The sequence below is a fragment of the Paraburkholderia sp. FW306-2-2C-D06C genome (genome assembly GCF_058781505.1).
Genome location: NZ_JBYSWU010000011.1, coordinates 111,933 through 168,316, shown reverse-complemented (window position 1 = coordinate 168,316; position 56,384 = coordinate 111,933). Strand labels below are relative to the sequence as shown.

Genomic DNA, 56,384 nt, shown 5'->3' with positions numbered 1-56,384 from the left:
GGCCGCGCGGCGTTGACCGCCTTGACGTACTCGGCAAAGGTCGGATACTGGAACGCGTCGCGCTCGCCGAGCAGGTTCATCGGATCGGGCGGATCGCCCTTCAACGCAACCGGCGACGCGCTGATCCCGCAGTTGCCGACGATCACCGTCGTCACGCCCTGAGTGATCTTCGGCAGCATTTGCGGCGAACGGATCACGTGCGTGTCGTCATGCGTATGAACGTCGATGAAGCCCGGCGCCAGCGCGCGGCCGTCGGCCTCGATCACCTCTTCGGCGAGCCAGTTCGACAGATTGCCGATTGCGACGATGCGCCCGTCGCGGATCGCAACATCGCGTTCGACCGGCGGTGCGCCCGTGCCGTCATACAGTTGCGCGCCGACGATCAGCGTATCGGCGGCTTCGGGATGCGAATGCATGGATCAGTCTCCTAACGGTTGTCGATCGCCACCGCCACGGTGCGCGTCGAGCGCGTGCTTCATGCGGCGCAGCAATTCGCGGCTCTCATCACCCTGACTGACGGCAAGTTCGGTGACGAGCACATCGAGCGCCATCATCATCGCGTAACGAGACGACGACGGCTTGTAAATGAAATCGGTCTCGAACGCGACGATCGGGATCACCCAATCAGCCAGCGTGGCGAGCGGCGAAGCCGGTGCGGTCAGCGCAATCACGGTCGCGCCGTAGCTGCGTGCGATCCGGCAGTTCTCGACGATCTCCGGCACGCGGCCCGTTGTCGACAACACAATCACGACACACTCGCGCGATACCGTGCTCGCCACCATGCGCTGCAACAGGCCGTCCTGGTAGGTCGCGACAGGCCGGCCGAGGCGTACCAGCCTGAAACGCATCTCGTCGGCGAGCGCGGTCGAGCCGCCGCCCATGCCGAACACGTAGATCATCCGCGCGGCGCGCAATGCGGCTGCCGCTTCGGTGAGCGGAGCCTGACGCAGCAATTGATGGTTATGCGTGAGCGCGGTCTGCACTTCGTCGAACACGCGGGTGGCAATCGGCTCGGGCGCGTCCGTGGGAGCGCCCGCTTGCAGAAAGCGCTGGCCGACCGCGGCCGCCTGGGCGAGCCGCAGCTTCAATTCCCGCACGTCGCGGCAACCGACCGCCTTGGCAAAGCGCGTGACGGTCGCTGCGCTCACCCCGGCCTGCTGCGCGAGCGCGCCGATGCTCGCTCGCGACGCACCGGTCAGATCGTCGAGAATCAGCGCGGCAACCTTGCGCTCGGCCGAACGCAATTCCGGCGCGCATTCGGCAATGCGCGCGACGATGTCGAAAGCCAGCGGTTCGGCAGTAGAGTTCATTGTGGACTGTTGGAGGCCGGCGCAGCCGCCCGTGAGCGTGGCCGCGCGAGCCGTGGTACTAAATAACATTTCTTCGACCATCGTACTTTCGGTAACATGGTAAAGTCAACTTTGATTCAATTTAACTGGATGATGGAGCAGGGAGACATGAAAGTTACAAACTATCAAGGCGCAACGATTGATCCTTATAGCAAGGGCTTGGGCATGGTTCCAGGCACCAGCATCCAGCTCACGGATGCCGCGCGCCTCGAGTGGAATCTGTTGAACGAGGACGTGAGTCTGCCCGCCGCGGTGCTGTACGCGGATCGCGTTGAACACAACTTGAAGTGGATGCAGGCGTTCGTCGCCGAGTACGGCGTCAAGCTCGCGCCGCACGGCAAGACCACGATGTCGCCGCAGCTCTTTCGCCGTCAGCTCGAAACCGGCGCATGGGGCATCACGCTCGCCACCGCGCATCAGGTGCGCGCCGCGTATCACGGCGGCGTTTCGCGGGTGTTGATGGCCAACCAGCTGGTCGGCCGCCGCAACATGACGATGATCGCCGAGTTGCTGAGCGATCCCGATTTCGAATTCTTCTGTCTCGTCGATTCGGTCGAAGGCGTCGAGCAGTTGGGCCAGTTCTTCACATCGGTGCGCAAACCGCTGCAGGTGCTGCTCGAACTCGGCGTGCCGGGCGGCCGCACCGGCGTGCGCGACGACGCACAGCGCAACGCGGTGCTCGATGCAATCGCGCGTTATCCGGAAGTGTTGAAGCTGGCAGGCGTCGAGTTGTATGAAGGCGTGCTGAAAGAAGAGCACGAAGTGCGCGAGTTCCTGCAAAGCGCTGTTGCCGTCACGCGCGCGCTCGTCGACGAAGGGCGTTTTGCCCGTACGCCGGCCGTTTTGTCAGGCGCGGGTTCGGCCTGGTATGACGTGGTCGCGGAAGAATTCGCGAAGGCGTCGGAAACCGGCAAGGTCGAAGTCGTGCTGCGCCCCGGCTGCTATCTGACGCACGACGTCGGCATCTACCGCAAAGCGCAAACGGATATCTTCGCGCGCAATCCGGTCGCGAAGAAAATGGGAGAAGGCTTGCTGCCGGCGCTGCAATTGTGGGCGTATGTGCAGTCGATTCCGGAACCGGATCGCGCGATCATCGGTCTCGGCAAGCGCGACTCCGCTTTCGATGCGGGCATGCCGGAGCCGGCGCGCCACTATCGCCCGGGCACAGCGGCGCCGCGCGATGTCGCGGCGAGCGAAGGCTGGGAAATTTTCGGCTTGATGGATCAGCATGCGTATCTGCGGATCCCCGCCGGCGCCGATCTGAAGGTGGGCGACATGATCGCGTTCGACATCTCCCACCCGTGTCTGACGTTCGATAAGTGGCGTCAGGTGCTGGTGCTCGATCCGTCGTATCGCGTCACCGAGGTGATCGAAACGTTCTTCTGATAAGGCTGAAAAACGGCGCGCTCTACGCGGGGTGGCGCGCCGCTCGTCACGGCGGCGCATTCACTCGAACCTTGCACTCGAACCTTGCACTCAAACCTTGCGCTCGATCTTCGCACTAGAACCTTGCGTTCACGCCTCGCGCTCAGGGCCGACGTCCACCGCCGCGTCAGACGCCTGCGTCGCGGCGGCGCTGCTGGCGCCCGCTGCGGCCGCCACTTCGCCGATCCGCACTTCCAGCATCTTCAATGCGCCCGACAGCGCGGCCAGCGCGTCGTCCGGCAGACTGGCCATCGTGTCGTGCAGAAATGCGTTACGACGCGGCAAGCTGGCTTCCGTCGCAGACAGTCCCGCTTCGGTCAGGCGCACATTGGTCACGCGGTTATCGCGCGCATCCATGCTGCGGGCGATCCAGCCAAGACCTTCCAGCGTTTTCAATTGCCGCGTGAGCGCGCCCGGATCGACGCGCAAGCGCTCGACCAGCCGCTTCTGCGACGACTCGCCAGCCTGTTCGTGCAGTGCCAGCAGAATGCGCCAGCGCGGCAACGGATGGCCGACGTGCGCCTCGAATGCCGACATGAACGCCCGATAAGTGCGGCCGAATTGCTGCACGACGGCGACGCGATCCTGTTCTTCCATGATGAGTCAGTAAAACGGTAAGTCGAAAAATCAGTCCGCTTGAATCACCGGCTCGAGCTTGCGCTGGAGCTTGATCGGCGGCACACGACGGCTTTGCCACACCGACACCACAGCGATGATCGCCGCCAGCGCGAGACCCAGATGAATCGCCGCGACCAGCGCCTCGCGCGCGGTTTCCAGCAGCATCGCACCGTTGTGGCCGGCATGCGCCAACTGACCGAGCAAGGTGGTTTGCGCATCGCGATTGATCAGGATTTGCGGGTCGCCCAGGTCTGGGAACCACTGTGACGCGTGATCGTTTTCCAGCGCGCTGCGCACGCCGCTCGCGTACATGTGCGTGACCAGCGTGCCGGTGAGCGCCGTGCCGATCATCCCGCCGATCATCCGCAGCGACTGCAGCAGCGCCGTGGCGATGCCGAGGTGCTCGCGGCCGGCGGTCTGCTGCGCGAAGATCGTCAGGTTCGGCATCACGAAACCGAGGCCGAGGCCGCCCAGCACCATGAACGACATCAGCAGCCATTGCGGCATCGAGCGCGTGGCGACGACCACGCCGAGGCACGCCAACGCCAGCAATGCGAAGCCGACGTACAGCATCAGATTCGGATTGCGCACGCGCGAGACGATCCGCCCGTTCAAAATACTGCCGATCGTAATGAACACGACGAGCGGCGTAATGACGAGCCCCGCTTCTTTCGGCGACATGCCGAAGCCGCCCTGGAACAGCAACGGCGCGTAGAACAGCAGCGAAAACATGGTGAAGCCACCGAGCACCGCGAGCGTGAACAGCGCGGCGAGGCTGCGGTTGCGGAACATATCGACCGGCAGAATCGCGGTCGGGCAGCGCTTTTCCCACTGCCACAACGCATAAGCCGACGCGACGCTCAACGCCAGCAGCGCCAACGCGCCGAAGGTGACGCCATGTTTCGGCAACAACTCGACGAACAATTGCAGCGAGCCGAGCAACACCGCAATCAGCAACGCGCCGGGCCAGTCGAGCCGCATCTTGCCTTCGTGCTCGACGTGCCGCAGATGCGGCAGGAAACGCCAGACGAAAAACAGCGACAGCAAGCCGACCGGCAGATTCACATAGAACACCGAGCGCCAGCCGTAGTACTGCGTGAGAAAGCCGCCGAGCGACGGACCCACTGCATTCGCAATGCCGAACGCCGAACTCATCAGCACTTGCCAGCGCAGACGCACGACCGAATCGGGAAAGAGATCGGGAATGCAGGCGAACGCAGTACCGACCAGCATGCCGCCGCCAATCCCCTGCAAACCGCGCGCGAGCACGAGGAACAGCATGTTATTGGCAGCGCCGCACAAAACCGACGCCCCGGTGAACACGACGATCGATGCGATCACGAACGGTTTGCGCCCGTAGTAATCGCCGAGACGGCCGAAAATCGGCACGGTGATCACCGAGGTCAGCAAGTACGACGTGGCGACCCACGCGTAAAGCTCGAAACCTTTCAGTTCCGACACGATGGTGGGTAGCGCGGTGCCCACCACGGTCTGGTCGAGCGCGACCAGCATCGTGACGAAGGAAATGCCGAGCATCGCCAATAGCGATTCACGGAAGGGTAAAACTTGCCCACTCGAGTGGTGGGCCGCGGTATGGACAGCCATTTTTGATAGCGCAACAGTTGACGCGTCAAACAATATGGAATCATACCACGACGTGACGTTCTAAACTCGGACCTCGGCGGCGTTAAGCGCGCCGCCAAATCGAATCCAATCAGCTGAAGAATGGATAACACATGCCGCCAGGGAGGCACATGGAGCCAGGTTTGCTCGCTGCACAATCTTTATCGAACGAAGATCTGATCGCGCTGCGGCGCGCGAAACATGAACTGGAAAGCCCCGCGCTGGCGATGAAACTGGCCAGCATCGTCGGTTCGCCACTGGAAAAGCTGATGTCGCGGATGCCGGCTTTCGCCAACGAAAAGGTCACGGAGGCAACGGAGCTGGCCTTGCGCAAGTGTCTGGCGATCGCTCTGCGCACGCTTGGACGACAGGACGGCGCGGCACCGCTGAGCGCGCCCGACAAGCCGAGCAACCTGCTGCACAAGTTCGCGGTGGCGACCACCGGCGCGGCCGGCGGCGCATTCGGCCTGTTCGCGCTGCCCGTCGAGTTGCCGGTGACGACCACGCTGATGTTCCGCTCGATCTGCGACATCGCGCGCAGCGAGGGCGAGGATCTGACCTCGATCGACACGCAGCTGCAGTGTCTGACGGTGCTGGGCATGGGCGGCACGTCGAAAGCCGACGAAGATGCCGACTTCGGCTACTTCATCTTGCGCGGCGCGCTGGCGCAGGCGGTGTCGAAAGCTTCATCCGAAATCGCCACAAAAGGCTTCACCGCGCACGGTTCCGCCGCGCTGCTGCGCCTGCTCAACACGATTGCCGCGCGTTTCTCGGTGCAAGTGAGCGAGCAGATCGCCGCCAAGTCGATTCCGGCGATCGGCGCGGTGCTCGGCGCGATGGTCAACACGGTGTTCATCGACCACTTCCAGCAGGTCGCGCACGGCCACTTCACCGTGCGGCGGCTCGAGCGGCAATACGGCCAGGACATGGTCGAGGCCGCCTATCAGACGATCGACATCGCGCTCGACCGCTGAGCGGCGCCGCGCCCGTTCGCTCCACCTGTCACGCGCCGCACGAAAGCCGCGGCGCGGTCGAGCGCGCGGTTCGCTTCCGGAATGAACGGCGTGAACAACGGCCACACGTGCGGCATCTTCTTCCACACGTCGAGTTCGCAGACGACGCCGGCGGCGCGCGCGTTGTCTGCAACGCGTTGCGAGTCGTCCAGCAACACCTCGGTGCTGCCCGCCATGATGAAGAGCGGCGGCAAGCCGTGCAGGTCGGCGTAGACCGGCGACGCGTACGGATGCGTAGCGGACGCGTCGCCGAGATAGACCTGCGCCGCGCGGGCGATCGAGGGGCCGCTGAACATCGGATCGAGACCGTCGTTGGTGCGGATGGTGGCGCCGGCGGCGGCCAGATCGGTCCACGGCGAGAACAGCAGACACCCTGCCGGCAGAGCGTCGCCGGCATCGCGCAAGGCGACCAGCGTGGCTAGCGCGAGCCCGCCGCCCGCTGAATCGCCCGAGATTACGATCGACTCGGGCGGCGTGCCGTCGGCGACCAGCCGGCGATAAGCCGCGGTCGCATCATCGAGCGCTGCCGGGAAGCGATGTTCCGGCGCGAGCCGGTAGTCGAGCGAAAAGACCCGCGCATTGGCACGCGTCGCCAGACCGAACGTCAGCGAGCGATGCGTCTGCGGCGAACAGAAGTAATAGCCGCCGCCGTGGCAATGCAGCAGCGTCGGCGGATTCCTGGCGGTAGACGCGCCATCGATGCGTTCGAGCCACTCGCCGTGCAGCGGCCAATCGTCCGGCCCGTACAATTCGCGCAGACGCCAGCCGGCGGGCACGCCTGGCGACCAGACGCGCCTGGCCGTCAACGCGCGCGCTTTCTCGACATTGACGTGCGGATTGAGAGTTTGCGGCCGAAATTGCCTGCGCAGATACCAGCACGCGAGTGCACTTTGCCAGCTCATCGGGACACGCTCCTTCGATAGTGTCCCGTCATGGTACGTGCGTTCGCCGATGCATCGGTGGACGGCGGCTTCTTAATCTTGCAAACCGCCAGCTCCTGCGAACGTGGTATTCCCTGCGCCCTAGTTCGCCGGCAAGACCTGCCCGCGAATCTCGCCCATCGGGTTCTGTCCCGTATGGACGTTGAAGTACCACTGCCCTGCCATCAGATCCGTCACCTGCTGTTCGGTGAGTGCCGCCGATCCTTTGATCGGGCTGGCGAGCGCGCCCTTCCCGATCGGCACCTGGATACCGGCGTTCTGGCCTACGGGCGCGGGACCGTGAAAATGCGCGGCAGTTGCCGGGCCGCTCAGCCCTTCATAGGTGATCGACCATTGCAGGGTTTTGGCCGACGTATCGAACGTGGCGTTCAACATGCCATGCCCGTGACTCACACGCGGCGGCACTTCGCTCGACGGTTCGAGGTCCGCCTTCAAGGCCACCGTATCCGCGAAGGCGACACCCGACGCCAACGCCCACAACACCACCGCCAGATTCAATTTTTTAAGCGCAATCATGGTCTTCTCCGGACTTGATGCACCGCCGCACCGACAACCCGGCCGCGCGGAGCCACCACATACTAGTGCAAATCCTTCGAACATGTCGGCGCGGCGGGTTGCATGATGTAACAGCCTATGCGCGCGTATCGCCAATGAAAAAAGCACCGCGAGCGGTGCTTTTCGTTCCAAAGCGACGCGCTTCAGAAGCGGTGACGGATGCCCGTGGTCACCACACCCTGGTACTTGCTCGACGACGGCGCGTCCGTACCGAACACTTGCGTTTCAATCGTGCTGCCGTTCGCGCCGATATGCGCGACGCCTTCAACGTACAGATCGGTGCGGCGCGACAGCGCGTAGCCGGCCTGACTTTCGAAACAACGCCCCGCCGACGCTTCCGTCGATATTTTCAAACAGTTAATTGCGCATTTCGTAATGAATCTTTTGCGCTGGCCCGGTTATGCTTCGGCTTGCGAGAAGTGACTCCTTCATCGAGGATGTCTCCAAATCTTTAACGCGGCTTCGGCCGCGTTTTTTTTCGCCCTCCCGCTTTGTTCCTTGCGCTGTTCCTCGCTTTGCCACCTCGACTATCCGCGTCGGCGCAACCGGCTGCGGACCATATGTACAACCTGCGTACAACCCCGCGCCGCGACGCGATGCGGCGCGACAACACATCACGCGAGCAACGCGACTTGCTCGTCGATTCCATCCAGCATCGCATTGCATTTGCGCATCAGCAGCAACCCGTCGCTGCGCAAGCGCTCCGGTGTCTTCGCGGTGATGTCCCGGCGATAGTCTTCCAGCGCGTTGAGCAATGGCGGATATTGCAGCACGCCTGCCGCTCCCGCCACCCGGTGATGCCACTCACGCAGACGCTCGACCTCAATGCGCTCGAGGAGCGGCGCCAACGCCAGCACATCTTCGCGCACCGATGAAACGAACGATTCGAGCAGGGCCTTGACGGTCGATTCGCTGCCCCACAGTTGCGTCAAGTGAGCCAGGTCGACCGGCACGAACGGCTCGGCACCACCGCGCGCATCCGCTCCGGCGATCGGCGGCGTAGTGACGGTTTCGGCGGGTGCGGCTTGCCACGCGCTGTCACTGCCGAACCAGCGGCTCAGGTAGTCACGCAGCGTAGCGAGCCGGGTCGGCTTGACGAGGCAATCGTCCATGCCGGCGTCAGGACATAGATTCAGGTCCTCGGGCGCGGTGTTCGCCGTAATCCCCAGGATCGGCAGACGATGCGCGCCGCCCCGTTCCCGCTCCCGGATGCGCCGTGCCAATTCGTAGCCGGACAGGTTCGGCATGTGGCAGTCCGTGATCAGGAAACCGTAGCGGGTCCGGTCGAGAGCCGCCAACGCTTCGGCGCCGTCGTTCACTACGTCGCAGGCAAAGCCGAGCAGGGCCAGTTGATGACGAATCAGTTCCTGGTTGACCGGATGGTCCTCCGCCACCAGGATCAGCCGGCCGCTCGCGATCGCGCGCTCGCGGTCCGGCGGCACGGCGCCGCCTTCCGGCGTGCGCGGCATGCCCACCGCACGCGGCGCCACCGACGGCAAGCCGGCCATCGTAGCCGCGCACGCCGCACCCAGACCGCGCCACGAAATGGGATTGACGCTGACCCGCACGTTGCCGTCGAGGATTCGATAACCGGTCGGCTTCGGTTTCTCGGTGAGGCAGATGAGCCGCGAATTCCCCTGTACCCCTGCCGGCAACGCCACCTCTTCGCCGACAAAGATCAGGTCCACGCCCACTAGCGCGTCAGGCTTGCCCAGTTCCGCCGCATTGGGCGACACAAGGCGCAGTTCGAGCCCAAGCGCCTCGCCGAAATGCATGAGCGCCTGCGCCACTCGCGTGTCGCCCGTTGCCACCACGCCGCGCTTGCCGCGCAGGCCGCTCACCGAGTAACGCGGCGACTCGACCGGCATGGCGAGGCGCACCGTCATGCGAGTGCCGACGCCAGGCTCGCTGTGCAATTCGAGTGCGCCGTTCATCAGATCGATCAGCTTGCGGCAGATCGTCAGGCCCAGACCCGTGCCGCCGAAGCGGCGAGTGGTCGACGACTCCGCCTGCTCGAACGGCTCGAACAGCCGCGCCTGCACTTCCGGCGCGATGCCGATGCCGGTGTCCTCGACGGTCATTTCGAGCGTCTGAGCGCCGGCGCTCCGCCCGACAACCTCGACTCGCACGTCGACCTCGCCCTGCGGCGTGAACTTGATGGCGTTGCCCAGCAGGTTGAACAGGATCTGCCGTAATCGCACGCTGTCGCCTCGCAGCGTGGCTGCGACCTCAGCCGCAATATCCACGCGCACTTTCAGGCCCTTCTCATGAGCGCGGCCCGCCAGCAAGCCGACTGCATTGTCGACCAGTTCGCGCATGTCGATGGACTCGGCTTCGATCGTCAGCCGCCCCGCTTCGATTTTCGAATAGTCGAGCAGGTCGTCCAGAATCTGCAGCAGCGCGCCCGCCGACTCGTGAATCATGCTGAGCATCCCCCCCTGATCCGCATTCAGCGGCGTGCGCTCCAGCACCTCGACGAGGCCAAGCACACCGTTCATCGGCGTGCGGATTTCGTGACTCATCATGGCGAAGAAATCGTCTTTGGCACGCGAGGCCGCTTCGGCCACATCACGCGCGCGCGCCAATTCCGCCGAGCGCGCGTGCTCCAGACTCGCGTCCACCCAGTAGCCACTCCACACGACTGAGCCATCGTTCTCGCGACGCGGCACCAACTCCGCGCGCCCCCACTTGAAGTCATGCTCGCCGTCGAAGCGAAACTCCATATTGACAGGCGTTTCGCAGCGAGCCGATCGTTCCAGCTCAGCCAGCACAAAAGGCCGGTCTTCCTCGCACACGCGGCGGAAGTCGATCTCGTCGAGGCGCATCAGCGACGCGTCGCCGCCCAGCAGATGTCGCGTGTCGCCGCCGATATACGGGAGCGAGTACATGCCGTCCGCGGCACGCCGTAGTTGAAATACGACCGCCGGCAATGAGCGCGTGACATCGAACAGACGGCGCTCGGTTTCGCGCGCCAGCATTTCGGCGCGCCGGATATCGGTAATGTCGACCATGGTTCCGAGCACGCAACTCGGCTTACCGTCGCCGCCGTGGCAGAGCTGGGTCCAGAACAGGCCATGCCGTGAGTCGCCGGCACCGTTGGCGAATTGAAGCTCCACCTTCGCCGGCTCGTTAGCGCTCAGCAAGTTGCGCGCTATATCTTCCAGGACGCGGCTGTTTGCCTCGCCCCACACCTGAACACCCTGCGTGGTGCGCCCGATGACGGCTTCGCGGCGCAAACCGCACGCTTGCTCGTACGCCCGGTTGATCGCGATGTAACGGCCATCCAGGTCTTTGGCGGCGAGCGGATAGGGGATCGTCTCCATCATGGTTTCCTGAAAGTTCAGCTGCACCGCGAGTTCGCGTTCGGTCTGCCTGCGCAGCCGCACTTCCCGTTGCAGCAGCAGATAAGCCCGCAGCGTGACCAGCAACGCGACGCCGATGCCGATCAGCAATGGCAGCAGACGTATCGCGGTAACACTCCAGGTTCCCTGGCTTATCGTGCTGCCGGCCACCCACTTTCGCCGGATGCGCAGCTTCTCCGCGGCCGGCATGGCCAGCAACGCGCGGTCGATCAGACCGGCGAGCCGGCCGAGATCGGGGCGGACAGCAAAACCGAGCGCGTCGGATTCGCCGACCGCGCCGAGAATCTTGAGGATACCGACGTAACGTTGCTTGAGCAGGACGTCGATGGCGGCCACGTTGCCAACCAGCACGTCTGCCTGGCCGCTCGCGACCATCTTTAGCGCGTCGTCGAGACTGGGCGCGACGACGACATGGTTTGCCGGAATGTTGTCGATCGACAGTGGAATCGAACCGGCGATATGCGACGAAACCACGATGCGGCGCGAGGCGAAATCGTTGAGCGCGCGCGCGGCTGGTTCGTCTTCGCGTCCGACGATCACCAGCGGATAGCTTTCGTACGCACGCGTGTGCCGCGCGTTCTTCAGACGCGGATCACGGCTGGAGGACGTCGCGAGGATGGCCAGATCGCCACGCTGGAAGGCTTCGATGGTGGCGGGCCAGTCGGCGGTGCGAGCACGGTTGAACACGACACCCAACGCGCGGCTCAGATAATCCAGATATTCTGCGGCGATGCCGGCAGGATGACCGGCTTCGTCCGCATAGCTAAACGGCGGCCAGCCGTTATCGAAACCCACCTGCAACGGCGGTAGCGAATGCAGCCAGGCCTGCTCTTCCGATGTCAATGTGAGGCGCCGCGCTACGGAGGCCGCCTGCGCGTCGAAGCTGCCGGACAGCCAGCGCACGCGAATCGCCGAGTCGTCGGCCGGATTCATCGAGGCAAGCGCGAGGTCGAGCTGATCGCGCAACGCGCCGCGATTGCGGGGCACCGCAAAGCGCATGGCGGCGATCTTGCTGTTTTCCTCGAACGCGACGCGCAGGCTGCGGAACTCCTGGGTGGCCAGCGCATATTGAACGGCCGGTGTGATACCGAGATAGGCATCCGCGTCCCCCTGCGCGAGCGCCGACAGTGCCGCATGGGTACTGGCGAAAGTTTTAATCTGCGCGTGAGGAAAGCGCTCGCGCAGCGATCTTTCGAGCGCAAACCCTTTCTCTATAGCGAGGCGGGCGCCGCTCAGCTGGGCGGGGCCGGCGTACGCATCACCGTCCCGCCTGACCGCCACCGAGGTGGTTGTACGAAAATACGGCGCGGTGAAACTGAAACAGCGTCCGCGCTCCGGCGTCCGGGCAACGCTCATGATCAGGTCGACCTTGCCGGCGCAGGCCGCGGCCAGCAGTTGCGGCATGTCAGGAAACGCTTTGCCTTCGATGACGACGTCCGGGCCCACGAGCGCGCGCAAGTAGTCGGCGCTCAAGCCCGTCAGCTGGCCGTCTTCGAGGGCGTCGAACGGCAGCCAGCCATTCGCTAGCACGCCCACGGTCAACTTCGCAGGAAAGGTGCCGGCGGCTTGCACTTGCGATGAACCCGCAAACGGCTGGGCAGCAACTGTCGGCATCCGCGTGACGAAAAACGCGAATACGACAACCAGCCACTGCGCCACACGTCGCAGTGCCCTGCTCACGACGACACCGTCCTGGACTTTCATAAGTGATGCCGGGAAATGCTGAGAGGCGCCGCTCACGCGGCTTCGCCGTGTTCACGGGAAAGCGCCGCAGCGGCGTGACCGACCGGCTTGCCCCATAGAAACGAGAACAGCGCGCCGGCGGCGACACCGCCAGACATGGGCGCGGCCCAGAACAACCAGAGCTGGTCGAGTGCCCAGTTGCCGACGAACAACGCCTGGCCTGTGGAGCGAGCGGGATTGACCGAGCCGTTGGTGACCGGAATCGACACCATATAGACGAGCGTCAGACACGCACCGGTGACGAGCGGTGCGATCGATTTCAAGCTTCGCCGGCTGCGCACCATCAGACTAACCATGACGAAAGCGAACGACAACGCAAGCTCAGTGGCAAGCGCCGAGTGAAATTGATAGTCGGAAGGAGAGTGATCGCCGAACCCATTCGCGCCGAACTCGCTCGCGGCCAGTTCGAAGCCGGGCCGGCCACTCGCCACGTAAGCCAGCAGGGCTGCACCGGCACTCGCCCCGAGAATCTGGGCGACGACGTAGGGCAACAGATCGCGAATCGGGAACCGTTGCGCAATCGCAAAGCCGACCGTGACAGCCGGGTTGAAATGCGCGCCGGAGAGGCCGTAAAACATGTAATTGGCCATGGCTAGCGCCAAACCGAACGCAAGCGACGTCTCGAGCGCACCGTACTCCTGCTGGGCGGCGGGGGTATTCAATACGATGCTGCCGCAACCGACGAACACCAGCCAGGCCGTTCCTGCGCCCTCCACCAACAACCGCTTACGTAGCGCTACCATCCCGCCTCCCAGCCCGATTATTTGTTCACTGGACAGACGGCGCCGCGCTCAAGCCACGAGCCTTCCGCTCAGATTGATTGACGGTTCTGTGCTGCTCAGCATGACGAAATGACACGCTGTTAGGTGAGTGCACGAAAAACCGTCGTTAATCAGGAACTGTGGAATGGCAACGCTGCCGGATCAATCAGACTATTCCCAAATTCGTAGGAGTTATTGACGGAGCATGGTGGTTGTTCTCTCAGGCCTGTCAGGTCAACCCTATCTGCCTGGCGTATTCGATGAGGTCGTTTTCCGTTTCAAGGCCGAGCTTGCGCATCGCGCTGCGTTTCTGCGTGCTGATGGTCTTGCCGCTGCGCTGCAGGCGCACTGCGATCTCGTAGACGGCGAGGCCTTGCACATAAAGCTGGAAGACCTCCCATTCGCGCGCACTCAGGACACCCGCGCGAGGCTGCAGCGGAGCATCGGCGGCTTCGATCGCGACGCGCGCCTGATCCGACAGATAGATGTCGCCGGCAATCACGGCGTCGATCGCATCGATCAAGGCCGTGGTGGTGTCGCGTTTGTCGACGATGCCGGCTACACCAACGTGCAACAGGCCCGAGAGCATGTGCGCATGGCGGATCATCGTCAGTATGACGACGCAAGGATGGGGCCGAACCCGCAGCAGCCGGCGCAGGAACGACACGACGTTGTTGCCGCCGTGGATGCCCGGCATGCCGATATCCGACACGATGACGTCGCACGCATGGGTGTCGAGCAGCTCAGCCAACGTTTCGGTGTCGGGCGCCTCGCCGACTATGTCGACGTGCGGCACGGTTTGCAGCAGACGGATGACGCCAAGACGAACGCAGGCATGATCATCGGCCACGATGACGCGGATCTTCTGTGTCATTTTGTTGTTGTCTTATCGGCTGGCATGCCCTGCACACGGTGTGCATCCCCGGGCTATTCCAGACCATTTTCTGTTCGTCGCGCCGCCTGGGCGGCGCGACGCCTCGCCGGCTCAGCGCCGGTTTTGCAGGCGATCGTCAGGGATCACGCCGTGTTCGACGGCGAAGCGGAACAACTCCGCGTCGCTGTTAAGAACGAGCTTGCGCATTGCGGTACATTTCTGGGCGCTGATCGTCTTCACGCTGCGCCCCAGCCGGGCGGCAATCTCCGTTACGCCGAATCCGGAAGCGTATTGGGTGAACACCTCCATTTCGCGGCGCGACAACACCTGACGAACGAAATCGAGCCGCCGCGCCATCGCCGCGTCGTCGATCATCGCGCGGACCGCGGGCCCGAGATAGCATTCGCGCGCCAGCGCGGTGACGATGGCGACATGAATCAGATCGATCCGGTCCCGCTTGCTCACCAGCCCATTCACGCCGAGCGCGATAACCTTCTTTAACGCCTCGGCTTCGGTTTCCATGGTGAGTACGACAAGCGCAACTTCGGGATACCGCACCTTGAACTGCCTGACGGATTCCAGCCCGTCGCCATAGAAACCACCCGCCATGTGAAGATCCATCAGAACGAGGTCGCAAGGAATGCGGTCGACCTCCATGAAAAGCCCGGCAGCGTCAGCCGCGCGACCGACGATCTGCATGTTCGGATAACCCACCAGCATGCTTTCGATCGCCAGCAGAACCAGTGGATGATCGTCCGCGATGATGGCGCGAATCGGCGTATTGATGTCGGCGTTATCGTTCATCTTCTTTTTCTCCCCTGTACCTGAAATTCCCGTCGCTCTCTTCGTAGCAACTGGCCCTGCCGCGATCATTCAACACTCCTGCGCCGATAAAAATAAGATCGCTCTTAAATGAATCAATTTTCCAACCGGATGATTGCTTCGACAGGCGATCTAAGCTTCGATCAACCCATTCGCGCGAACATAAGCAAAGAGACCGGGGGTGTTGGCGACACCAATTTTGGCCATCGCGTCGCGCTTTTGCCGGCCGACGGTGCGGCGATGGCATCCGAGCGCCGCGGCAATCTCGGAGATCGACTGACCACCCACGAACATTCTTATGATTTCCGTCTGCTGTTGGGATAAACGTGGATTCGGGCGCAGATCGCACGCTTCGCTTTCAGGCTGCGCAAGCGCTTCGACGATCGCGCGGCCGATGTGGATCTCGCCTTTGCCGCTCGCCAGAATCGCATGCCATAGTTCATCCATTGTTTCCGTTTTGCCTAACATGCTGACTGCGCCGTCCGACACGATGGAACGCAAGATAGCGACGTTCGTCAGCGTCGTCATCACGACGACGCGTAGCGATGGCCAGTCACGTCGGATTCGCCTGATGAGCCGTAGGCCGTCTTCGACCGCGCCGGATGCCTCGGGCATCGTGAGATCGGTGACGAGCACGTCGCATGGTGTGCTCTGCAACAGTTTGATCAACGAAGTGGGAGTGGACGCCTCACCGACGATCGCGACATCGGCATGCGTTTCCAGCGCAGCGCGAACGCCAAGCAGAACAAAGGGATGATCGTCCGCCAGAATGACTCGAAGGTTCACTATGATTTCTCTCATTTTTTGTAGGCGTATTCGGCGCACGCGTAAGGAGAACGCAGCTCACGCCACGCACGCTCCAGCGCCCCCTGGCCTTGGACGGAAGCGCCAAGATCAGCCATAAAACCATCGCTACAAACCTGCGAAAATCGGAATGTTCCGAATCCGAGAGAAAATCTGATAGACCCTTGCGACGCTATCAGCATCGGAATACATAGCGCTTCTAGATTCTGTTTTTCAAGACTCGGCGCAGCTGCATCTCAAACCCGCGCCGTCGTCATTCTGGTCGCGCGAGCCTCACGCGGAAACACCGGCAACGCAATCAACGCACACACGCTGGCGACCACCCACACCATCGGCCACGAACCCACCGACAACAACGGCGGAATCGCCAGCGGCGTCAGGAACAGCGTGAGAAAGACACAGGTATTGCCCATCGCCAGCGCCGTACCGGCGCGGCTCGTGCCCGCGAGCGTCGCAAGTTCCGTGAAAGCGACGCCGTGCCATGCGGATGCGCACACGCCGCCCAGCGCGATCATCAGCGCGAACACCGCGGTCATCTGCGCGTGCCGCATGCCGGCTACCGCCGTCACCAGCGCGAGCGACGCGAATAGCACCGCGGTCAGCAGACTGCAGGCGCGCATATAGGCACGGCGATTGCCGCGCCGGTCGGTCCAGCCGCCGCTCCAGACCCGCGCAATCGCAGCGCCGGTTTGCACCGCGGCCATTGTCGCGCTGATCGCCAGCACGCCGGCACGGCTGAAATCGTGGAGAAAGACTGTCCCGAATGTCACGACGGCGAGCTGCGGCACGCACAGCACACCGCTGCCGAGCGCGACGCGCCAGATGCCGACGTCGCGCAACGGAGAAACGCTCGCCGGCGCTCCGCCCGAAACGGCTCCGCCATGAGACGCGCCCGCCCCCTTCACTTCGACGTGCGATGGTTCGTGCAGCCAGCACCACGCAAACGCGGCGGTCATCGCGCACGCCAAAGCGAGCACGGCGTACACGCTCGCAAAGCCGAACCTCGACGCGAGCGCCGGCAATATCAGCGCGCCGAGCCCGCCGCCCGCCGGCATCGCGGTCTGGCGAATACTCATCGCGAGGCCGCGTTCACCCTCGCGAAACCAGGCCATCACCGCGCGGCCGCTCGAACCGTTGACACTGCCGCCGAGCAGGCCGACCAGAAGCAGCCCGAGCGCGAGCATCGAAGCGCTCGGCACATGTGTGCCGGCGGGCGCCGCGAACAACGCCAGTGCCGCCAGCGCCGCAGCCGTCGAGCCGAGCCCAAGCAGCAGCACGCGACGGTCGCCCCAACGGTCCGTCAGCAGTCCCCAAGGCAATTCGCTGACCGCGATGCCCAGTCCGAGCATGCCGAGCACCAGCCCCAGGCCATGATTGTTCAGGTGATAGCCCGAGCGCAGAAATACGGCCGTGGTCGGAATGCCCGAAAACGCCGCGGAGAAACTTGCGTTCGCCGCAAAGCCGACCCCCAGCACCTTCCACCGATGACTCGCCGCGCGCTCGCCCAACGCCCGCACGGATGCAACCGGTTCGTTTCCCATGACGCCCCTCGGCAAGAATGAATTGGAGGTATCCTACGGCTGGGCCAACCATCGGGAAAGCCGGAAAATCAGATGACTTCTATCGGATATACCGAATCATGAGTCAACGTGGATTCGATCTGACGCAGTTGCGGACCTTCGTCGCCGTCGCCGAATCGGGCAGCGTCTCGGCAGGCGCGGAACGCGTGTTCCTGTCGCAATCGTCGGTGAGCGAGCAGTTGAAGAAACTGGAAGAGCGCGCCGGTCAGCCGCTTTTCGTGCGCAGCAAGCAGGGCGTCACGGCGACACCGGCGGGCAGCCGCCTGCTCGATCACGCGCGGCGCATTCTTGCGATGAGCGAAGCGGCGTTCGAAGACCTGCAAGGCCGCTCGCTCGACGGAGAACTGCGCATCGCCATCACGGACTACTACCGTCCGCACGATATCGCGCGCATTCTCAAGACCTTTTCGGAGCAGCACCCGCGTCTGAAGCTGCACGTCACCGTGCTGCCGAGCGCCGTGATCGACAGCAGCGCCGCGGACGATGCCTCGTTCGACATCGGCCTGTCGTTGCGGCTCGTGACGCCAGGCAAGCGGGCCGCCCGGCAGCGCACCGGCGCCGCCGCCAGTGCGCAAAGCACCGTCGTGCGCCGCGAGAAGCTGCTGTGGGTCAGTGCGGCCGATGCCAGCCCGCGTCCGGCAACGCCCTATCCACTCGTGCTGCTGCCGTCGAGCTGCCAGTTGCAGCGCTTCGTCGTGAAGCTCCTCGACGAGCGCAAGGTGCCGTATCTGGTGTCGCATTCCGCTTCCGGGGTCGCGGGCTTGCAACTCGCGCTGAAGGCAGGGCTCGGCATTTCCTGCCTGAACGAATCGTCGATCGGTGCGGGCGTGGTCGCATGTCCGCCGAGTATCGGACTGCCGCCTCTGCCGGCGGTCGAGTTTCATCTGTTGCCGGGACGAATCGGCGAAAGCGAATGCGTGAGCAACGCACGCACGGCGTTGATGCAGCTCTTCAGCTGACGCACGCAGCGTTGCGGTATGCACGTCGGCCTGAACAGTTCAGGTTGGACAGGGACTTGCATCCCCAAGCTGTTGCGCATGCTCGGCACACATGAAAAACCCCGCACAAAGGCGGGGTTGATGTTTACATTCTGCGGTTACAAAACCTCAGAAGGGAATATCGTCGTCCATCTCGTCAAAGCCGCCGCCGGCCGGCGCGCTCGGGCGGCTGGAACCGCCACCGCTGCCACCGCGCGAGGCGCCGCCGCCCGAAACCGCACGGCCACCACCGCCGCCGCTACGCTCCGACGGTTCGCCGCGGCTATAACCACCTTCGTCACCGCCGCCGCCCATCGAGCCGCCGCGGCCACCCAGCATCTGCATCTGCTCGGCGATGATTTCCGTCGCGTAACGGTCGGTGCCGTCCTGCGCCTGGTACTTACGGGTGCGGATGCGCCCTTCCAGATACACCGACGAGCCCTTCTTCAGATATTCCGACACGATTTCCGCGAGGCGGCCGAAGAAGGCCACGCGATGCCATTCGGTCGCCTCTTTGAATTCGCCGGACGCCTTGTCCTTGTAACGGTCCGTCGTTGCAAGGCGAATGTTCGCCACTGCGTCGCCGCTCGGAAGATAACGGACTTCCGGATCGGCTCCGAGATTGCCGACGAGAATGACCTTGTTCACGGATGCCATGAGTTTCTCCTGTTGATTCCATTGCGGGCGGCGCGGCAACACACGGTTCGCGTCTCATGGCCGGCAGGCCCGAGACCCGAACTGCGCCTCAGCCCGCCGCCGGGTGAGTTCTGGGTGGGTCCTGAGACCCTGTTACGCCTTGCGCGGCGGCTGTTTCATATTTGCGGCGATTATAAGCCAGCACAAAACCAGCCCCGAACAAGTAAAGAACACGGCGCTTTGCCCGTCCGCTTTCAGCAGCCAGCCGCCGATCATCCCGCCCAATGCCAGACCGATCGACTGGGTGGTGTTGTACACGCCGGCCGCCGCGCCCTTGCGGGTGCCCGGCGCCAGTTTCGACACCAACGAGGGCTGCGATGCTTCAAGAATATTGAAGCCGAGAAAGTAGACGAAAAGAATCGCCGCCACACTCAGAATCGTATGCGGTGCGACGCCCAACAACAACTGTCCGATCAGGATAAGACCGATGGCGGACAGCAGCACGATTTTCATTTTCCCGCGCTTTTCGGCGGCGATAATCGCCGGCACCATCATCACGAACGAGAGGCCCATCACCGGCAAATACACTTTCCAGTGCGACGCGACCGGCAGCCCGCCGGCTTCGAGAATGCGCGGCACGACGAGAAACAACGCGGTTTGCGTCGCGTGCAGCACAAGCACGCCGAAGTTCAGGCGCAGCAGTTCGACGTTATGCAGCACTTCCGCGAACGGCGCGCGCACATGCACCGGCTTGGGCGCATCGGGCACGATCCACAGCACCACGCCGACCGCCAGAATCGAGAAGATGCCGACCAGCGTGAACAAGCCGCTCATGCCGACCCACTGGAACACGATCGGCGCGCCGACAATCGCGACTGCGAAGGAAACGCCAATGCTGCCGCCGACCATCGCCATCGCCTTGGTGCGATGCTCTTCGGCGGTGAGGTCGGCGATAAAGGCGATCACCGCTGACGACACCGCGCCCATTCCCTGGATCACCCGGCCGACGATGATCCACGTCATATCGTGCGCGCCCGCCGCGATGAAGCTGCCAAGCGCGAAAATCAGCAGGCCGGTGGCGATCACCGGCTTGCGACCCACCTTGTCCGAGATCCAGCCGTAGAAGATGTACAGCATCGACTGCGTCACGCCGTACGCGCCGAGCGCAATGCCCACGAGCAGCACATTGTCGCCGCCCGGGACAGTCTTCGCGTAGATCGAGAACACCGGCATGATCATGAAGAGACCGAGCATGCGCAGCGCAAAGATCGCGGCAAGCGACACGGTCGCGCGCAATTCAGGCGCGCTCATGCGTGAGGAGGTGGCGGACGGATTGGACATCGGAAGCGTTCTTTGAATGAGCAGGGCGGCATACCGCTGGCGGCCAGCCCCCCGCGGGGCGGCTACAACCGGGTGACAATCGGGTGACAACCGGGCAACAACCAGGCGGCGGACCGCAAAGCAGTGGAAAGCATGCGGCACATGAGCTGGCGGCCCTTGCTGCGGTTTCGCTCGGGCCTCGCGGTACGTTGCAGTTGCCTCGCAGTTGCCTTGTACTCGCGCGAAATGGCCCCAGTTAGCTCCATTCCTCGCAGCGCTGGACCGCGGCCTTACAGCTTGCCTCAGTTCCTGTTCAGGCTGTCAGGAAGCCGTAACGGCGGTCTTGAAAAGTCGTTATAGTAGCAGGTTTAGCCTCTTCCTCTTTCCGCCAGTTCATGGAATAAATCCGTGGAACAAATCCGTATCCGTGGGGCTCGCACCCACAACCTGAAGAACGTCAATCTCGACCTCCCACGTCACAAGCTCGTCGTCATTACGGGCCTATCCGGCTCGGGCAAATCGTCGCTCGCGTTCGACACGCTCTATGCGGAAGGGCAGCGGCGCTACGTCGAAAGTCTCTCCGCCTACGCACGCCAATTCCTGCAATTGATGGAAAAGCCGGACGTCGATCTGATCGAAGGGCTGTCCCCGGCGATCTCGATCGAACAGAAGGCGACCTCGCACAATCCGCGCTCTACGGTGGGCACGGTCACCGAAATTCACGACTATCTGCGGCTGCTGTACGCGCGCGTCGGCACGCCTTACTGTCCGGATCACGAAATTCCGCTGGAAGCACAAAGCGTCTCGCAGATGGTCGATGCGGCGCTCGCGTTGCCGGAAGAGACCAAGCTGATGATCCTCGCGCCCGTGGTGGCGAACCGCAAGGGCGAGCACGTCGAACTGTTCGAGGAAATGCAGGCGCAGGGCTTTATCCGCTTTCGCGTGCGCTCGGGCGGCGGCACCGCGAACGAAGGCGTCGCAAAGATCCATGAAGTCGACTCGCTGCCGAAGCTCAAGAAAAACGACAAGCACACGATCGATGTAGTCGTGGATCGTCTGAAAGTGCGCGGCGATATGAAGCAGCGCCTCGCCGAATCGTTCGAAACGGCGTTGCGTCTCGCCGACGGCCGCGCGATCGCACTCGAAATGGAGTCGGACAAGGAGCATCTGTTCAGCTCGAAGTTCGCCTGCCCGATCTGCTCATACTCGCTGCAGGAACTGGAGCCGCGCCTCTTCTCGTTCAACAACCCGATGGGCGCGTGCCCGGAATGCGACGGGCTCGGCCAGATCACCTTCTTCGATCCGAAGCGGGTGGTCGCGCATCCGTCGCTGTCGCTGGCGGCGGGCGCGGTGAAGGGCTGGGACCGGCGCAACCAGTTCTACTTCCAGATGCTGCAAAGTCTCGCGGCCTTCTACGAGTTCGACATCGACACGGCCGTCGAGGATCTGCCGGAAAAAGTCCGCAAGATCCTGCTGTTCGGTTCGGGCAAGCAGGAGATTCCGTTCTCGTACATCAACGAACGCGGCCGCACTTCTGTTCGCGAGCACGTGTTCGAAGGGATCATCCCGAATCTGGAGCGGCGTTACCGCGAGACCGATTCGGTCGCGGTGCGCGAAGAACTCGCCAAGTATCAGAACAACCAGCCGTGCCCGGCTTGCGCCGGCACGCGGCTGCGCCGCGAAGCGCGTTTCGTGCGGATCGGCGCGGACGGCGACGCGCGCGGCATCTTCGAGATCAGCGGCTGGCCGTTGCGCGACGCGCTCGGCTATTTCCAGACGCTGCGGCTCGAAGGCTCGAAGCGCGAGATCGCCGACAAGGTCGTCAAGGAAATCGTCGCGCGCCTCATGTTCCTGAATAACGTCGGGCTCGATTATCTGTCATTGGAACGCAGTGCCGAAACGCTGTCGGGCGGCGAGGCGCAGCGCATTCGTCTCGCCTCGCAGATCGGCTCGGGGTTGACGGGCGTGATGTATGTGCTGGACGAACCGTCGATCGGTCTGCATCAGCGCGACAACGACCGTCTGATCTCCACGCTCAAGCATCTGCGCGACCTGGGCAACTCGGTGATCGTCGTCGAACACGACGAAGATATGATCCGCATGGCCGACTACGTGGTCGACATGGGGCCGGGCGCGGGCGAACACGGCGGCATGGTCATCGCCGAAGGCACGCCCAAAGAGGTGCAGGCGAACGCGGCGTCGATGACCGGACAGTACATGTCCGGCGCCCGCAACATCGAATTTCCGGACGAACGCAAGGACCCGGACGAGCGGCGTCTGCGCATCGTCGAGGCGTACGGCAACAATCTGAAGCACGTGTCGCTCGATCTGCCGGTGGGTCTGCTGACCTGCGTGACCGGCGTGTCCGGCTCGGGCAAGTCGACGCTGATCAACGACACGCTGTATCACGCGGTCGCGCATCACCTGTACGGCTCGTCCACGGAGCCGGCGCCGTACGAATCGATCGAAGGCCTCGAGCACTTCGACAAGGTCATCAACGTCGACCAGTCGCCGATCGGCCGCACGCCGCGCTCGAATCCTGCCACCTACACGGGTCTCTTCACGCCGATCCGCGAGCTGTTCGCGGGCGTGCCGGCGTCGAAGGAGCGCGGCTACGATCCGGGCCGCTTCTCGTTCAACGTGAAGGGCGGGCGCTGCGAGTCCTGCCAGGGCGACGGCGTGCTGAAAGTGGAGATGCACTTTTTGCCGGACGTGTATGTTCCCTGCGACATCTGCCACGGCAAGCGCTACAACCGCGAAACGCTGGACGTGCAGTACAAAGGCAAGAACATCAGCGAAGTGCTCGACATGACGGTCGAGAGCGCCTATGAGTTTTTCAAGCCGGTGCCGGTCGTCGCGCGCAAGCTGAAAACCTTGCTGGACGTGGGCCTCGGCTATATCAGGCTGGGCCAGTCGGCCACCACCTTGTCGGGCGGCGAAGCGCAGCGCGTCAAACTATCGCTGGAACTGAGCAAGCGCGACACCGGTCGCACTCTCTATATTCTTGACGAGCCGACAACCGGCCTGCACTTTCACGATATCGCGCTGCTGCTGGAAGTTATTCATCGGTTAAGGGATCAGGGTAATACCGTCGTGATCATCGAGCATAATCTCGATGTAATCAAAACTGCCGACTGGGTCATCGATCTTGGCCCGGAAGGCGGAGCGGGCGGCGGCCAAATCATTGCGCAAGGGACGCCGGAGCAGGTTGCCAGGTCGAAGGCAAGTTTTACCGGTAGGTATCTGGCGCCTTTGCTGAAACGCACTGCCAGTAACAAGTAACGCAGCACAACACGGGTTGGGGACGGGAATAAGCCATGGCCAAGCGGAATCAGGCGCAGGACGACGGGCAAGTGCAGGACCTACGTCCGCGCCCGGTCAGGCTGACGAGCGATATGAGCCTGCCGAAGCTGTCGGCGGTCGAGATCGGCAGCTATGTACTGATGCTGGTCGGAATGTGGGCGGTCATCGAACTGCGGCTGCTCGGCGCGCTGCTCGCCGGCCTGCTCGTGTTCCAGCTGGTGCATATGATCGCGCCGCGCATCGAGCAGCATATGTCGAGTCAGCGTGCGCGCTGGCTCGCGGTGGTGATATTGTCGGCGGTCATTGTGGGTACGCTGACGGGCTTGACGCTCGGCATCATCGAGCATTTCGAGAACGACGTGCCGAGCGTGCAGAAGCTGCTCGACCAGGCGATGCAGCTGATTGACCAGGCGCGCGGCCGGATTCCGCAATTCATCGCCAACTACCTGCCGGTCGACACCGAGCAGATGAAGACGAAAGCGGCCGAGCTGATGCAGACGCACGCCAATATGCTGCAGCAAAGCGGCAAGACCGCGGCGCGCGCGTTCACGCATATCCTGATCGGCATGATCATCGGCGCGATCATCGCGGTCGGCGCGCAGCAGCATATGCAGCGGCTGCCGCTGTCCACGGCCTTCGTCACGCGCGTGACACGTTTCGCCGATGCCTTCCGCCGCATCGTATTCGCCCAGGTGAAGATTTCCGCGATCAATGCGACCTTCACCGGCATCTTCCTGCTGGCGGTGCTGCCGATCTTTCACGATCAGCTGCCGCTGTCGAAAACGCTGGTGCTCGTGACCTTCATCATCGGCTTGCTGCCGGTGATCGGCAATCTGATCTCGAACACGATCATCGTCGCGGTGGCGCTGTCGGTGAGCTTTCCGGCGGCGATCATGTCGCTCGTGTTCCTGATCCTGATTCACAAGCTGGAGTACTTCCTGAACGCGCGCATCGTCGGCGGCCAGATCGAGGCGCGCGCCTGGGAACTGCTGATCGCCATGCTCGTGATGGAAGCAGCGTTCGGCCTCCCCGGCGTGGTGGCCGCACCGATCTTCTATGCGTATATCAAGCGGGAATTGATTTATCTGCGGCTGGTTTGAACTTCCGGCGAACTGAACCGGAAGAAAGCGCGGAAAAAAGCGGCACTTCGGTGCCGTTTTTTATGCTCAGAGTCGATGCGAGCGTTCAGCGGCAGAGTGCGACGGAAAGCTTGCGGTAGCGTATGTAACTCCCAAGGATGCGAATAATTTCCATTTGCACAACACACTTTCTGTGACGCGCCATTCCCTTCCCTCTGCCGTCCCGCCGGCTCGCGCATGGGGCCGTTTTTCGTTCGCCTGCACCGCTGGTTCGGCGTCGCCATTGCGCTGTTTCTGTTTGTCGCTGGACTCATCCGGCGCGCGCCTGCAGTTCGCGCGCCGGTCCGCAGACCAGCCGGCCGACAACTGCAAGCGCCTCAAGCACTTCTAGCGAAACACCACCGTCTTGCTGCCGTTCAACACGACGCGATGCTCGACGTGCCACTTCACCGCGCGCGCGAGCGTCACGCATTCGACGTCGCGGCCGATCGCCGTCAATTGCTCCGGCGTCATGCTGTGATCCACACGCTCCACTTCCTGCTCGATGATCGGGCCTTCGTCGAGATCCGTCGTCACGTAGTGGGCGGTTGCGCCGATCAGCTTCACGCCGCGGTCGAACGCCTGGTAATACGGCTTCGCGCCCTTGAAGCTCGGCAGGAACGAATGGTGAATATTGATCGCGCGGCCCGCCAGCGCTTCGCAGAGCTTCGGCGACAGAATCTGCATGTAGCGCGCGAGCACCACCAGATCGACCTGATGCTCGTCGATCACTTCGAGCACGCGTGCTTCCTGCGCGGCCTTGGCGTCGGGCGTGCCGCCCATCAGCGGGAAGTGATGGAACGGGATGTCATAGCTGGCGGCGAGCTGGTAGAACTCCTTGTGGTTCGAGATGATCGCCGGAATCTCGATACCCAGCTGACCGGTGCGGTAGCGGAACAGCAGATCGTTCAGGCAATGGCCGATCTTCGACACCATGATCACGACGCGCGGCTTCACCGACGCATCGTGCAACTCCCAGCGCATGCCGAACTGTTCGGCGAGCGTCGCGAACGAGGTGCGCAACGCATCCAGACCCGGATCGCCGCCCACCTGCTGAAAATGCACGCGCATGAAGAACTCGCCGGTGCGGCTGTCGCCGAACTGCGCGGAGTCGAGAATATTGCTGCCACGTTCGAACAGAAAGCCCGAAACCGCGTGGACGATGCCGGGCCGGTCGGCGCACGACAGTTTGAGGATAAAGCTGTGATCGGTCGACATGACCTGGGTGACTCCCTTCTTCAATGCGTGGTTTGTTCGCGTGGTTTCTTTGCGTGGTTGATTCGATACAGCGCCGGAAGCGATGCGCAGCAGCGCGTCCGTTATACAAGCGGTCAGGCGAGCACCGGCGGCGCAAACAACGTGTCGATACCCGTACACGCGTCTTCATCGATCCAGCGGCGGCGCAGCAGGCAATCCAGGGTGGCGAGACTCGCGTCGACGGTCATCTCGCCTTCTTCGATCCAGCGCGCTACTTCGTCGATGCGCGCGAGCCGGTGTTCGCCCACTTCGCCGTCCTGATTGCGCGGCGCGAAATCGGCCGGCAGCGCAAGGTCGTAGATGAAGATCTGTTCAGCCTGTGTGCCTTCCGGCAACGACTGCAGCACATGTGCGGTGCGGCCCGCCACGGCGCGCGCGGCGATCTCTTCGGGGATGCCGGCTTCTTCCCAGCACTCCTTGATGATCGTCGCCTCGATGCCGAAGCCCCAGCCGATCCCGCCCGCCACGACATTGTCGAGCATGCCTGGATCGGTCGCCTTGGTGTTGCTGCGGCGCGCGATCCACAAGTGCGGTGCGCCCTTCGGCGGCGCGCCATCCGCGTATTCTACGACGCCGTTCAGATGCACCGCGTAGGTCATCGTGCCGAAGAAGCGCGACGCCGCGCGTTCGATGTACGCGAGCGGCGGCGCATCGAAGGCATTGCGGATCGCGTAGGTCTCGTTGCGCCAGCCTGGGATCCGGTCTTCGGCGGCGAGCGCGCCGATCACGGAACCGAGCGCCGCGCTGCGCAGATCGACGGTGTTGAACGCCGGCGCCAGCGTCACGCGCGTGCGGTCGATTTCAAACACATCGGGCCAGCGCGCGAGCAGCGGCACATCCGTCGAGCGAATCCAGCCTACCTGCTCGCTGTCGATCCAGAACGGCAGATGCGCGTGCACGTCGAAGCGGCGCGCGGCGGTGATGCAAGGCAAAGTCATGCAAAGCTCCAAACTGTTCTTCAGCCGCAGCCGTCAGTCGCGCAACGCCACGCGAATACCGATCGCGATGAACGTGGCGCCGGCGAGGCGATCGAGCCACACGCCCACGCGCGGCCGGCGCTTCAACCAGCCGCCGATCATGCCCGCGCACACGCCGAACAGCGAGAACACCACCACCGTCTGCAGCATGAACAGCACGCCGAGTTCGAGCATCTGCACCGTCACGCTCTGCGCGCCGTGCGGCTGCACGAACTGCGGCAGAAACACGACGAAGAACAGCGTCACCTTCGGATTCAGCAGATTGCCGAGCACGCTCTGGCGAAATACCGCCATCAGCGGTTGCGGCGCGCGTTCATACGCGGTCGCGAGGCCCTGGCTGCGCAGCGCCTTGATGCCGATCCAGATCAGATACGCGGCGCCGGCCAGCTTGATCGCCTCGAAAGCGACCGGCGACGAGCGCAGCAACGCGGCGACGCCGAGCGCGGCCAATGTAGTGTGAAACGTGATGCCGGCGGCGAAGCCGAGCGCGGCGACGAGGCCCGCGGCGCGGCCCTGCGAGATGCCGCGCGCGAGCACTTGCAGATTGTCGGGACCGGGCGCCATCGTAATGGCAATCGATGTGGCGAGAAACAACAGGAAGTTGGGCATTGCTCTTACCTTCTTTGCGTGCAGGAAGAAATTCGCGTCCGGCGCTCAATGTCCGCCGAATTCAGTCACCGTATAGAGCGGCAGGCCCGCTTTGCGCAGCAGCGCCGAGCCGCCCAGTTCGGGCAGATCGATGATCGCCGCGCCTTCGACCACCACCGCGCCGAGCCGCTCCAGCAGGATCTTGCCGGCCATCATCGTGCCGCCGGTGGCAATCAGGTCGTCGATGATAACGATACGATCGCCCGGCTTGCAGGCGTCCTCATGAATCTCGACGGTAGCGGTGCCGTATTCGAGTTCATACGATTGCGAGACGCGCTTGTACGGCAGCTTGCCCTCTTTGCGGATCGGGATGAAGCCCAGGTTCAGTTCGTGCGCGATGATCGGCCCGATGATGAAACCGCGCGCATCCAGACCGGCGACGTAGTCGAGCTTCGCGTCGATATAGCGCTGCACGAACAGGTCGATCAGCACGCGCAGCGACTTCGGACATTGCAGGAGCGGCGTGATGTCGCGAAACTGCACGCCCGGCAGCGGCCAGTCGGGCACCGTGCGAATCTTGCTATTGACGAACTCGGCCGCATCGAGCGGCGCGCCCGCAAGCGCGTTGGACATGATGACTCCGGGTGGACCTCCACAGGTCCAATGAAAAAAAGCTAAAGGAACTCGCCGGGGCGCGGCCCGGCGCACGTCATGCCGCGGCCGCTCCGGCCCGGCGATGCTTCGACAGCCGCTCCTCGGCCTCGGCCAGCCGTTCGGGCAGACCGCGCAACACCACGATATCGCTGGCGCGCAGCTTGGTGGACGGATCCGGCTCGACGCCGCGAATGCCGTGCCGACGGATCGCCGTCACTTCGACGCCCATTTCGAACAGCCCCAGTTCCGCCAGCGTGCGGCCCACCGCGTCCGAATTTTCGTCGACCGGCACCGATTGTAGCCGCACCTGTTCGTGACCGTCGTCGTCCTCGATGTCGTCGGCGCCGTGGAAATAGCCGCGCAGCAGCGCATAACGCTCGTCGCGCATCTCCTCGACCCGCCGCACCACTCGCCGCATCGGCACGCCCATCACCACCAGCGTGTGCGAAGCCAGCATCAGGCTGCCCTCGACGATTTCCGGAATCACTTCGGTCGCGCCGGCAGCCAGCAGCTTTTCCAGATCGGCGTCGTCGACCGTGCGCACGATCACCGGCAGCGTCGGTTCCAGTTCGTGGATGTTATGCAGCACGCGCAGCGCCGACGGCGTATTCGCGTAGGTGATCGCGATCGCGGCGGCGCGGTGGATACCCGCGGCGAGCAGCGATTCGCGCCGCCCCGCATCGCCGAACACGACCGATTCTCCGGCGGCTGCGGCTGCGGCCACACGGTCCGGGTCCAGGTCCAAAGCGACATACGACAGACCTTCATGCTCCAGCATGCGCGCCAGATTCTGCCCGGCCCGGCCGTAACCGCAAATGATCACGTGCCCGCTTTGCTTCAGGCTCTGCGTCGCGATCCGCGTCATCTGCAACGATTGCATCATCCATTCCGTCGACGACAGCCGCAGCACGATGCGGTCCGCGTTCTGGATCAGGAACGGCGCGGCCAGCATCGACAGCAGCATCGCGGCGAGAATCGCCTGCAGCAGCGTCGCGTCCACCAGATGCTTGTCGAGAATCAGATTCAGCAGCACGAAACCGAATTCGCCGGCCTGCGCGAGGCCGATGCCGGTGCGCATCGCGACGCCCGGCGACGCGCCGAACAGGCGCGACAGCCCTGTCACCATCACCGCCTTCAGCAGAATCGGCCCGACCAGGAAACCGAGCACGATGAGCGGATGCTCCCAGATCACGCGCGGATTGAGCAGCATGCCGGTCGTCACGAAGAACAAACCCAGCAGCACGTCGCGAAACGGCTTGATGTCTTCTTCCACCTGATGCCGGTACGGCGTTTCCGCGATCAACATGCCGGCAATGAACGCGCCGAGCGCGAGCGACAGCCCGAATTTGTCCGTGATGAAGGCGGCGCCGAGCGTCACCAGCAGCAGGTTGAGAATGAACAGTTCCTGCGAACGGCGCCGCGCCACCACGTTGAACCAGCGCGTCATGAAGCGCTGACCCACTATAAGAAGCAGCGCCAACGCCACGACGATCTTGATCGCCGCCACCCCGAGCGCGCTGACGAGGTCTTTCGAATCGCCGCCCAGCGCCGCGATGATGATCAACAGCGGCACCACTGCCAGATCCTGGAACAGCAGCACGCCGAAGATATTGCGGCCGTGCTCGGTCTCGATCTCGAGCCGCTCCGCGAGCATCTTGCTGACGATTGCCGTCGACGACATCGCCAGAGCACCGCCCAGCGCGACGCTCGCCTGCCAGGTGATATGCACCCAGCGCTCCAGCACGAAGCCGAGCGACACCGCCACCGCGATCGTGCCGATCACCTGCAACAGGCCGAGGCCGAATACGAGCCGGCGCATCGAGCGCAGTTTGGACAGCGAAAACTCCAGCCCGATCGAGAACATCAGGAACACGACGCCGAATTCGGCGAGGTTCTGCGCGCCCGCCGAATCGGGAATCAGACCGAACGCGTGCGGACCGACGATGATGCCGACCGTCAGATAGCCGAGCATCGGCGGAAGATTCAGGAAGCGAAACACCACTACGCCTGCGACTGAGGCCAGCAGCAGGAACAGCGTCATTTCCAGCGGGGAAATCATCGGCAAACACGCATCGGTAAAGCGTCCTCGTTCGTCAGCGGAACCGCGCACGCAAAACGCCGCGCGACAAGGTTGAGGGGCCGGTGAAGGCAGCGGCTTGGCACAGCAGGCCCGGCGCGGCGAACAAGCGCCTTTGCTATACTCCGCGAATGATAGCGAAAATCAATGGCGACCGGGCACTCGCGCTCGCTCGTGACGTGCTCGACATCGAAGCGGACGCCGTGCGCGCGCTTCGCGATCAACTCGACGATAGTTTCGTCGGGGCGGTCGATTTCATCCTGGGTTGCCGTGGACGGGTGGTCGTTTCCGGCATCGGCAAATCGGGCCACGTGGCCCGCAAACTGGCGGCCACGCTCGCCAGCACCGGCACCCCGGCGTTCTTCGTCCATCCGGCGGAAGCGAGTCACGGCGACCTCGGCATGATCACCGCCGACGACGTGTTCGTCGCGCTGTCGAATTCCGGCGAGACCGAAGAGCTGGTGTCCATTCTGCCGCTGATCAAGCGCATGGGCGCCAAACTGATCGCGATGACGGGCCGTCCGTCGTCGAGTCTCGCACAACTGGCCGACGTGCACCTGAATTCCGCCGTGTCGAAAGAAGCGTGTCCGCTGAATCTCGCGCCCACCGCCAGCACCACCGCCGCGCTCGCGCTCGGCGATGCGCTCGCGGTCGCGGTGCTGGATGCGCGCGGTTTCGGTTCGGACGACTTTGCCCGCTCGCACCCGGGCGGCGCGCTGGGCCGCCGCCTGCTCACTTATGTGCGCGACGTGATGCGCACCGGCGACCAGCTGCCGAAGGTGACGCCCGAGGCCACCGTGCGCGACGCGCTGTTCCAGTTGACCGCCAAGCGCATGGGCATGACGGCGATCGTCGATCAGGAAGATCGCGTGGCCGGCATATTCACCGACGGCGACTTGCGCCGCGTGCTCGAGCGCGACGGCGACTTCCGCGAACTGTCGATCGCCTCGGTCATGACCGCCGGCCCGCGTACCATCGGTCCGGACCAGCTCGCCGTCGAAGCCGTGGAACTGATGGAGCGCTTCCGCATCAATCAGATGCTGGTCGTCGACGAAGCAGGCAAGCTGATCGGCGCACTCAACATGCACGACCTGTTCTCGAAGAAGGTGATCTGATGCCCGTGTCCCTTACCGCCACCGAACGCGCGAGCCGCGTGAAGCTGATGATTTTCGACGTCGACGGCGTGCTGACCGACGGCGGCCTGCTGTTCACGGCGGAAGGCGACACGATGAAGGCGTTCAACTCGATGGACGGCCACGGCATGAAGCTGCTGCGCCAGGCCGGCATCGAAACGGCGATCATCACCGGGCGCAAGTCGGGCATCGTCGCGGCGCGGGCGAAGGAAATGAACATCACCCACGTCTATCAGGGCGTGCAAGACAAACCCCAGGCGTTCGCGGACCTGTTGCGGCAAACCGGCGTGACGCCGGAAGAATGCGGCTACATGGGCGACGACTGGGTCGATCTCGGCGTGATGCTGAAGGTCGGCTTCGCGGCGGCGCCGGCCAATTCGCATCCTGAAGTGATCGCGCGCGCCCATTGGGTCAGCGAAGCGCGCGGCGGTCATGGCGCGGCGCGCGAAGTCTGCGACACGCTGCTGCGCGCGCAGCGCAAATACGAGGCACTCCTCGCGGCCGCCTGCAGCGGCGAACAGCGAGGCCTCGTCGGATGAACCAGTTCCGCCTGACTTCACTGATTCCGCTCGTCGCCATGGCGGCGCTCGCCGGCATTACGTGGTGGCTGCTGCAAGCCACGCTGCCGCGGCCCAACGAAGGCTTGGTGCGCCCCAAGGAGCACACACCGGACTATTTCGCCGACAACTTCTCGGTTTCCGAACTCGACCAGTCGGGCTCGACGCAATACCGCCTGACCGCCACCCACCTGATTCACTACGAAGACGACGAGCTGAGCGACCTGGTCAAGCCGGCCATGCGCGCGTTCCAGCCCGGCAAGCCGATCGTCACCGCGACCGGCGACACCGGCAAGGTGAACGGCGACGCGTCGATCGTGGATCTGTACGGCAACGCCCGCATCCTGCGGGCGGCCGGCAACGGCGATCCGCAGATGCAGGCGGATTCGGAGCATTTCCGGGTGCTGGTCAACGACGATGTGATCGAGACTGAAAAGCCGGTTAAACTTCAGCGCGGCATGTCGGTGATGACTGCCAGCGGCATGAACTACAACAACGTCACCCGGGTGATGCAGCTGTTCGGCAACGTGAAAGGCGCGATCGCCGCGTCCGACGGCGGCAGCTCGCCCAAGCAACCCGGGTAATCCTCTCCAGGCGTGACTGCATGAATGAATCGTTCCCCCGTTTTGATACCGGCCGCCCGCGCCCCCTGTCCGCGTGCCGCGCCGGACTCGCTGCGCTGATCGTCGCGTTGCCGCTCGCCGGCTTCGCGCCGCTCGCGCACGCGGACCGCGCCGACAAGGACAAGCCGCTGAATATCGAAGCGGACAACATGACTTACGACGACCTCAAGCAGGTCAACATCTTCACCGGCCACGTGGTCGCCACCAAAGGAACGATCGTGATCAAGGCCGATCGGGTCGAAGTGACGCAAGACCCGCAGGGCTATCAGTACGCCACTGGTACGTCGTCGGGCGGTAATCTGTCGTATTTCCGCCAGAAACGCGAAGGCCTCGACGAATACATCGAAGGCACGGCAATCCGTATCGACTACGACGGCAAGCAGGACCTGACCACGCTGATCACCAACGCCACCGTGAAGCGCCTGCAAGGCCTCTCGACGGTGATGGACCAGGTGCACGGCAGCGTCATTACGTATGACGGTCAGAACGACTTCTACACTGCGAAGGCGGGCAAGGACGTCGCCGGCCCGGGCAATCCGAACGGCCGCGTGCGCGCAATGCTGTCGCCGCGCAATGGCGGCCCGGCGCCGCTGAACGGCGCATCGGCCACGCTCGCGCCGTCCACCACGATCCAGGGAGCGCCGAACCAGTGAGCACCTCCGCGTCCCTCCCCAATCGCAAGCCGGCCGGCACCAGCAGTTCACTGGCGGTGCGCAACCTGAAAAAGCGTTACGGCTCGCGCACGGTCGTCAAAGACGTGTCGCTCGACGTCAAAAGCGGCGAAGTGGTTGGCCTGCTCGGCCCGAACGGGGCCGGCAAGACCACCTCGTTTTATATGATCGTCGGCCTCGTGCCGCTCGATGCGGGCGAAATCGATCTGGACGGCAAGTCGATCAGCCTGCTGCCGATCCACAAGCGCGCCTCGCTGGGCTTGTCGTATCTGCCGCAGGAAGCCTCCGTGTTCCGCAAGCTCACCGTCGAAGAAAACATTCGCGCGGTGCTGGAGTTGCAGCACGAAGACAACGGCAAGCGGCTCTCGAAAGACACCATTACCGGCCGCACCGAAGCGTTGCTTGACGAACTGCAGATCGCTCACCTGCGCGAAAATCCGGCGCTGTCGCTGTCCGGCGGCGAGCGGCGCCGGGTTGAAATCGCCCGCGCGCTGGCCACCAATCCGGGCTTCATTCTGCTCGACGAACCGTTCGCGGGCGTCGATCCGATCGCGGTGTTGGAAATCCAGAAGATCGTCAAATTCCTGAAGCAGCGCAATATCGGCGTGCTCATTACCGACCACAACGTGCGCGAAACGCTCGGCATCTGCGATCACGCCTACATCATCAGCGACGGCAGCGTGCTGGCCGCCGGTGCGCCGAGCGACATCATCGAAAACGAAAGCGTGCGGCGCGTCTATCTGGGCGAGCACTTCCGCATGTAAGTACACAAGGGATTACCGGCGGAGCGGGCGCGCCTGCTCCGCCGGTCCTTTGCGGCAGCCGCACATCAGCATTTTTGACCGGGGCCGTCCCGCGCCCTGCGCCGCCCAAAACCGGCGCACACGTTATTGCGAATGTCGCAAGGTATCGCGGTCGTGGCAAACTCTCTACAATGAATCTCAACTTGCCATGAAAGCCAGCCTCCAACTCCGCCTATCGCAGCATCTTGCGCTGACCCCGCAACTGCAGCAGTCCATCCGGCTGCTTCAGCTGTCTACGCTCGAACTGCAGCAGGAAGTCGCAATGGCGATCTCGCAGAATCCGCTCCTCGAAAACGAGGACGACTGGATCGCGAGCCCCCTGCGCGTGGCGGCCGACGGCTCATTGATCGCCCAGGCGCCCAACTCCTCCGCGCCGCCCGACCAGATGGGCGGCAATACTTCGTCGTCCACCAGCGGCAGCGAGCGCGCCGAGAATGGCGAGCCGCAGGGCGTCGACGAATATAACGGGCTTTCGGGAGAGGGCAACGGCGACGCGTCGCAATGGAATCTCGACGACTACGGCCGCTCCGGCAACGCCTCGGACGACGACGATCTGCCGCCGCTGCAAATCCACGAATCGAGCACCTCGCTGCGCGATCACCTGATGGCGCAATTGCGCGTCACCCAGGCGGGCCAGCGCGACCGCGCGCTGATTACCTTCCTGATCGAATCGCTCGACGACGACGGCTACCTCACCGCCACGCTGGAAGAAGTGCTGGCCGACCTGCCCGAAGAGCTCGAAGTCGATCTCGACGAACTGAACGCCGCGCTCGCGCTGCTGCATAGTTTCGACCCGGCGGGTGTCGGCGCGCGCTCCGCGTCCGAATGCCTGAAGCTGCAATTGCTGCGGCTCGACGGCTCGCCTACCCGCACGCTTGCACTGGACATCGTCGCCCACCATCTGGAACTGCTCGCCGCGCGCGACTTCACGCGCCTGCGCAAGCATCTGAAGGCCAGCGACGACGACCTGCGCGATGCGCATCTGTTGATCCGCTCGCTCGAGCCGTTTCCCGGCGCCGCTTACGGCAAGGCGGAAGCGGACTATGTCGTGCCGGACATCATGGTGCGCAAAACGGCACAGGGCTGGCTGGCGGAACTGAACCCGGAAGTCGTGCCGAAGCTGCGGATCAACCATCTGTACGCGAATATTCTGCGCAATAACCGGGGCGATCCGGGCAGCGGATCGTTGCGCCAGCAACTGCAGGAAGCGCGCTGGCTGATCAAGAATATCCAGCAGCGTTTCGAGACGATCCTCAGGGTCGCGCAAGCCATTGTAGAGCGTCAAAAGAGCTTTTTTGTGCACGGCGAAATTGCCATGCGCCCCTTGGTTTTGCGGGAAATTGCTGATACGCTGGGCCTACACGAGTCGACTGTCTCGCGTGTGACAACCGGTAAATACATGCTGACCCCATTCGGGACGCTTGAATTTAAGTACTTCTTCGGATCACACGTCTCAACCGACACGGGTGGCGCGGCCTCCTCCACGGCGATTCGCGCGCTCATCAAGCAACTGATAGGAGCGGAAAACCCGAAATCTCCTCTTTCAGACAGCCGCATAGCCGAACTGCTGGCGGAACAGGGCTTCGTGGTCGCACGGCGTACCGTTGCGAAGTACCGCGAAGCGCTCAAGATTCCGGCAGTCAACCTGCGCAAGTCTCTGTAGCCCGTCGCCTTCTGTGGCGGGCATTTACCGGCCGCTCCGCAGTTGGCGGAAAGGCCGGCCGATGCGACCTGCCAGCAGTCAGTCACCGGGGGGCGACTCAGGCAAGCCGACAATCGACCGGACCTACGTCATCGTGCGGAACAAGCGGCATCTAGCTTGGAGAAGCACTATGAATCTGCAGATCAGTGGACACCACCTCGAAGTAACGCCTGCGTTGCGCGAATACGTGATCACCAAACTGGATAGGGTGCTAAGACATTTTGATCAGGTCATCGACGGCAGTGTGGTCCTCTCGGTCGACAACCACACGGAAAAGGAAAAGCGTCAAAAGGTTGAAATCAACCTGCATTTGAAGGGCAAAGATATCTTTGTCGAGAGCTGTGACAGCGATCTCTACGCTGCGATCGATCTGATGATCGACAAGCTCGACCGGCAAGTGATACGCCATAAGGATCGTCTGCAGGGCCATCAGCACGAGGCGATCAAGTACCAGCCGCTGGCACCGCAAGTGGACGTGCCGCCGCAATAAGGAAGGCTTTCCTTACCCAGCTAAACCGCCCGGAACCGGGCGGTTTTTCGTTTCCGGGCCGCTTTTTGAGCCGCATTGAACCGCTTATGAGCCACCTCCCGCTCCCCAACGCGGCGGCCGTTGCCCCCATCTAACAAACGCATACGCCGGGCGATGGCGCGCCGCACCATCCACAGCTACCCTGTTCTATAATGTTCCGGTTACCATCGGGGTCAAGCGAGCTCAAAGGGAAGTCGGTCGACCGGAGTCCTGCGCTTTCGGACTCCAATGCACATCGCCGTGAGCATCAAAACGAATGGAACACCACTCAAACGCCCCAGCGAGGAGAAACCAGGCCACGTTTTCGCCTGTCAACATGAATCGTTTAGCCAAATTTCTTCCCCTCGAGAACGTCGTCGTCGGACTATCGGTCACCAGCAAGAAACGCGTGTTCGAGCAAGCGGGCCTGATCTTCGAGAACCAGAACGGCATCGCCCGCAGCACGGTCACTGACAATCTGTTTGCGCGCGAGCGCCTCGGATCGACCGGGCTTGGTGAAGGCGTCGCGATTCCGCATGGCCGGATCAAAGGCTTGAAGCAGCCGCTCGCCGCGTTTGTCCGCCTCGCCGAGCCTATCCCCTTCGAATCGCCGGACGGTCAGCCGGTTTCGCTGCTGATCTTCCTGCTGGTGCCTGAACAGGCCACCCAGCAGCACCTCGAAATTCTTTCGGAAATTGCCCAGTTGCTGTCCGATCGCGAAGCCCGCGAGCGGCTGCACACGGAAGAAAATCGCGAAGCGTTGCATCGCCTGCTCACTCAGTGGCAACCTTGATGCATCGGCGGTTATCCGCACGCCGGTTACCCGCGAACGCGCGGGTTCAGCCCTGCATGGCGCGCTGCGCGTGAGCGCAGCCGCGCCTTGCCGGGCAAGCGGCCCACACTGGAGTCACTGACTCATGGATACGTCCAGCATCAACGCCCAGAGCATTTTCGACGACAACGCAGCCGCGCTGAAACTGAGCTGGCTGACGGGGCATGAAGGCTGGGAACGCGGCTTTTCTTCGGAATCGGTCGCCAATGCCACGTCGAGCGCCGATCTTGTCGGCCACTTGAACCTGATCCACCCGAACCGGATTCAGGTGCTCGGCGACGCCGAAATCGACTACTACAAGCGTCAAACCGACGAAGACCGCTCGCGCCACATGGCCGAGCTAATCGCGTTGGAGCCGCCGTTTCTGGTGGTGGCGGGCGGCGTAGCCGCGCCGCCGGAGCTGGTGCTGCGCTGCACGCGCTCGTCCACGCCACTCTTCACCACGCCGATGTCCGCCGCCGCGGTGATCGACAGCCTGCGCCTCTATATGTCGCGCATTCTCGCGCCGCGCGCCACGCTGCACGGCGTATTTCTCGACATCCTCGGCATGGGCGTCCTGCTCACCGGCGACTCCGGCCTTGGCAAAAGCGAACTCGGGCTGGAACTGATCAGCCGCGGCCATGGTCTCGTGGCCGATGACGCGGTGGATTTCGTGCGCCTCGGTCCTGATTTCGTCGAAGGGCGCTGCCCGCCGCTGCTGCAAAACCTGCTCGAAGTGCGCGGCCTTGGCCTGCTCGACATCAAGACGATCTTCGGCGAAACCGCGGTGCGCCGCAAAATGAAGCTGAAGCTGATCGTGCAGCTGGTGCGCCGTCCTGACGGCGAATTCCAGCGGCTGCCGCTCGAAAGCCAAACTGTCGACGTGCTCGGCCTTCCGATCAGCAAAGTCACGATTCAGGTGGCGGCCGGCCGCAACCTCGCGGTGCTGGTCGAAGCGGCGGTACGCAACACGATCCTGCAACTGCGCGGCATCGATACATTGCGCGACTTCATGGATCGCCAGCGTCTTGCGATGCAGGATCCCGACAGTCAGTTTCCCGGCAAATTGATCTGAGTTTGCGCCGCCGCGCCACGCTTCGCGGCCAACGGTGGGCTGCGGGGCGCGCGCACGGGGACCAGATGCTATGATGAAATGTACGGATTTCACGACTCCATGCGCATAATCCTGATCACCGGTATTTCCGGCTCCGGCAAGTCAGTTGCCCTGAACGCGCTTGAAGACGCGGGTTATTACTGCGTCGACAATTTGCCGCCGCGTTTTCTGCCGCAACTGGCCAACTATCTCGCCGAGGACGGGCAAGACCGCCTTGCGGTCGCCATCGACGCGCGCTCGAGCGCTTCGCTCGACGAAATGCCCGCGATGATCCGCGACCTGTCGCGCGCCCACGACGTGCGCGTCCTGTTCCTCAACGCAAGCACTCAATCGCTGATTCAGCGCTTCTCCGAAACACGCCGCCGGCATCCGCTGTCCGGTTCGACCGCGCACGACGCGGACGTCGGCTTGCTGACGTCGCTCGCCGAAGCGATCGAACGCGAACGCGAACTTGTGGCGGGTCTTGCCGAGTTCGGCCATCAGATCGACACCAGCAATCTGCGCGCGAACGTGCTGCGCGCATGGGTCAAGCGCTTCATCGAGCAGGAGCATTCGGGTCTCGTGCTGATGTTCGAATCGTTCGGCTTCAAACGCGGCGTGCCGCTCGATGCCGATTTCGTGTTCGACGTACGCACGCTGCCGAACCCGTACTACGATCATGAATTAAGGCCACTTACGGGCCTCGATAAGCCTGTGATGGATTTTCTCGATGCGCTGCCGGTCGTTCACGAAATGATCGACGACATTGAGAAGTTTCTCGCCAAATGGCTGCCGCACTTCCGCGACGACAACCGCAGTTATCTAACCGTCGCGATCGGTTGCACGGGCGGCCAGCACCGCTCGGTGTTCATTGCGGAGACGCTCGCCGCGCGTCTCGCAAGTCAGGCGAATGTGATTGTGCGGCACCGCGATGCGCCGGTCGACATCGGCGAATCATCAAAGCTAGTGGCTTAACCGGCCGCGTCGCGCGGCCTCATCTCGAAGCGTTGCGCCATGTCTACCACTTTTACTGTGCTTGCCGATGTGCCGCTGTTTCCGCTGCATACGGTGCTGTTTCCCGACGGGCTGCTGCCCCTGAAAATCTTCGAGGCGCGCTACCTCGACATGGCGCGCGACTGTCTGCGTGACAAAACGCCGTTCGGCGTGTGTCTGCTGAAAAGCGGCGCCGAAGTGGCGCGCGCCGAAGAGCCTTCAGTGCCCGAAGCAATCGGCTGTCTCGCCGAAATCGAAGAGTGCGACGTCGAAGCCTTCGGCATGCTGCTGATTCGCGCGCGCGGCACGAAGCGCTTCCGCCTCCTGTCGCATCGCGTGGAAAGCAGCGGCTTGCTGGTCGGCATGGCCGAGCCGCTCGGCGACGACATGCCGCTCGAAGGCAATCAGCATCTGGCCAAATTCGGCGCGTGCGCCGAGGTGCTCGAACGGATCATCGCGACGATTTGCGAACGCGATCCGGAAAGCTTGCCGTTCGTCGAACCGTTCAGGCTCGACGACCCGTCATGGGTGTCGAACCGTCTCGCCGAGGTGTTGCCGATTGCGCTGCGCGCCCGTCAGAAACTGATGGAATTGCAGGACGCCGGCGCGCGAATCGACGTGGTTCATCACTACATGCAGCAACATCAACTGCTGTAAGAACCGCCGCCTTTACAGCAGTGAGCCTTGCAAGCCGTCCAGCAGTTTGCGCACGGGGGCGGGCACGCCGAACGCATCGAGATCGCTTAGCGCGACCCACGCGGTGTCCGCATCGCCTAACGCGGCCGGCGCGCCCACACCGCGGTTCAGTTCCGCCAGCCGCGGCTCGATATCCAGCCTGAAATGCGTGAATACGTGCGTGAGCGGTGCGAGCGGCGAGACCGCTGCATCGCCGCCGAAGTCGCGCACCCGCTCGGCGAGTGCGGCTTCGTCGGCGGCTTCGGGCAAACTCCACAAGCCGCCCCAGATGCCCGACGGCGGGCGTTTTTCCAGCATCACGGCGTTGCCGTCGCGCAGCACCAGCATCCACGTGTGGCGCGTCGGCACCGTTTTCCTGGGCCGCGCCGTGGGCAACTCGCGCTGGCGTCCCGTCACGTTCGCCACGCAATCGACCGCAAACGGGCAGCGCAGGCAATCCGGCTTGCCGCGCACGCACAGCGTCGCCCCAAGGTCCATCAGACCTTGCGTGTAGGCGCTGACGTCGTCGTCCGATGCATTCGACGGCAGCAGCGATTCCGCCAGCGTCCACATCGCGTTCTCGACTTTCTTCTCGCCGGGAAAGCCTTCGACGCCGAATACGCGCGCCAGAACCCGCTTCACGTTGCCGTCGAGAATCGTCGCGCGCGCGCCGAATGCGAACGACGCGATCGCCGCCGCGGTCGAGCGGCCGATGCCGGGCAACTCCGCCAGTTCGTCGACCGACGCCGGAAACGCGCCGCCATGCTGCTCGACCACCGCCTGCGCGCAGCGATGCAGATTGCGAGCGCGCGTGTAGTAGCCGAGGCCGGCCCATAGCGCCATCACGTCGTCGATCGGCGCTGCGGCGAGCGCGGCGACATCCGGAAAACGTGCCAGAAACTTCGCGTAGTACGGAATCACCGTCGACACCTGGGTCTGTTGCAGCATGATTTCCGACAGCCAGATGCGATACGGATCACGCGTGTTCTGCCACGGCAGGTCGTGACGGCCATGCCGGCGCTGCCAGGCGATCAGCCGTGCGGAAAAATCGGACAAGGCCGGAAAAGTTGACGCGGCGGGTGCGGCGGACGGAGTTAAGCGAGAGGGCATCGAAAAATTAGCGCTGGCAGGTCGGACAGAAATACGTGGAACGCTGCCCCTGCACAATCTGTTTGATCGGCGTTCCACACACGCGGCATGGCAGCCCCGCGCGATCATAGACGAAATAGTCGAGCTGGAAGTAACCGCTCTCGCCGTCACTGCCGACGAAATCGCGCAGCGTGCTGCCGCCCTTCTCGATCGCCGCGGCGAGCGTCACGCGCACCGCGTCCGCCAGCAGATCGTATCGAACCAGCGAGACGCGGCCCGCCGCGGTGGTGGGTCGAATGCCGGCGCGAAACAGACTCTCGGACGCGTAAATATTGCCCACGCCGACCACGATTTCCCCCGCCAGCAGCACCTGCTTCACCGACACTTTGCGCCCGCGCGTCAGCCGATGCATCAGCGCGCCGGAGAACGCCGGCGAAAACGGCTCCACGCCCAAGCCCGCGAGCAGCGGATGCTCGAGCACGTCGCCGGCTTCGCGCGGATGCCACAGCACCGCGCCGAAGCGCCGCGGATCGCGGTAGCGCAGAATGAATTCGTCGAAAATCCAGTCGATGTGGTCATGTTTCGCCGCGTCCGGCGGGCGCGGCACGTGGCGCAGCACCCGCAGCGTGCCGGTCATGCCCAGATGCACGATGAACCAGCCGGCGTCGATTTCGAACAGCAGGTACTTGCCGCGCCGCTCGACCTTGCGCACCACATGGCCACGCAAGGTTTTCGCAAGGTCCGCCGGAATCGGCCAGCGCAGCGCGGACGTACGCACGTCGACGCGTTCAACCTTGCGCCCGGACACATACGGTTCGATTCCCCGTCGGGTAACCTCAACTTCTGGCAACTCTGGCATATCTAACTGGTCTGCAACTTGCGTGAGTGGTTGTGCGCGTATTGTAGCGAGCGCGTTACAATCGTCCGAAACATTGAACGGATTTCCATGAACTTGTCCTTCGTGAAGCTGTTTTCGAAGCGCCCGGCCAACGCATCGCGCGTGCCGCACGCTGTCTCCGCGCGCCGGATGCTCGGCGCGGCCGCGCTCGCCGTCTGGGCGCTGGCTGCCGTGCCCGCGCACGCGCAGGACCCCTCGCCGGATTCGGATGACACCTCCGTCACCTTGCCGGACCCGCTCGGCCCTGCGTCGGCGGAAGACCAGAAGTCTTTGCCGAACGTCGCGCTGTCGAGCCAGATCGTATTCCAGGTGCTCGCCGCCGAAGTCGCATTGCAACGCGACCAGCCGGCGCCCGCCTACCAGACCTACCTCGCGCTCGCGCGCGACACGCACGATCCGCGCATGGCGCAACGCGCCACCGAAATCGCGCTGGCCGCGCAGAGCCCGTCGGACGCGTTAGCCGCCGCGCAATTGTGGCAGCAGTATGCGCCGAACTCGGAACGCGCCGCGCAACTCGACGCGTCGCTGCTCGTGCTGTCCGGCAAACCTGACGACGCCGCGTCGATCCTCGCAAGCGAACTGGCAAAGGTGCCCGCCGAGAATCGCGGCAGTGCGATTCTCGCGCTGCAACTGCTGCTATCGCGCGGTCCGAACCGGATCGGCGGCTTGCACGTTCTGCAAGACCTGCTGAAGAACGACCTGAACCGGCCCGAAGCGCAACTGGCCATTGCGCGTCAGCAGCTCGTTTCGGACGACGCGCCGGGCGCGCGCAAGTCGCTCGAACAGGCGCTGACGCTCAAGCCCGACTATCTGCCGGCCGCGCTGATGCTCTCGCAGATGGGCCCGGAGGAGCGCAAGGAAGGCATTGCGTCGCTCGAAAAGTATGTGCAGCAGAATCCGAAATCGCATGACGCGCGTCTCGCGCTCGCGCAGATGTATCTCGCGAGCGATCGTCTGGACGATGCGCAGAAGCAATTCGAGATCATGCACAAGAACAACGCGAAGGACCTCACGCCGCTGATGGCGCTCGCGCTGATCAAGATCCAGCAAAAGAATTTCGCCAACGCGCAGACGTACCTCACCCAGTACGCGCAGCAAGCGGAAAAAACGCCGGGCGCCGATCCGGGCCAGGCGTACATCTACCTTGCGCAACTGTCGCTCGAGCAGAAGAACGAAGCGGCAGCGGGCGACTGGCTGAACAAGATTTCCCCGTCGAGCCAGCAATACATGCCGGCGCAGATCACGCGCGCGCAATTGCTCGCCAAGCAGGGCAAGACCGAAGACGCCCGCAACCTGCTGGCCGGCCTGCAGTCGCGCGATCCGCGCGACCAGGCGCTGATCGCGCGCACCGACTCGGCGTTCCTGTTCGATGCGAAACGCTACCCCGAGGCGGAAGCTGCCCTGCAAAAAGCCACCGCGAATTTCCCGGACGACCCCGATCTGACCTACGACTACGCCATGGCCGCAGAAAAGACCGGCCATTACGATGTCATGGAGGCGCAACTTCGCAAGCTCATCCAGACGCAGCCGGACAATCCGCAGGCGTATAACGCACTCGGCTATTCGCTGGCCGATCGCAATCAGCGCCTCGCGGAAGCGAACAGTCTGGTCGAGAAGGCTTCGTCGCTGGCGCCGAACGACGCGTTCATCATGGACAGCGTCGGTTGGGTCAAGTACCGGATGGGCAATACGTCGGACGCGATCAAGCTGCTGCGCAAGGCCTACGACATCCAGCCGAATGCCGAAATCGGCGCGCACCTCGGCGAAGTGTTGTGGAAAACCGGAGCGCAGGATCAGGCTCGCGCCGCTTTCCGCGATGCGCGCAAGCTCGAACCGGACAACGACACGCTTGTTAAAACGCTGCAACGTCTCCAGGTAAACGATCTTTGATGCGTCTTTCCCGCTTGTTTTCTTTTCCCCGGACGCCGCGTGGCGCGGCGCTCGGACTTGCAGCGGCGGCGGTCGTCGCATTGGCTGGTTGTGCATCGGTGAAGCCGCAAGGGCCGTCCACGTCGAATGCCGCGACGTCCATCTCGACGCAAACGAGCCGCGCCTATCAAGGCCGCTTCGCGGTCCAGTACAACGATCAGAACGGCCAGCAGCGCAACGCGTACGGCAACTTCGCCTGGCAGGAAACCGGCGACACCGTCACCCTGCAATTACGCAATCCGCTCGGCCAGACGCTCGCGATCGTGACTTCGTCGCCGGCTTCGGCCACGCTCGAGTTGCCGAACCGCCAGCCGCTCACCGCCGACAACGTCTCGACGCTGATGCAGAACGCGCTCGGCTTTGCGCTGCCGGTCGAGGGGTTGCGTTATTGGCTGCAGCCGTCGCCAGCGCCGACGTCGCGCGCGCGGACCGAGAAGGATCCCGAACAGCCGTCGCGCCTGAAACAGATCACGCAGGACGGCTGGACAATCGATTACCTGGCGTATGCCGACGCGCCGGCCACCGGCGTGAAGCGCATCAACCTGAGCCGCTCGGAACCGCCGCTCGACATCAAGCTCGTGCTGGATCAGTAGCCGCGCCCGTTCGCGCAACTTTGCCGCTTCTTCTTTGGCGCCGCGTTGGCGCATGTAGCCCAGACTCATGATCGAAACCACCCACTCGCTGCGCGATTGCCTCGCGCCAGCGAAGCTGAACCTCTTCCTGCACATCACCGGCCGCCGGCCGGACGGCTATCACACGCTGCAAACCGTCTTCCAGTTGCTCGACTGGGGTGACACGCTGCATTTCACGCGACGCGACGACGGTCTCATCACACGCAGCACCGAAATCGCCGACGTCCCGCCGGAACACGATCTGACCGTGCGCGCAGCGACGCTCCTGAAGGCCCACACGGGTTCGTCCGAGGGCGTCGATATCGAGATCGACAAGCGCCTGCCGATGGGCGCGGGTCTCGGCGGCGGCAGCTCCGATGCGGCCACTACACTGCTTGCGCTGAATCGTCTATGGAAGCTCGATCTGCCGCGACTGGAACTGCAGGAACTGGCGTTGAAGCTCGGCGCCGACGTGCCATTTTTTATTTTTGGGAAAAATGCGTTCGCACAGGGTGTCGGAGAAGCTTTAGACGTTGTACAATTGCCGCCGCGCCATTTCCTAGTGGTGACACCGAGGGTTCATGTTCCGACTGCAGCGATTTTTTCCGAAAAAGCGTTGACAAGAGATTCAAAACCCCTCAGAATTACGGACTTTCCTGCAGAACTTAGCTGCAACACTGACTGGCCAGAAAGTTTCGGCCGGAATGACATGCAGCAGGTTGTCGTAGGGAAGTACGCGGAAGTAGCGCATGTGCTGCGATGGTTTGAAAACATCGCACCAGCGCGGATGTCTGGATCAGGTGCAAGTGTTTTTGCAGCGTTCCGTAGTAAAGCTGAAGCAGAAGCGGCGCAAGCCAAACTGCCTGGCGAATGGAACAGCGCAGTGGCCGCAGGTCTCGATCAGCATCCACTCTTTACTTTCGCGTCATAAGTTTTGCATCGTCGAACGAAACTCCACGTTCGGCGGAGCTCAAAGTTAGTGTAGGGGAGTCGCCAAGCTGGTTAAGGCACCGGATTTTGATTCCGGCATGCAAAGGTTCGAATCCTTTCTCCCCTGCCAAAAATTCTCGCATTTCCCCTCGCCCCCAGCCTGAAGTAGGTGCACGATGAGCAGCCATGACGGCCTGATGGTTTTTACTGGCAACGCAAATCCTGCGCTTGCACAGGAAGTCGTCAAAATCCTCGGTATTCCCCTCGGCAAAGCCATGGTTAGCCGTTTCTCGGACGGTGAAATCCAGGTCGAGATTCAGGAAAACGTGCGTGGCAAGGATGTCTTCGTCCTGCAATCCACGTGCGCGCCGGCGAACGACAATCTGATGGAACTGATGATCATGGTCGATGCGCTCAAGCGCGCATCCGCAGGCCGGATCACCGCAGCCATCCCCTACTTCGGCTATGCCCGTCAAGATCGGCGCCCGCGTTCGGCGCGCGTCGCCATCTCGGCGAAGATCGTGGCGAATATGCTGGAAATCGCCGGCGTCGAGCGGATCATCACGATGGATCTGCATGCCGACCAGATTCAAGGCTTTTTCGACATCCCGGTCGACAATATCTACGCAACGCCCGTGTTGCTCGGCGATCTGCGCAAGCAGAACTACGAGAACCTGCTGGTCGTATCGCCGGACGTCGGCGGCGTAGTGCGTGCCCGGGCATTGGCCAAGCAGCTGAATTGCGATCTGGCGATCATCGACAAACGCCGCCCGAAGGCGAACGTTGCCGAAGTGATGAACATCATCGGGGAAGTAGAAGGCCGTACCTGCGTGATCATGGACGACATGGTCGACACCGCCGGCACGCTCTGCAAGGCAGCTCAGGTTTTGAAGGAACGCGGTGCGAAGCAGGTGTTCGCTTACGCCACCCACCCGGTTCTGTCGGGCGGTGCGGGCGAGCGTATCGCAGCTTCGGCACTGGACGAACTCGTCGTTACGGACACGATCCCGCTCGGCGAAGAAGCCCGCTCGTGCGCCAAGATCCGTTCGTTGACCAGCGCCGGCCTGCTTGCCGAAACGTTCTCGCGGATTCGCCGCGGCGATTCGGTGATGTCGCTGTTCGCGGAAAGTTAAGTATTTGCGAAGGCGCAGCGTAGTGCACTATCTGCACGCTGCGCTTTTGCACAATCGGCACGAACGAACGAAGGTTTGTGCCGCCGTTCTGGGGCCTCAGCCATAGCGGCTTGCGGGCCCCGTTTCTACTGCCTGGTCGCGGGCAGTGCATTGGAGATTCAAATGAAAGTAGTCGCTTTCGAGCGTGACCTGCAAGGTACGGGTGCGAGCCGCCGCCTGCGTAACTCGGGCAAGACCCCGGGCATCGTATATGGCGCTGGTGCTGAACCGCAATTGGTCGAACTGGACCACAACGCGCTGTGGCACGCGCTGAAGAAAGAAGTTTTCCATTCGTCGATTCTCGATCTGGAAATCGCTGGCAAGTCGCAACAGGTTCTGCTGCGCGACGTGCAATACCACCCGTTCCGTCAGCTCGTGCTGCACGTGGACTTCCAACGCGTCGACGCGAAGAAGAAGCTGCACACCAAGGTGCCGCTGCACTTTATGAACCAGGAAACCAACCCGGCAGTGAAGCTGTCGAGCGCGGTGATCTCGCACGTCCTCAACGAAATCGAAATCGAGTGCCTGCCGTCGGCACTGCCGGAATTCCTCGAAGTCGACCTGGCGAAGATCGAAGCGGGCCAATCGATCCACGCCAAGGACATCGTCCTGCCGGCAGGCGTCGCACTGGTTGCTCACGTCGAAGCAGAAAACCCGGTGATCGCTGCTGCAACGATCCCGGCTGGCGCAATCGCTGAAGGCGACGCCGCTGCTGCGGGCGAAGGCGAAACGCCGGCTGCTTAAGCTGCACTGAGCGAGCAATCCTCTCGATCCGTTTCAATGAAACGGTCGATGTGACCCGCCGAGGTTCGCCCCGGCGGGTTTTTTTTCGTTTTTTTCAGCTCGGCTGCATTCGGCGCCGAGCCAGATGGACCCAGGCAAACATGATCAAGCTGATCGTCGGGCTCGGCAATCCGGGCGCCGAATACACTGCGACGCGCCACAACGCCGGCTTCTGGCTGGTCGATCAACTGGCGCGCGAAGCCGGCACGACGCTGCGCGACGAGCGGCGCTTCCACGGTTTCTATGCGAAAGCGCGGCTTCATGGCGAAGAAGTGCATCTGCTGGAACCGCAGACGTATATGAACCGCTCGGGTCAGTCGGTCGTGGCGGTGGCGCAGTTCTTCAAGATCCTCCCCGACGAGATTCTGGTCGCTCATGACGAACTCGATATGCCGCCAGGCAGCGTCAAGCTAAAGCTCGGCGGCGGCAGCGGTGGCCACAATGGCCTGAAAGACATCACTGCGCATCTGTCGTCGCAACAGTATTGGCGGCTGCGGATCGGCATCGGCCATCCGCGCGACCTGATTCCCGAAAGCGCGCGCGCCGGCGCCAAGCCGGACGTCGCCAGTTACGTGCTGAAACCGCCGCGACGGGAAGAGGAGGATGCGATAGACGCGTCGATCGAACGGGCGCTCGCCGTGATGCCGCAGATCATCAAAGGCGAACTCGAACGCGCGATGATGCAGCTGCATCGCAATTCCTGAGCGCACCGCCCATCTGCAATCCGCATCCGCTACCGTATTGCCACCGACAGGAGATTCGCTTGAGCCGCTATTGGAGTGACATCGTTCACCGTCTGACGCCGTATGTGCCGGGCGAACAGCCCGCGCTCGCGCGTCCGGTTAAGCTGAACACCAACGAGAATCCGTATCCGCCGTCGCCGCGCGTGGTCGAAGCGATCCAGCGGGAGCTGGGCGCTACAGGCGAATCGCTCAAGCGCTATCCCGATCCGACGGCGCGCAAGCTGCGCGAAACCGTCGCCGCGTATCACGGCATTCGTCCGGAGCAGGTCTTCGCGGGCAACGGTTCAGACGAAGTGCTGGCGCTCACCTTTCAGGCGTTGTTGAAGCACAACGAGCCGCTGCTGTTTCCGGACATCACGTACAGTTTCTATCCAACCTACGCGCGGCTTTTCGAAGTCGACTACCGGACTGTCGCGCTCGACGACACCTTCGCGATCAATGTCGACGATTACGCGGCGCCTAACGGCGGCGTACTGTTCCCGAATCCCAATGCGCCGACCGGACGTCCTCTGCCGCTCGCCGACATCGAGCGCCTCGTTGCCCGCAATACGGGTTCGGTCGTGGTGATCGACGAGGCCTATGTGGATTTCGGTGCCGAATCGGCCATCAAGCTGATTGACCGCTATGCGCATCTGCTGGTGATTCAAACGGTCTCGAAGTCGCGTTCGCTAGCCGGAATGCGTGTCGGCTTCGCGTTCGGCAATCCCGAGTTGATCGACGCGCTAAACCGCGTGAAGGACAGTTTCAATTCGTATCCGCTCGACCGGCTGGCGCAAGCGGCCGCTGCCGCCGCGTACGAGGACGATGCCTGGTTTCGCGCCAATTGCGCCAAAGTGATTGCGAGCCGCGAGCGGCTGGCTGCGGGGCTGACGGCGCTGGGCTTCGAGGTGGTGCCGTCAGCGGCGAATCTGCTGTTCGCGCGCCACAAGGGGTACGACGCGGCGACACTCACGGCACGGCTAAGGGAAAAGGAAATTTTCGTGCGCCACTTCAAGGCGGCGCGAATCGATCAGCATTTGCGGATCTCGGTCGGCACCGACGCCGAATCCGACATCCTGCTGAACGCATTGCGCGACATTTTCAGCGCTTACGTCGGGTAACAACACATCGCCCGAACAGAACGCGCGAAGGACGGCGCAAAAAACGCGGCGAGGCCAGCGCCTCGCCGTTCATCACGCACCCTTGGCGGCCTGCAGTGCGTGGTACTTCGCCATCAACCCCTCAGGCGTCTCAAGATGCTCCGGATCGCGCGGAATGCACTCCACCGGACACACCTGAATACACTGCGGCTCATCGAAATGGCCGACACACTCGGTGCATTTCTTCGGGTCGATCACATAGATTTCCGGGCCCATCGAAATCGCGTCGTTCGGGCACTCGGGCTCGCACACGTCGCAATTGATGCACTCGTCGGTAATCATCAAGGCCATACTTCTCTCACTTCGCACCGGCCGAAGCCGGCTTTGATCCGTCAAACCAGCAGTTTACGCCGGTTACGGTTGCGCCGCCGAAGCACCGTTGTTCTGATCCAGCGCAGCAACCTTTTCCGTCAGCCATTTTTCGACCGACGGGAACACGAATTTGCTGACGTCGCCGCCCAGTTGCGCGATTTCGCGCACGATCGTGCCCGAGATGAACTGGTATTGATCGGAAGGCGTCATGAACATGGTTTCGACGTCCGGCAGCAAATAACGATTCATGCCGGCCATCTGGAACTCATATTCGAAGTCCGAGACGGCACGCAGGCCACGCACGATCACCCGCGCGTTGTTGCTGCGTACGAAATCCTTTAGCAGTCCCTTGAAGCTCATCACCTGAACGTTCGGGTAGTGGCCAAGCACTTCATGGGCAATGTCGAGGCGCTCTTCGAGCGTGAAGAACGGCTTTTTGTTGCGGCTGTCGGCAACGCCTACCACCAGCGTGTCGAAAATGCTCGACGCGCGTCGAACGAGGTCTTCGTGACCGCGCGTCAGCGGGTCGAAGGTGCCCGGGTACACGGCGACTACCATGAGACTTCTCCTCTCTTCAGACAAATGGGCACGTCAAAGCGTCCACGTGACGCATTTGGCACCGACCGCGCACGTGACGGCAGACCGTCCGGCGCTTGTTTTGGAACGCGCATTATTCCTTATTTTCGCGCTGCAGCAAATGAAAGTGGACAGCTCCGGCTTTGCCTTGCCGCACGATCTGCCAGCCGGCGAGCGTCTCGTTCTCGACGAGCTCGAGCGCGGCGCCGGCTTCGACATACAGAAAGCCCCCCGCGCTCAACAGCGGCACGGCCAGCGCGAGCGCCTTGTCGAGCAGATCGTCGCCGAACGGCGGATCGAGGAATACCACGTCGAACGATCCGGGTGCGAGGCTTGCTGCGAGCCGTAAACCGTCTGCCTCAGCGATTTCGATCATGCGCGCCGACAGACGCTCCTGGTTCGCGCGCAGCTGGCTGGCGGCCCGCGCATTGCGCTCGACCATCAACACCCGTGCCGCGCCGCGCGAGGCCGCCTCGAAGCCCAGCGCGCCGCTGCCGGCGAACAGATCGAGGCAGCGCTGGCCATCCAGACGTTGGCCAAGCCAGTTGAACAGCGTTTCGCGCACGCGGTCGGGCGTGGGCCGCAGGCCGTCGAGATCGAGCACGGGTAGCGGCGTGCGCTTCCAGTCGCCGCCGATGATACGGATGGCGCGCGCTTTGCCGCCTTTGGATGAAGCGCCGTGGGCGCGTGAAGATGCGGAACGGGGCATGCAGTTTCGATTACGTAGGAAAGGCGCCCGTCACGCCGATGCGAGCGGGCTGGAGCGCCAACGTTACCACAGGGGCGCGCCGCGTCCAGCCTGTCCGTTCGGCCGATACGACGGGCAGCGGCGCGCCTGATAAAATGTGCGGCTTCCAGCGCCTTGCATCCCGCATCGCAACGCTGCCTGCCGCTCCTGCCGGTTTCGTGCCGGCTGCGCGCATCGGCGCGCGCTCTCACCACGCCAGATCATGTTCAGCTTTTTCAAACGATTCAAGGGTTCGAAAGAGTCCGATAACGCGCCAGACGAATCGCAGACGCCTCCGGAAGCCCTGGCGCCCGAGGCACCCATAGAGACGCCGGCTGCCCCGGTTCGCATCGAGGTGCAGCCGCCGGCCGCTCCATCGGCAAACGAGCCGCAGGCCGCTGAGGCCGAGCTGGAAACCGTCGAAATCGTTCCGCCGCCGCTGCAGGACGCGGGCGCGAAGCGTTCCTGGCTCACGCGCCTGAAAACCGGCCTGTCGAAAACCAGTTCGAGCCTGACCGGTATTTTCGTCGGCACGAAGATCGACGAGGATTTGTACGAGGAACTGGAAACCGCGCTGCTGATGTCCGATGCGGGCGTCGACGCCACCGAATTCCTGCTCGAATCGCTGCGTGAGAAAGTGCGCACCGAGCGTCTCACCGACCCGCAACAGGTCAAAGCGGCGCTGCGCACGCTGCTGATCGACCTGCTCGAGCCGCTGGAAAAATCGCTGATGCTCGGCCGCGCGCAACCGCTCGTGATGATGATCGCCGGCGTCAACGGCGCAGGCAAAACCACCAGCATCGGCAAGCTCGCCAAGCATCTGCAAAGCTTCGATCAATCGGTGCTGCTGGCCGCGGGCGACACCTTCCGCGCCGCCGCGCGCGAGCAGCTGGCGATCTGGGGCCAGCGCAACAATGTGACGGTGGTGTCGCAGGAAAGCGGCGATCCGGCCGCGGTGATCTTCGACGCGGTCGGCGCAGCGCGTGCGCGCAAGATCGACGTGCTGATGGCCGACACCGCCGGCCGTCTGCCGACCCAACTGCATCTGATGGAAGAACTGCGCAAGGTGAAGCGCGTGATCGGCAAGGCGCAAGACGGCGCGCCGCACGAAGTGCTGCTGGTGATCGACGCGAACACCGGTCAGAACGCGCTCGCACAGGTGAAGGCTTTCGACGACGCGCTCGGCCTCACCGGCCTGATCGTGACCAAGCTCGACGGCACGGCGAAGGGCGGCATTCTTGCGGCGATCGCACGGCAACGTCCGATCCCGGTGTACTTCATCGGCGTCGGCGAAACGGTCGAGGATTTGCAGCCGTTCAGCGCGGAAGAGTTTTCGGACGCCTTGCTGGGCGGTTGAGCGCACATGCCGCTCGCAGCGAAATAGCAAAAAGGGCGCTCAGTGGAGCGCCCTTCTTATTCAAACCGCGGAATCATTCCGCGTCAGGCTGCACACCAGGCGCCGCACGCGCGAACGCATCGAGTTGCATCGCGTGATCGTAGATGCGTTGAATCGTCGGGAACCGCGCCGTGTCGACCTTGAAACGCTGCGCGTTGAAAACCTGCGGGATCAGACACGCGTCGGCCAGCGTCGGCTGATCGCCGAAACACATTTTGCCGGTGCGCGAATCGCCCGCCAGATGCGCTTCGAGTGTCGTAAAGCCCGCCTCGACCCAATGCCGGTACCACGCGTCCTTCGCATCGTCGTCCACACACAGCGTGTGCTTCAGGTACTTCAGCACGCGCAGGTTGTTCAGCGGATGAATCTCGCACGCGACCTGCAACGCCACCGAGCGCACATACGCGCGATCGACCGGCGCCGCCGGCAGCAACGGCGGCTCGGGATGCGTTTCTTCCAGATATTCGATGATCGCGAGCGACTGCGGTATCACCTCGTTACCGTCGACGAAGGTCGGCACGATGCCATCCACATTCACCTTGCGATACTCGGGCTTCAACTGCTCGCCGCCGTCGCGCACGAGATGCACCGGCACGTAGTCGTACGGCAGGTTCTTCAAGTTCAGCGCGATACGCACGCGATAAGACGCCGAGCTGCGGAAATAGCTGTAGAGCTTCATGTTGTGTGTCTCCTCCGCCCGTCTTCAGACTACCCGCACGCTGAACTCGCCGAGCCCGTCCACGCCGCCTTTCATCAGATCGCCCTGCACGACCGCGCCGACGCCTTCCGGCGTGCCGGTAAAAATCAGATCGCCCGGTTGCAGTTCAAACAGCGTCGACAGATACGCGACCGTCTCGCCCACCGACCAGATCAGTTGCGACACGTCCGAGCTTTGCTTTTCCTCGCCGTTCACCGATAACCAGATTGCGCCCTTGCCGACATGTCCGACGGTCGTCACCGGATGAATCGGACCGATCGGCGCCGAGTGATCGAAGCTCTTTGCGGTATCCCACGGACGACCCAGCTTCTTCGCCTCGGCCTGCAAATCGCGGCGCGTCATGTCGAGCCCCAGCGCATAGCCGTAGACGTGGTCGAGCGCGCTTTCAGCGGGAATGTTCTTGCCGCCCTTGCCGATCGCCGCCACCAGTTCCATCTCGAAGTGCACGTTATTCGATTGCGACGGATAGGGGAATTCGCCGGTTGCGCCAGGTGCGACGTACAGCACGGCATCGGCCGGCTTGGTGAAGAAGAACGGCGGTTCGCGGTCGGGATCATGCCCCATCTCACGCGCGTGCGCCTCGTAGTTACGGCCCACACAATAGATGCGGCGTACCGCGAACTGTTCGCTGGCCCCCGCGACCGGCACCGCGACCACCGGTGCGGGTGAAAATACGTAACTCATCCCGTTCTCCGTCTTTTGAATTGTGCCGCCAGCGCGGCGATAAAGCACCGAGTTTAACGCGCACGAAAGTACGGCGCGCATTGACGCGCACGGCCGGCGGCACCGGCGCATCGTCTCGCGGGACCGCCATAGATGCGATACTCACACTGAATCTCGTCCTTTGAATACCTTGGCCAACCGCTTACGGCGGCACGCCACCACGTCCCACTGCGCCCGATGACCGACTCTGCCACCGCCACTTCCGCCTTTCCCTGCGCCCGTTTCATCAAGGAAATCGGCCGCGGCCCGAACGGCGCCCGCGCGCTGAGCGCCGAAGATACCCGCGCGCTCTACGACGCCATGCTCGACGGCCGCGTGTCCGACCTCGAACTCGGCGCGGTGCTGCTCGCCTATCGCGTGAAGGGCGAAACAGCCGACGAACTCGCCGCGATGCTGGCCGGCGCGCACGCGTCGTTCGAACCGGTTCATCTGCCACACGGCGCGTTCCGGCCTGTCTCGATCCCGACCTACAACGGCGCGCGCAAGCAACCGAATCTCGTGCCGTTGCTGGCGTTGCTGCTGGCGCGCGAGGGCGTGCCGGTGCTGCTGCATGGCGTCACCGAAGATCCGGGCCGCGTGACAAGCGCGGAAATCTTCACGCATCTGGACATCCCCCACGCGCAAAACCACGCCGATATCGAAGACAGCCTCGCGCAGCGGCGTCTCGCGTTCGCACCGATCGGCGTGCTTGCACCGAAGCTCGCGCGGCTCCTCGCGCTGCGCCGCCGCATGGGCGTGCGCAATTCGACGCACACGCTCGTAAAAATCCTGCAGCCGTTCACCCCCGCCGGCCTGCGGCTCGTGAACTACACCCATCCGCCGTATCGGGACAGTCTCACGCAACTCTTCAACACGCATCCGGACGCCGCGGCAGGCGGCGCCCTGCTCGCGCGCGGCACCGAAGGCGAAGCGGTGGCCGACACGCGGCGTCAGGTGCAGGTCGACTGGCTGCACGACGGCATCTGCGAAACGCGCGTGCCGCACGAGCGTTCATCGCCCGGCGCGCCCGAGGTCGACTTGCCCGAAGCACGCGACGCGCCAACCACGGCCGCGTGGATCAGCGCCGTGCTGCGCGGCGAGGCTCCGGTGCCGAGCGCGATTTCACGGCAAGTCGAACTGATTGCGGACGTCGCGAAAACGCCCGTGTGACGGGCGTTGCATGGCCACGACGCGGTTTTTACCGCGGCGCTCGCTGCTGGTGGCGATCGGCTTCAAAGAAATCGACGTCGGCTTTCCGTCGGCTTCGCAAACCGTCTTCGATTTCGTGCGCAAGCTGATCGACGAACAGCGTATTCCCGACGACGTGACGATCGAAGTATTCGTGCCGTCGCGCGCCGGGCTGATCGCACGGCCCGGCACCCACTGGACGTTCCAGTACTCGCCGGAAACCTTCAACATGGCCGAACTCACGTTCGCGCGCGAAGTGTGCGACGCGGTTGCACAGACGTGGCGGCCCACGCGCGATCACAAGATGATCGTCAACCTGCCCGCAAGCATAGAAACGACGACGCCGAACGTGTTCGCCGATCAGATCGAATGGATGGACCGCAATCTCGGCTACCGCGACAGCATCGTGCTGTCGGCGAAACGAGGCGGGCTCACAAGGCTCACTCGATCGCGCAACGCGTCGCCTGCCAGGCAATCAGGCGCCATTGCCCGTCTTCCTGTGTATGAATCGCCGTGTACGCGATCGGAAACAGCAACGCCCCGTTGTTCGCTTCCATCTCGATCAACGCCCGCCCGGTCACGACGCAGGTCTCTCGCCCTACCGGCAGCACGTCTTGCGACTGCACCTCGATCTGCCGATAGCGACGGCGTCCCGCTGTAATGCCGTCGATGAACTGCCGCTTCGTTTCACGCTTGCCGTTCGTATGGACATAGCTCACGTTTTCCGCGAGCAGCGTATCGAGCGACGGCCCGTCGCCGTCGACCATCGCACGAAAGCGCTCGCGCTCGAGCCCGCGAATCGCTTCGATCAATTTTGCCGCCATTGCTCAGCCCCTCGCACCGATGAGCCGGACGTGGCCACCGTCGTCAGAAGTTACATTGCAAATATAGCTGGCTGAAATTTATACCAGGATTGGGCTCTTTGATACCGCCGTTGGAAATATGCTGGAACCGGTAGCCCGCCTGATACTGCTGGTGACTGCCGAATTGCACGCCGACGCCCGCCATGTCGGCGAACTGGAACGCCGTCCCGAGGGTGAGCGACGTAGAAATTCTGGGACTCGACAGCAACCGGATGCCGGCACCCGCTTCAATATAAGGGCGGATCGACCCCGAACCCTTGATGAAACGGATGATCGGCGTCACGCCGATTTCGCCGATGTCGTCGTGGACGTTCCCTTCGTTCGTATGCCACCAGGCCACGTGCGCCTCGCCGATCAGCGAGAAATGCCAATCGCCGATTTGCCACCACGTCAGATTCGGATCCCAGACGAAACCGAGATCGAATTTTTTGATGTGGTGACCCGCCACGCCCGCAGCAACTTGCACTCCGAACTGATCGGCCGCGGCCAATCCCGATACCCCAAGCAACACAGCCGCCGAAGCGCCTTTTAGAGCCAGACCACGCAAAGCATTCTTCTTGTTCTTCATCGAACACCCGAACTATGGTCGAACGTTGATCATCTTTAACGGTTTTGCCTATTCTAAATTTAAACCAGATCCGGCGCTCCATATGAAGAAATCG

The 56,384-nt window shown here is 63.1% G+C and carries 54 protein-coding genes, 1 tRNA gene and 1 pseudogene (1 of these 56 only partly in view); 27 read left to right on the top strand and 29 right to left on the bottom strand.

The annotated features are described in order from the left end of the window. Both AC3WLT_RS11360 and AC3WLT_RS11355 read right to left on the bottom strand, forming a co-directional pair. Positions 1-416, bottom strand: partial view of an N-acyl-D-amino-acid deacylase family protein gene (locus AC3WLT_RS11360; protein ID WP_492591967.1) — the 5' end (the start) only. It extends 1,066 nt beyond the left edge of the window; 416 of the gene's 1,482 nt are visible here — the first part of the coding sequence; the start codon lies at positions 414-416; its stop codon lies beyond the left edge, outside the window. 3 nt (positions 417-419) lie between these two features. Continuing rightward, positions 420-1,310: a MurR/RpiR family transcriptional regulator gene (locus tag AC3WLT_RS11355; protein WP_492591966.1), complete on the bottom strand. Its 891-nt coding sequence runs from the start codon at positions 1,308-1,310 to the stop codon at positions 420-422. Between the two features lie 147 nt (positions 1,311-1,457). On the opposite strand from AC3WLT_RS11355, the gene AC3WLT_RS11350 reads away from it, so the two are divergent. Continuing rightward, positions 1,458-2,735, top strand: a complete 1,278-nt coding sequence (locus AC3WLT_RS11350; protein WP_492591965.1) for an amino acid deaminase — start codon at positions 1,458-1,460, stop codon at positions 2,733-2,735. A 129-nt stretch (positions 2,736-2,864) separates the two neighbouring features. Here AC3WLT_RS11350 and AC3WLT_RS11345 read toward each other — a convergent pair whose 3' ends face one another. After that, positions 2,865-3,371 (bottom strand): MarR family winged helix-turn-helix transcriptional regulator, encoded by a 507-nt coding sequence (locus AC3WLT_RS11345; RefSeq protein ID WP_492591964.1) that lies wholly within the window; start codon positions 3,369-3,371, stop codon positions 2,865-2,867. A gap of 30 nt (positions 3,372-3,401) precedes the next feature. Further along, the gene (locus tag AC3WLT_RS11340; protein WP_492591963.1) at positions 3,402-4,997 is read right to left on the bottom strand and encodes an MDR family MFS transporter; all 1,596 of its coding nucleotides are present in this window, start codon (positions 4,995-4,997) and stop codon (positions 3,402-3,404) included. 149 nt (positions 4,998-5,146) lie between these two features. Here AC3WLT_RS11340 and AC3WLT_RS11335 point away from each other — a divergent pair, with 149 nt between their 5' ends. Then, positions 5,147-5,989, top strand: coding sequence for an EcsC family protein (locus tag AC3WLT_RS11335; RefSeq protein ID WP_492591962.1), 843 nt, complete (start codon positions 5,147-5,149; stop codon positions 5,987-5,989). Here the strand turns inward: AC3WLT_RS11335 and AC3WLT_RS11330 are convergent. The 9 genes from AC3WLT_RS11330 to AC3WLT_RS11290 all read right to left on the bottom strand — a co-directional run bounded on the left by AC3WLT_RS11330 (position 5,959) and on the right by AC3WLT_RS11290 (position 17,431). Then, positions 5,959-6,930, bottom strand: a complete 972-nt coding sequence (locus tag AC3WLT_RS11330) for an alpha/beta hydrolase (RefSeq protein WP_492591961.1) — start codon at positions 6,928-6,930, stop codon at positions 5,959-5,961. The genes AC3WLT_RS11335 and AC3WLT_RS11330 overlap by 31 nt on opposite strands. A 120-nt stretch (positions 6,931-7,050) precedes the next feature. Further along, positions 7,051-7,485: a CHRD domain-containing protein gene (locus tag AC3WLT_RS11325; RefSeq protein WP_492591960.1), complete on the bottom strand. Its 435-nt coding sequence runs from the start codon at positions 7,483-7,485 to the stop codon at positions 7,051-7,053. A gap of 182 nt (positions 7,486-7,667) precedes the next feature. Then, complete coding sequence (locus tag AC3WLT_RS11320) at positions 7,668-7,877, bottom strand: hypothetical protein (protein WP_492591959.1); 210 nt, start codon at positions 7,875-7,877, stop codon at positions 7,668-7,670. A 261-nt stretch (positions 7,878-8,138) separates the two neighbouring features. Then, complete coding sequence (locus AC3WLT_RS11315; RefSeq protein WP_492591958.1) at positions 8,139-12,590, bottom strand: ATP-binding protein; 4,452 nt, start codon at positions 12,588-12,590, stop codon at positions 8,139-8,141. A gap of 32 nt (positions 12,591-12,622) precedes the next feature. Then, entirely contained in the window at positions 12,623-13,372 is a 750-nt protein-coding gene (gene aqpZ, locus AC3WLT_RS11310) for an aquaporin Z (protein WP_492591957.1), read from the bottom strand. A gap of 247 nt (positions 13,373-13,619) precedes the next feature. Then, on the bottom strand, positions 13,620-14,264 hold the full coding sequence (locus AC3WLT_RS11305) for a response regulator (protein WP_492591956.1): 645 nt from the start codon (positions 14,262-14,264) through the stop codon (positions 13,620-13,622). Positions 14,265-14,375: 111 nt separating this feature from the next. After that, positions 14,376-15,068: a response regulator gene (locus AC3WLT_RS11300; RefSeq protein ID WP_492591955.1), complete on the bottom strand. Its 693-nt coding sequence runs from the start codon at positions 15,066-15,068 to the stop codon at positions 14,376-14,378. Between the two features lie 150 nt (positions 15,069-15,218). Next, entirely contained in the window at positions 15,219-15,887 is a 669-nt protein-coding gene (locus tag AC3WLT_RS11295) for a response regulator (RefSeq protein ID WP_492591954.1), read from the bottom strand. Between the two features lie 239 nt (positions 15,888-16,126). Then, complete coding sequence (locus tag AC3WLT_RS11290) at positions 16,127-17,431, bottom strand: MFS transporter (RefSeq protein WP_492591953.1); 1,305 nt, start codon at positions 17,429-17,431, stop codon at positions 16,127-16,129. Between the two features lie 98 nt (positions 17,432-17,529). On the opposite strand from AC3WLT_RS11290, the gene AC3WLT_RS11285 reads away from it, so the two are divergent. Continuing rightward, entirely contained in the window at positions 17,530-18,429 is a 900-nt protein-coding gene (locus AC3WLT_RS11285; protein WP_492591952.1) for a LysR family transcriptional regulator, read from the top strand. 147 nt (positions 18,430-18,576) lie between these two features. On the opposite strand, the gene AC3WLT_RS11280 is transcribed toward AC3WLT_RS11285, so the two are convergent. Together AC3WLT_RS11280 and AC3WLT_RS11275 are read right to left on the bottom strand one after the other, a co-directional pair. After that, positions 18,577-19,104, bottom strand: coding sequence for a single-stranded DNA-binding protein (locus AC3WLT_RS11280; RefSeq protein ID WP_492591951.1), 528 nt, complete (start codon positions 19,102-19,104; stop codon positions 18,577-18,579). A gap of 132 nt (positions 19,105-19,236) precedes the next feature. Further along, entirely contained in the window at positions 19,237-20,424 is a 1,188-nt protein-coding gene (locus AC3WLT_RS11275) for an MFS transporter (RefSeq protein WP_492591950.1), read from the bottom strand. A gap of 387 nt (positions 20,425-20,811) precedes the next feature. Here AC3WLT_RS11275 and uvrA point away from each other — a divergent pair, with 387 nt between their 5' ends. After that, complete coding sequence (gene uvrA / locus AC3WLT_RS11270) at positions 20,812-23,685, top strand: excinuclease ABC subunit UvrA (RefSeq protein ID WP_492591949.1); 2,874 nt, start codon at positions 20,812-20,814, stop codon at positions 23,683-23,685. Between the two features lie 35 nt (positions 23,686-23,720). After that, a complete protein-coding gene (locus AC3WLT_RS11265; RefSeq protein WP_492591948.1) occupies positions 23,721-24,806 on the top strand; it encodes an AI-2E family transporter in 1,086 nt (361 codons plus the stop codon). Between the two features lie 366 nt (positions 24,807-25,172). Here AC3WLT_RS11265 and purU read toward each other — a convergent pair whose 3' ends face one another. From purU to AC3WLT_RS11240, 5 genes are all read right to left on the bottom strand, one after another. After that, positions 25,173-26,042 carry a formyltetrahydrofolate deformylase gene (gene purU / locus AC3WLT_RS11260; RefSeq protein ID WP_492591947.1) on the bottom strand — a complete coding sequence of 290 codons (870 nt, stop codon included), beginning with the start codon at positions 26,040-26,042 and terminating at the stop codon, positions 25,173-25,175. Positions 26,043-26,155: 113 nt separating this feature from the next. Next, the gene (locus tag AC3WLT_RS11255; protein WP_492591946.1) at positions 26,156-27,019 is read right to left on the bottom strand and encodes an NUDIX hydrolase; all 864 of its coding nucleotides are present in this window, start codon (positions 27,017-27,019) and stop codon (positions 26,156-26,158) included. Between the two features lie 33 nt (positions 27,020-27,052). Then, a complete protein-coding gene (locus tag AC3WLT_RS11250; RefSeq protein WP_492591945.1) occupies positions 27,053-27,667 on the bottom strand; it encodes a LysE family translocator in 615 nt (204 codons plus the stop codon). A 45-nt stretch (positions 27,668-27,712) separates the two neighbouring features. Continuing rightward, complete coding sequence (locus AC3WLT_RS11245) at positions 27,713-28,279, bottom strand: adenine phosphoribosyltransferase (RefSeq protein WP_492591944.1); 567 nt, start codon at positions 28,277-28,279, stop codon at positions 27,713-27,715. A 76-nt stretch (positions 28,280-28,355) separates the two neighbouring features. Continuing rightward, positions 28,356-30,359: a monovalent cation:proton antiporter family protein gene (locus tag AC3WLT_RS11240; RefSeq protein ID WP_492591977.1), complete on the bottom strand. Its 2,004-nt coding sequence runs from the start codon at positions 30,357-30,359 to the stop codon at positions 28,356-28,358. Positions 30,360-30,508: 149 nt separating this feature from the next. Here AC3WLT_RS11240 and kdsD point away from each other — a divergent pair, with 149 nt between their 5' ends. The 11 genes from kdsD (at position 30,509) to AC3WLT_RS11185 (ending at position 39,928) form a co-directional block, all read left to right on the top strand. Then, positions 30,509-31,492 carry an arabinose 5-phosphate isomerase KdsD gene (gene kdsD, locus AC3WLT_RS11235; protein ID WP_492591943.1) on the top strand — a complete coding sequence of 328 codons (984 nt, stop codon included), beginning with the start codon at positions 30,509-30,511 and terminating at the stop codon, positions 31,490-31,492. Next, entirely contained in the window at positions 31,492-32,049 is a 558-nt protein-coding gene (locus AC3WLT_RS11230) for a KdsC family phosphatase (protein ID WP_492591942.1), read from the top strand. Before kdsD ends, AC3WLT_RS11230 begins: the two co-directional genes overlap by 1 nt. After that, the gene (gene lptC / locus AC3WLT_RS11225; RefSeq protein WP_492591941.1) at positions 32,046-32,651 is read left to right on the top strand and encodes an LPS export ABC transporter periplasmic protein LptC; all 606 of its coding nucleotides are present in this window, start codon (positions 32,046-32,048) and stop codon (positions 32,649-32,651) included. The genes AC3WLT_RS11230 and lptC overlap by 4 nt, the downstream gene beginning before the upstream one ends. A gap of 20 nt (positions 32,652-32,671) precedes the next feature. Continuing rightward, entirely contained in the window at positions 32,672-33,343 is a 672-nt protein-coding gene (gene lptA / locus AC3WLT_RS11220) for a lipopolysaccharide transport periplasmic protein LptA (RefSeq protein ID WP_492591940.1), read from the top strand. Further along, entirely contained in the window at positions 33,340-34,125 is a 786-nt protein-coding gene (lptB, locus tag AC3WLT_RS11215; protein WP_492591939.1) for an LPS export ABC transporter ATP-binding protein, read from the top strand. The genes lptA and lptB overlap by 4 nt, the downstream gene beginning before the upstream one ends. A 187-nt stretch (positions 34,126-34,312) precedes the next feature. Further along, positions 34,313-35,827 (top strand): RNA polymerase factor sigma-54, encoded by a 1,515-nt coding sequence (locus tag AC3WLT_RS11210; protein WP_492591976.1) that lies wholly within the window; start codon positions 34,313-34,315, stop codon positions 35,825-35,827. 169 nt (positions 35,828-35,996) lie between these two features. After that, positions 35,997-36,356, top strand: coding sequence for a ribosome hibernation-promoting factor, HPF/YfiA family (gene hpf / locus AC3WLT_RS11205; protein ID WP_492591938.1), 360 nt, complete (start codon positions 35,997-35,999; stop codon positions 36,354-36,356). A 295-nt stretch (positions 36,357-36,651) separates the two neighbouring features. After that, positions 36,652-37,167, top strand: a complete 516-nt coding sequence (gene ptsN / locus AC3WLT_RS11200) for a PTS IIA-like nitrogen regulatory protein PtsN (protein WP_115099571.1) — start codon at positions 36,652-36,654, stop codon at positions 37,165-37,167. 124 nt (positions 37,168-37,291) lie between these two features. After that, positions 37,292-38,260: an HPr(Ser) kinase/phosphatase gene (gene hprK, locus AC3WLT_RS11195; protein WP_115099570.1), complete on the top strand. Its 969-nt coding sequence runs from the start codon at positions 37,292-37,294 to the stop codon at positions 38,258-38,260. 99 nt (positions 38,261-38,359) lie between these two features. Next, complete coding sequence (rapZ, locus tag AC3WLT_RS11190; protein WP_492576445.1) at positions 38,360-39,253, top strand: RNase adapter RapZ; 894 nt, start codon at positions 38,360-38,362, stop codon at positions 39,251-39,253. Between the two features lie 39 nt (positions 39,254-39,292). Beyond that, entirely contained in the window at positions 39,293-39,928 is a 636-nt protein-coding gene (locus tag AC3WLT_RS11185; RefSeq protein WP_492591937.1) for an LON peptidase substrate-binding domain-containing protein, read from the top strand. A 12-nt stretch (positions 39,929-39,940) separates the two neighbouring features. Here AC3WLT_RS11185 and mutY read toward each other — a convergent pair whose 3' ends face one another. Together mutY and mutM are read right to left on the bottom strand one after the other, a co-directional pair. After that, the gene (gene mutY, locus AC3WLT_RS11180) at positions 39,941-41,056 is read right to left on the bottom strand and encodes an A/G-specific adenine glycosylase (protein WP_492591936.1); all 1,116 of its coding nucleotides are present in this window, start codon (positions 41,054-41,056) and stop codon (positions 39,941-39,943) included. A 7-nt stretch (positions 41,057-41,063) separates the two neighbouring features. Next, positions 41,064-41,894 carry a bifunctional DNA-formamidopyrimidine glycosylase/DNA-(apurinic or apyrimidinic site) lyase gene (gene mutM, locus AC3WLT_RS11175; protein ID WP_492591935.1) on the bottom strand — a complete coding sequence of 277 codons (831 nt, stop codon included), beginning with the start codon at positions 41,892-41,894 and terminating at the stop codon, positions 41,064-41,066. 87 nt (positions 41,895-41,981) lie between these two features. On the opposite strand from mutM, the gene AC3WLT_RS11170 reads away from it, so the two are divergent. The 8 genes from AC3WLT_RS11170 (at position 41,982) to hisC (ending at position 49,201) form a co-directional block, all read left to right on the top strand. After that, entirely contained in the window at positions 41,982-43,823 is a 1,842-nt protein-coding gene (locus tag AC3WLT_RS11170) for a tetratricopeptide repeat protein (RefSeq protein ID WP_492591934.1), read from the top strand. Then, complete coding sequence (gene lolB / locus AC3WLT_RS11165) at positions 43,823-44,455, top strand: lipoprotein insertase outer membrane protein LolB (RefSeq protein ID WP_492591933.1); 633 nt, start codon at positions 43,823-43,825, stop codon at positions 44,453-44,455. The genes AC3WLT_RS11170 and lolB overlap by 1 nt, the downstream gene beginning before the upstream one ends. Before the next feature lie 67 nt (positions 44,456-44,522). Beyond that, the gene (gene ispE, locus AC3WLT_RS11160) at positions 44,523-45,404 is read left to right on the top strand and encodes a 4-(cytidine 5'-diphospho)-2-C-methyl-D-erythritol kinase (RefSeq protein ID WP_492591932.1); all 882 of its coding nucleotides are present in this window, start codon (positions 44,523-44,525) and stop codon (positions 45,402-45,404) included. 52 nt (positions 45,405-45,456) lie between these two features. Continuing rightward, positions 45,457-45,533 (top strand) — tRNA-Gln (locus AC3WLT_RS11155). A gap of 46 nt (positions 45,534-45,579) precedes the next feature. Then, a complete protein-coding gene (locus AC3WLT_RS11150) occupies positions 45,580-46,536 on the top strand; it encodes a ribose-phosphate pyrophosphokinase (protein WP_006048037.1) in 957 nt (318 codons plus the stop codon). A gap of 162 nt (positions 46,537-46,698) precedes the next feature. Continuing rightward, positions 46,699-47,319, top strand: coding sequence for a 50S ribosomal protein L25/general stress protein Ctc (locus AC3WLT_RS11145; protein WP_492591931.1), 621 nt, complete (start codon positions 46,699-46,701; stop codon positions 47,317-47,319). 140 nt (positions 47,320-47,459) lie between these two features. Further along, positions 47,460-48,062: an aminoacyl-tRNA hydrolase gene (pth, locus tag AC3WLT_RS11140; protein WP_492591930.1), complete on the top strand. Its 603-nt coding sequence runs from the start codon at positions 47,460-47,462 to the stop codon at positions 48,060-48,062. A gap of 59 nt (positions 48,063-48,121) precedes the next feature. Continuing rightward, the gene (hisC, locus tag AC3WLT_RS11135) at positions 48,122-49,201 is read left to right on the top strand and encodes a histidinol-phosphate transaminase (RefSeq protein ID WP_492591929.1); all 1,080 of its coding nucleotides are present in this window, start codon (positions 48,122-48,124) and stop codon (positions 49,199-49,201) included. A 72-nt stretch (positions 49,202-49,273) separates the two neighbouring features. Here hisC and AC3WLT_RS11130 read toward each other — a convergent pair whose 3' ends face one another. From AC3WLT_RS11130 to rsmD, 3 genes are all read right to left on the bottom strand, one after another. After that, positions 49,274-49,531 (bottom strand): YfhL family 4Fe-4S dicluster ferredoxin, encoded by a 258-nt coding sequence (locus AC3WLT_RS11130; RefSeq protein ID WP_064266587.1) that lies wholly within the window; start codon positions 49,529-49,531, stop codon positions 49,274-49,276. A gap of 63 nt (positions 49,532-49,594) precedes the next feature. Next, positions 49,595-50,110 carry a pantetheine-phosphate adenylyltransferase gene (gene coaD, locus AC3WLT_RS11125; protein WP_492591928.1) on the bottom strand — a complete coding sequence of 172 codons (516 nt, stop codon included), beginning with the start codon at positions 50,108-50,110 and terminating at the stop codon, positions 49,595-49,597. Between the two features lie 112 nt (positions 50,111-50,222). After that, entirely contained in the window at positions 50,223-50,837 is a 615-nt protein-coding gene (gene rsmD / locus AC3WLT_RS11120) for a 16S rRNA (guanine(966)-N(2))-methyltransferase RsmD (protein ID WP_492591927.1), read from the bottom strand. 241 nt (positions 50,838-51,078) lie between these two features. Between rsmD and ftsY the strand changes: the two genes are divergently transcribed. After that, a complete protein-coding gene (ftsY, locus tag AC3WLT_RS11115; protein WP_492591926.1) occupies positions 51,079-52,212 on the top strand; it encodes a signal recognition particle-docking protein FtsY in 1,134 nt (377 codons plus the stop codon). 73 nt (positions 52,213-52,285) lie between these two features. On the opposite strand, the gene maiA is transcribed toward ftsY, so the two are convergent. Together maiA and AC3WLT_RS11105 are read right to left on the bottom strand one after the other, a co-directional pair. Next, positions 52,286-52,930, bottom strand: coding sequence for a maleylacetoacetate isomerase (gene maiA, locus AC3WLT_RS11110; RefSeq protein WP_492591925.1), 645 nt, complete (start codon positions 52,928-52,930; stop codon positions 52,286-52,288). A gap of 24 nt (positions 52,931-52,954) precedes the next feature. Next, a complete protein-coding gene (locus AC3WLT_RS11105; RefSeq protein ID WP_492591924.1) occupies positions 52,955-53,653 on the bottom strand; it encodes a fumarylacetoacetate hydrolase family protein in 699 nt (232 codons plus the stop codon). A gap of 216 nt (positions 53,654-53,869) precedes the next feature. On the opposite strand from AC3WLT_RS11105, the gene ybiB reads away from it, so the two are divergent. Continuing rightward, positions 53,870-54,841: a DNA-binding protein YbiB gene (gene ybiB, locus AC3WLT_RS11100; RefSeq protein ID WP_492591923.1), complete on the top strand. Its 972-nt coding sequence runs from the start codon at positions 53,870-53,872 to the stop codon at positions 54,839-54,841. Positions 54,842-54,884: 43 nt separating this feature from the next. Further along, positions 54,885-55,274, top strand: a pseudogene (locus AC3WLT_RS11095) (beta/alpha barrel domain-containing protein); the annotation flags it as partial. Between the two features lie 25 nt (positions 55,275-55,299). Here the strand turns inward: AC3WLT_RS11095 and AC3WLT_RS11090 are convergent. Next, complete coding sequence (locus AC3WLT_RS11090; protein WP_492591922.1) at positions 55,300-55,683, bottom strand: nuclear transport factor 2 family protein; 384 nt, start codon at positions 55,681-55,683, stop codon at positions 55,300-55,302. A 43-nt stretch (positions 55,684-55,726) separates the two neighbouring features. After that, complete coding sequence (locus AC3WLT_RS11085; protein WP_492591921.1) at positions 55,727-56,290, bottom strand: acyloxyacyl hydrolase; 564 nt, start codon at positions 56,288-56,290, stop codon at positions 55,727-55,729. Positions 56,291-56,384: the final 94 nt, after the last annotated feature.

Bases quoted from the DNA above. Each gene is read 5' to 3' on its own strand.
- AC3WLT_RS11355 (WP_492591966.1), bottom strand. From the start codon at position 1,310: ATGAACTCTACTGCCGAACCGCTGGCTTTCGACATCGTCGCGCGCATT.
- AC3WLT_RS11350 (WP_492591965.1), top strand. From the start codon at position 1,458: ATGAAAGTTACAAACTATCAAGGCGCAACGATTGATCCTTATAGCAAG.
- AC3WLT_RS11345 (WP_492591964.1), bottom strand. From the start codon at position 3,371: ATGGAAGAACAGGATCGCGTCGCCGTCGTGCAGCAATTCGGCCGCACT.
- AC3WLT_RS11340 (WP_492591963.1), bottom strand. From the start codon at position 4,997: ATGGCTGTCCATACCGCGGCCCACCACTCGAGTGGGCAAGTTTTACCC.
- AC3WLT_RS11335 (WP_492591962.1), top strand. From the start codon at position 5,147: ATGGAGCCAGGTTTGCTCGCTGCACAATCTTTATCGAACGAAGATCTG.
- AC3WLT_RS11330 (WP_492591961.1), bottom strand. From the start codon at position 6,930: ATGAGCTGGCAAAGTGCACTCGCGTGCTGGTATCTGCGCAGGCAATTT.
- AC3WLT_RS11325 (WP_492591960.1), bottom strand. From the start codon at position 7,485: ATGATTGCGCTTAAAAAATTGAATCTGGCGGTGGTGTTGTGGGCGTTG.
- AC3WLT_RS11315 (WP_492591958.1), bottom strand. From the start codon at position 12,590: ATGAAAGTCCAGGACGGTGTCGTCGTGAGCAGGGCACTGCGACGTGTG.
- aqpZ (WP_492591957.1), bottom strand. From the start codon at position 13,372: ATGGTAGCGCTACGTAAGCGGTTGTTGGTGGAGGGCGCAGGAACGGCC.
- AC3WLT_RS11305 (WP_492591956.1), bottom strand. From the start codon at position 14,264: ATGACACAGAAGATCCGCGTCATCGTGGCCGATGATCATGCCTGCGTT.
- AC3WLT_RS11300 (WP_492591955.1), bottom strand. From the start codon at position 15,068: ATGAACGATAACGCCGACATCAATACGCCGATTCGCGCCATCATCGCG.
- AC3WLT_RS11295 (WP_492591954.1), bottom strand. From the start codon at position 15,887: ATGAGAGAAATCATAGTGAACCTTCGAGTCATTCTGGCGGACGATCAT.
- AC3WLT_RS11290 (WP_492591953.1), bottom strand. From the start codon at position 17,431: ATGGGAAACGAACCGGTTGCATCCGTGCGGGCGTTGGGCGAGCGCGCG.
- AC3WLT_RS11285 (WP_492591952.1), top strand. From the start codon at position 17,530: ATGAGTCAACGTGGATTCGATCTGACGCAGTTGCGGACCTTCGTCGCC.
- AC3WLT_RS11280 (WP_492591951.1), bottom strand. From the start codon at position 19,104: ATGGCATCCGTGAACAAGGTCATTCTCGTCGGCAATCTCGGAGCCGAT.
- AC3WLT_RS11275 (WP_492591950.1), bottom strand. From the start codon at position 20,424: ATGTCCAATCCGTCCGCCACCTCCTCACGCATGAGCGCGCCTGAATTG.
- AC3WLT_RS11265 (WP_492591948.1), top strand. From the start codon at position 23,721: ATGGCCAAGCGGAATCAGGCGCAGGACGACGGGCAAGTGCAGGACCTA.
- purU (WP_492591947.1), bottom strand. From the start codon at position 26,042: ATGTCGACCGATCACAGCTTTATCCTCAAACTGTCGTGCGCCGACCGG.
- AC3WLT_RS11255 (WP_492591946.1), bottom strand. From the start codon at position 27,019: ATGACTTTGCCTTGCATCACCGCCGCGCGCCGCTTCGACGTGCACGCG.
- AC3WLT_RS11250 (WP_492591945.1), bottom strand. From the start codon at position 27,667: ATGCCCAACTTCCTGTTGTTTCTCGCCACATCGATTGCCATTACGATG.
- AC3WLT_RS11245 (WP_492591944.1), bottom strand. From the start codon at position 28,279: ATGTCCAACGCGCTTGCGGGCGCGCCGCTCGATGCGGCCGAGTTCGTC.
- AC3WLT_RS11240 (WP_492591977.1), bottom strand. From the start codon at position 30,359: ATGATTTCCCCGCTGGAAATGACGCTGTTCCTGCTGCTGGCCTCAGTC.
- kdsD (WP_492591943.1), top strand. From the start codon at position 30,509: ATGATAGCGAAAATCAATGGCGACCGGGCACTCGCGCTCGCTCGTGAC.
- AC3WLT_RS11230 (WP_492591942.1), top strand. From the start codon at position 31,492: ATGCCCGTGTCCCTTACCGCCACCGAACGCGCGAGCCGCGTGAAGCTG.
- lptC (WP_492591941.1), top strand. From the start codon at position 32,046: ATGAACCAGTTCCGCCTGACTTCACTGATTCCGCTCGTCGCCATGGCG.
- lptA (WP_492591940.1), top strand. From the start codon at position 32,672: ATGAATGAATCGTTCCCCCGTTTTGATACCGGCCGCCCGCGCCCCCTG.
- AC3WLT_RS11210 (WP_492591976.1), top strand. From the start codon at position 34,313: ATGAAAGCCAGCCTCCAACTCCGCCTATCGCAGCATCTTGCGCTGACC.
- hpf (WP_492591938.1), top strand. From the start codon at position 35,997: ATGAATCTGCAGATCAGTGGACACCACCTCGAAGTAACGCCTGCGTTG.
- ptsN (WP_115099571.1), top strand. From the start codon at position 36,652: ATGGAACACCACTCAAACGCCCCAGCGAGGAGAAACCAGGCCACGTTT.
- hprK (WP_115099570.1), top strand. From the start codon at position 37,292: ATGGATACGTCCAGCATCAACGCCCAGAGCATTTTCGACGACAACGCA.
- rapZ (WP_492576445.1), top strand. From the start codon at position 38,360: ATGCGCATAATCCTGATCACCGGTATTTCCGGCTCCGGCAAGTCAGTT.
- AC3WLT_RS11185 (WP_492591937.1), top strand. From the start codon at position 39,293: ATGTCTACCACTTTTACTGTGCTTGCCGATGTGCCGCTGTTTCCGCTG.
- mutY (WP_492591936.1), bottom strand. From the start codon at position 41,056: ATGCCCTCTCGCTTAACTCCGTCCGCCGCACCCGCCGCGTCAACTTTT.
- mutM (WP_492591935.1), bottom strand. From the start codon at position 41,894: ATGCCAGAGTTGCCAGAAGTTGAGGTTACCCGACGGGGAATCGAACCG.
- AC3WLT_RS11170 (WP_492591934.1), top strand. From the start codon at position 41,982: ATGAACTTGTCCTTCGTGAAGCTGTTTTCGAAGCGCCCGGCCAACGCA.
- lolB (WP_492591933.1), top strand. From the start codon at position 43,823: ATGCGTCTTTCCCGCTTGTTTTCTTTTCCCCGGACGCCGCGTGGCGCG.
- ispE (WP_492591932.1), top strand. From the start codon at position 44,523: ATGATCGAAACCACCCACTCGCTGCGCGATTGCCTCGCGCCAGCGAAG.
- AC3WLT_RS11150 (WP_006048037.1), top strand. From the start codon at position 45,580: ATGAGCAGCCATGACGGCCTGATGGTTTTTACTGGCAACGCAAATCCT.
- AC3WLT_RS11145 (WP_492591931.1), top strand. From the start codon at position 46,699: ATGAAAGTAGTCGCTTTCGAGCGTGACCTGCAAGGTACGGGTGCGAGC.
- pth (WP_492591930.1), top strand. From the start codon at position 47,460: ATGATCAAGCTGATCGTCGGGCTCGGCAATCCGGGCGCCGAATACACT.
- AC3WLT_RS11130 (WP_064266587.1), bottom strand. From the start codon at position 49,531: ATGGCCTTGATGATTACCGACGAGTGCATCAATTGCGACGTGTGCGAG.
- coaD (WP_492591928.1), bottom strand. From the start codon at position 50,110: ATGGTAGTCGCCGTGTACCCGGGCACCTTCGACCCGCTGACGCGCGGT.
- rsmD (WP_492591927.1), bottom strand. From the start codon at position 50,837: ATGCCCCGTTCCGCATCTTCACGCGCCCACGGCGCTTCATCCAAAGGC.
- ftsY (WP_492591926.1), top strand. From the start codon at position 51,079: ATGTTCAGCTTTTTCAAACGATTCAAGGGTTCGAAAGAGTCCGATAAC.
- maiA (WP_492591925.1), bottom strand. From the start codon at position 52,930: ATGAAGCTCTACAGCTATTTCCGCAGCTCGGCGTCTTATCGCGTGCGT.
- AC3WLT_RS11105 (WP_492591924.1), bottom strand. From the start codon at position 53,653: ATGAGTTACGTATTTTCACCCGCACCGGTGGTCGCGGTGCCGGTCGCG.
- ybiB (WP_492591923.1), top strand. From the start codon at position 53,870: ATGACCGACTCTGCCACCGCCACTTCCGCCTTTCCCTGCGCCCGTTTC.
- AC3WLT_RS11090 (WP_492591922.1), bottom strand. From the start codon at position 55,683: ATGGCGGCAAAATTGATCGAAGCGATTCGCGGGCTCGAGCGCGAGCGC.
- AC3WLT_RS11085 (WP_492591921.1), bottom strand. From the start codon at position 56,290: ATGAAGAACAAGAAGAATGCTTTGCGTGGTCTGGCTCTAAAAGGCGCT.